We start from the raw sequence: 57,671 nt of genomic DNA on the forward strand, positions 1-57,671 counted from the left end.
ATTTCTGCTTCGCGGTAGCCCTGCTGACCCCGGCCTTCTATATTGCAATTACGACCTTCCACCAGGAGATGATTCCGACCACCCTGCTGATCAGCCTGATCGGGCAGCGTGAAGGTATTCCGTTCCCGGCCTTCCTGGAAGCCTTCCTGATGGAGATCACCTTCGAGATTCTGCGCGAGGCCGGCATCCGGCTGCCCAAATCGATGGGCCAGTCCGTCTCTATCGTAGGTACACTCGTGATCGGCCAGGCGGCGGTGGATGCGGGGCTGGTGTCGGCTGCTATGGTCATCGTCGTCTCTATTACAGCCATCTCCAACTTCGCACTGCCCGCCTTCAATGTCGGGATCTCGGTACGGATTCTCCGCTTCGTGATGATGGCCATTGGCGCATCCTTCGGCTTATACGGAATTATTGTCGCCTTACTCATTCTGGGTCTCCATCTATGCAGCCTGGAGTCCATGGGCATTCCTTACATGACTTCCTACGCCCCTTGGCAGACGCTGAGCCAGAAGGACAGTCTCATCCGGCTGTCCAGGCGCAGCATGAAGAAATACACCGGGCATAACTGACAGAGAGGAGTGCTTCTATGCTTACCCACCGTATCCAACAGGCTGTCTGCCTGCTGCTGGTCCTTAGTCTGGCAGTGCTGCCTGGCTGCTGGAGCAGCAAGGAGCTGAATGAGCTGGCGGTGGTGATGGCGCTGGGGATTGATGCCGCTCCTGAAGGGTACGCCGTGTCCGCACAGGTGCTGAATTCCGGGGAAGCCCGCAATAATAAGGGAGAATCAGGCAAAAGCCTGCCGGTTATTACCTACAAAGCGGTAGGCCAGACAGTTCCCGACGCCCTTCAGCATATGCTCAGCACAGCCCCGCGCACCCTCTACTTATCTCATATCCGGGTGCTTGTCCTGGGAGAGAAGCTCGCCCGGCAGGGGGTCAGTGATATCGTAGACTTCATTACACGGGCTCACCAGCTCCGCAGTGATTTCTTCCTGGTAGTGGCGAAGCAATCCCAGGCCTCTGACATCCTGGAGATTAACACGCCCTTCGAGCAGATTCCCGCCAATTCACTCTATTCCTCCATCCTGGTCTCCCACAAGCATTGGGCGGCGACCGGCAGCATTACCTTGCAGCAGTTCATTCTTGAGCTGGAGCGCGGCGGCTCCAATCCCATTATGTCAGGGGTGCGGCTGAAGGGAGATGTGACTGACGGCAGCTCCCTCAAGAACGTTGAATCGATTGTGCCGAAGTCACAGATTGTCCAGGCGGGAATCGCTATTTTCAAAAAAGACCGTCTGGTCGGCTGGCTGAATGAAAGCTCCAGCAAAACGCTTAATTACGCGCTGAATGAGGTCGATTCCTCCAACGGCAATGTCACCTGCCCGGATGGAGGCAAGGTCGGATTCATCATCACCCGCTCGGAGAGCCGCATTGTGCCCCGCCTCAACTCTGCCGGTGAGCCTGAATTCACGCTCTCCATCCATGCGGAGGCCGATCTTACCACCGTTCAGAGTACCCTTGACCTCACTAAGCCGGCCAATATCATGATCGTCCAGGCCGGGATTGAGGATAAGTTCATCTCGAATATGGAGGGAAATATCCAGAATGTGCAGCAGGAATATGGTTCGGACATCTTCGGCTTCGGCGAAGCGCTCCACCGCAAATACCCCCGGGTGTGGAAGAAGTACCGGGATGAATGGGATGATTACTTCAAGCATGTGAAGGTACAGATCAAGAGCAAGGTAGAAATCCGGCGGATTGGTTCCATTATTCAGCCGCAGAGAAGGGAGATGGAGCGTAAATGATCTGGAACTGGCTGCTGCTCCTGTTCCTGCTTGGCGCTGTCCTGATACAGCTCCCCCGGTTGATCCGGCTGCATTCTCCGCAGGATACGGCGGTCTTCTGTACGCTCTGTCTGCTTGCAGCATCGTTCACAATTGCTGATATGGCAGGCTCCACGGTGATCCGCCCAATGGACTGGGTCTACGGTATCATCAAGCTGCTATCCTTCTAAACACTAACCGAACTGAAAGGATGACGGGCCTGTGAGCAATTCCAAGAACCTCTCCTCCTTACAATTATTCATCCTGACCTTCGGGCTGATGACCGGAACCTCCATTCTGGACCTGCCCGGAACCATGGCGCAAATCGGCAGAGAGGATGCCTGGATTGCTGCTCTCCTCACCCTGTTCATCAATCTTATGATGGCACTCTTATGTCTTGCCCTCTGCCGTCTGTATCCGGGCCAGACCCTGTTCGAGATTCTGGAGTCTGTGCTGGGCCGTTGGGCTGGCAAGGCATTGTCACTCATTTATTTATTCTATTTACTCATCCTTACCAGTGCACTGCTGGGCGATCTGAGCACCTTCATCACCACAGAGGTTATGCCTGAGACCCCGCTGGAGGCAACCAAAATCATCTTCCTGCTCGTCCTCGTTATCAGCGCACGCAAAGGCATCGTCATTCTCGCCCGCTTGAGTGAGCTGCTCTTCCCCTGGCTCCTGCTTCTGCTGATGCTGCTCATTCTGGCACTGGTTCCTCAAGCCAATTGGACGCATATCCGTCCTATCCTGGAGGATGGTCCGGGACCAGCCCTGTCTGCCAGCATCCAGTCCGCCATGTTCCAGGAGCCTATCGTCATGATGGGCTTCCTCCCCCTGGTGAAGCTGCCCGGCAAACAAGCACGGGCCTTCCTCGGCGGAATCACCGCCGGCGGGCTAGTCCTCTGCGTGCTGGCACTTCTCAGCGTGCTGGTTCTCGGAATTGAACAGACCTCGAATAGCACTTATCCGGTGTTCGTACTGGCGAAGGCGATTAATATCGGCAACGTCCTGCAACGGGTCGAAGGCGTATTGGTGACGATCTGGATCATGACCTTCTTCATCAAGATCTCCTTGCTCTTCCTGCTGCTCCTGCAGAATCTGCAGACGGTCTTCCAGCTGAAGCGCACCACTCATCTGATCTATCCTTTCGCCGTGCTGCTCTTCGTCCTTGCCTCCAATATTTATATCAACATCGTCTATCTTCTGGATATGGTGCAGAAGGTCTGGTGGAAGTTCGCTTCAATCTACCTCGTATTTCTCCCGCTGCTGGTCTATGGGGTTGCGCTGATCCGGCGCAAGCTGGCTTCCTCCGCTGCCAAGCCGTAAGACACTGTTGCCCCAGGACACGCAACAAGCCCTGCCCGCTTGCGGATGATCCGCAGGCGGGCAGGGCTACTATATAAAAGACAGAGATAACCCGGATTATGTACCGGCCTACACCAAAAAGCGCCCCACATACAGACCGTCGAATAGAGCCGGCTTCTGCATGGGGCGCTTCATCAATATGGAGCGCAGTTATTATTAGGAATTAGGAAAAATAGGATAAATCAGTTCGCTTCCTTACCGCTCTCTGAATGACCCGCGGTTACTGCCGGAGCCAGTCCGGCATGCTTGCGGCCGGGGATCTCACCCGTCCGTTCAAAGTGCTCCACAATGATGTCGATTTCCTTCTTCAGTTCGTTGACCAGTTCCGCTTCAGGTACCTTACGGATCATCTGTCCATAACGGAACAGCAGCCCTTCGCCGCGTGCCCCGGCGATGCCAATGTCCGCTTCACGGGCTTCCCCCGGACCATTCACGGCACAGCCGAGAACGGATACCTTGATCGGCACCTTCAGCTTGGAGATGTACTCTTCCACTTCATTGGCAATGGAGAAGAGGTCAATATCCAGACGCCCGCAGGTCGGGCAGGAGATCAGTGTCGCCGCGTTCGAGATCAGACCGAAGGTCTTGAGCAGCTCACGGGCCACCTTCACTTCCTCTACCGGATCAGCACTCAGGGAGATGCGCACGGTGCTGCCGATGCCCATAGACAGCAGCGCGCCGATACCCGCTGAGCTCTTCACGGTTCCGGCGAACAAGGTGCCGGATTCGGTAATCCCCAGGTGCAGCGGATAAGGAATGACCTCCGCCGCCTTGCGGTAGGCCTCAATGGCCATCGGCACATCCGAGGCCTTCAAGGACACGATAATATCGTGGAAATCCAGTTCTTCGAGAATCCCGATATGGTATAAGGCACTCTCCACCATCGCCTCCGCTGTCGGATAGCCGTATTTCTCCAGCAGGTGATTCTCCAGCGAGCCTGCATTCACTCCGATACGGATGGGAATTCCCTTGTCCTTACAAGCCTTAACGACCGCTTCCACCTTATCGCGGCGCCCAATGTTGCCGGGGTTGATCCGCACCTTGTCGATGCCGTTCTCAATTGCCAGCAGGGCCAGCTTGTAGTTGAAGTGAATATCTGCAACCAATGGAATATGAATCTGCCGCTTGATCTCTTTAATGGCTGCCGCCGCTTCTTCATTGTTGACTGTCACGCGTACAATCTGGCAGCCGGCTTCCTCCAGCCGCAGAATCTCAGCTACGGTTGCTTCCACATCGGCGGTTTTGGTTGTACACATGCTTTGGATGGCAACCTCGTTGTTTCCCCCAATGATCACCCCGCCTACATTTACAGGACGGGTCTGGTGTCTCAAGAACATGGTTTTCTCCCCCATAACGAGCAGAGTCCCCACCCTCTCCGCCCGGAGAAAGTGGAGACTCTGCATGTATTGTTAAGCGGCTTACGCGCTCTCTTCCTTCTTCTTATCCTTCTTGAGACTCAGCTCAGGCAAGGATTTCTCCTGCACGACCTGTTCGGTAATGACACAATCTCTGATGTCATCACGCGAAGGCACCTCGTACATTACGTCGAGCATGATGCTCTCGATAATGGCACGCAGTCCACGGGCGCCGGTATTGCGCTTGATCGCTTCCTTGGCAATGGCTTCAAGGGCCAGCGGCTCGAACTTCAGTGCGACATTGTCCATCTCCAGCAGCTTCACATACTGCTTCACGAGCGCATTCTTCGGCTCGGAGAGGATACGGACCAGCGTATGCTCATCCAGCGGCTCCAAGGTGGAGATAACCGGCAGACGCCCTACGAACTCAGGGATCAGACCGAACTTCAGCAGATCCTCAGGCAATACCATCGACAGGTATTCGCCAGGCTTGAGATCCTTCTGTCCTTCCACTGCGGCGTTGAAGCCGATGACCTTCTTACCGATCCGGCGCTTGATCATTTGCTCCAGACCGTCAAAGGCACCGCCAACGATGAACAGAATGTTCGTGGTATCAATCTGGATGAATTCCTGATGAGGGTGCTTGCGTCCGCCCTGCGGCGGAACCGAAGCCACTGTACCTTCCAGGATCTTCAGCAGCGCCTGCTGTACACCTTCACCGGAGACGTCACGCGTAATCGAAGGGTTCTCGGATTTGCGTGCTACCTTGTCAATTTCATCAATATAGATAATGCCGCGTTCCGCCTTCTCCACATCATAATCCGCTGCTTGAATCAGCTTCAGGAGAATGTTCTCAACGTCTTCGCCCACATAACCAGCTTCCGTCAGGGAAGTAGCATCGGCAATAGCAAACGGCACGTTAAGAATCTTCGCCATCGTCTGCGCCAGCAGTGTCTTACCGGAGCCTGTCGGTCCGAGCAGCAGGATGTTGCTCTTCGTCAGCTCTACATCCTCAACCTTACTCTGGCTGTTCACACGCTTGTAGTGGTTGTATACGGCAACGGAGAGTGATTTCTTCGCCTGCTCCTGACCGATTACGTATTGATCGAGAATATCACGGATTTCCTTCGGCTTCGGGATATCCTTCAGATCCAGCTCTTCCTCGTGCCCGAGCTCCTCTTCCACAATCTCCGTGCACAGCTCGATGCACTCATCACATATATAAACACCAGGTCCGGCTACCAGCTTGCGGACCTGCTCTTGAGATTTACCGCAAAAGGAGCATTTCAGCTGACCCTTTTCATCGTTAAATTTAAACATCTTACCACCCCTTTAAGATATGATCGGTGAAGATAGAACCTGGTCAACGAGCCCGTATTCCTTCGCTTCCTCTGCGCTCATGAAGTTATCGCGGTCTGTATCCCGTTCGATTTTGTCAAGGGGCTGTCCTGTGCGTTCTACATAGATCTGATTCAGCTTCTGTCTCGTCTTGAGAATCCAGTCGGTGTGAATCCAGATATCGGACGCCTGCCCCTGAACGCCGCCAAGCGGCTGATGAATCATGACTTCACTGTTGGTCAGCGCGTATCTCTTGCCGGGCGCTCCCGCTGTCAGGAGCAGTGAGCCCATACTCGCAGCCATGCCTACGCAAATCGTTGAAACATCCGGTTTGATATATTGCATTGTATCATATATACCCATGCCGGCTGTTACAGAACCACCGGGCGAATTGATGTACAAGTGTATGTCTTTCTCGGGGTCATCCGCGGCCAGGAACAGCAACTGTGCAATAACCAGATTGGCGACATCATCGTCAATCGCATTACTCAGAAAGATGATGCGATCCTTGAGCAGACGGGAATAGATATCGTATGAGCGTTCTCCCCGGCTTGTCGTTTCCACAACCATTGGTACCAGACTCATGCCACCAACCTCTTTTCTCTGTCCAGATTAGTCTTTCCGTTTCAGAAATATTTTAACACGTTCCAGGCGGTATGTCATTTATTCACTGTGCGCCCATACTGCATCGCCCGTGTGCAAGCCATTATATCGCAATTCCACAGACAATGCCAATTCACTGAATCATGATATGTACTTGCAAGCGTCAGCCCCGATAAAAATAAGGCACGTAACAAAAACTTACGTGCCTTATCTGATCTCTATGGAGGCTAATGGAAATAGCCGTTAGGTAAAGGTTAGAATACTACTCAGCGCTTGCTTCTTCAGCAGCAGCTTCTTCAGCCGGTGCAGCCGGAGCTTCAACTTCCACACTGTTCTCAACCAGAAGGTCGATGGTCTTGCGCAGGGAGATCTCATCGTTCAGGCTGTTCAGGGAGCCGTTGGCTGCCAGAATGCTGCGGATTTCGTCAGGAGTACGCTTGTAAGCTTCAGCCATAGTAGCCAGCTCCTGCGTAACTTCTTCTTCCGAAACCTCGATCTTCTCTTCCTTAGCAATCACTTCAAGAACAAGATTGTTGCGGACGCGCTTCTCAGCATCGCCTCTCATCTGGTTCTGCAGGTCTTCACGGGTCTGGCCGGAGAAGCTGAGGAACATATCCATGTTCATGCCCTGCTGGCGGAGACGGGTGTCGAAATCGCGCACCATGTTATCTACTTCGCTGGCAATCATCGCCTCAGGAATTTCAACCTCAGCGTTAGCGGCTGCCAGATCAACTACTGCAGACTCGCGCGCGCCCTTAATTTCGTCCTGCTTGCGGGATTCGAGCTGTGCCTTCAGGTCTGCCTTGTATTCTTCCAGCGTGTCGAATTCACTTACATCCTTAGCGAATTCATCATCCAGCTCAGGAAGCTGTTTGCGCTTGATTTCGTGCAGCTTCACTTGGAATACAGCAGCCTTGCCTGCCAGCTCAGCAGCGTGGTAAGTCTCAGGGAAGGTAACTTCAACATCCTTGAAGTCGCCGGTGGACATGCCCACTACCTGCTCTTCGAATCCTGGAATGAAGGAGTTGCTGCCCAGCTCCAGGGAATGACGCTCGCCCTTGCCGCCTTCGAACGGAACGCCGTCAACAGAACCTTCGAAGTCGATGACTGCGATATCGCCGTTCACTGCTGCATCCTCTTCAATAACAACCAGCTCGGCATGACGCTCCTGCAGACGCTTCAGTTCAGCGTTCAGCTCTTCGTCCGTTACTTCAGCCTTCTGGACAGGAACTTCCAGGCCCTTGTACTGGCCCAGCTTCACTTCAGGCTTAACGGTGATCTTCGCTTTGAAGATGAACGGCTGGCCCTTGGCGAACTGCTCGATGTCTACTTCCGGACGGTCTACCGGGAAGATGTCGGTCTGTTCAACCGCTTCACCATAGGCTTGAGGAAGAAGAATGTCGATGGCATCCTGATACAGGCTCTCTACACCGAAGCGGGATTCAAAAATCGGCCGCGGCACTTTACCTTTACGGAATCCAGGTACGTTTGCTTTCTTTACCACTTTATTAAAAGCTTTGTCGAGTGCTGCAGCTACGCGTTCTGCTTCAACTTCGACTTCAAGAACGCCAAGGTTCTTCTCTATTTTTTCCCAGGTTGCTTTCATAATATACTTTTCCCTCCAAAAATAGGTTGCATGTTAACTTAATAGTCCAACATTTCACGCACAGAATAACCACTATAGTATATCCAAGATTACTTTATTTATCAAGTAGAGAACTCTTTACAAATCCCCGGAGCGAACGGTACGCCCCTTCAAACTGGAAGCGCATGGTTCCTGTGATTCCGTACATGCCCCGCGTCTCTTCCTCCTGGCGGCTGCCGTTCAGGCTCTCGGACACGATCTGGTGCAGCGCTCCCGCCCAGATATCCAGCTGCGAATCGTCTCCGTCCAGCAGGGTGCGGTAATCGCCCGACCCGTAAATCGACATGATGAACTGCCCCCACAGCTCCTGTGCAAAATAGTACAGCGTCGGCTCATGCACCTCCGCCTGCTCCGCCACCCGCTCCAGCACCTGGCTGACCTGCGGCGGGAACTCATCGCTGCTAAGCGGCACCGTCTCAATCTCCACCTCGGCGGTCTCATGTCCGCGGCTTAGTATAATCGTCCCCTGCACTCCCCTGCGGCGGAGCGTCTGTAATGTACGGAACTGCAGCAGCGGATGCACCTCGGCCTGCTGCAGCCAGCCCGTCAGGGCCTCATCGACCTGACCGCCCTCCAGATAGGAGAGCTGCTCCAGCGCAAGCACTGTTGATTCGGACAAGGGCTCGTCCATCACCCGCTTCAGCAGCTTGTCAGCGTAGCCCGCATCCTCCGCAAGCTTCGATCTGGCGAGCGTCCGGGCCATGTCCTCTTCGCCCACCTCCGGCTCCTCCGCCTGGAAGGCCGCATCTGTATCCCCGCCTTGCACCGCATAGGGAAAAGCTGCGGCCAGCCAGTCGTGCAGCGACTGCCACTCCTCGTAGTGCCGCTCCTCCTGCCCCTGGCACTGCAGCAGGAAACGCAGCAGCTCCATCGCCTCCCCGTAACGTTCGCTCTCCAGCATGACCGTCAGCTGGATCTGGTAATAATCCAGCGTCTTCGGAAACAGCACGATATTCTCTTTGGCCGGGGCATTGAATTCATTCATGAGGGCACCTCCTTTTTATGCAAACTGTTTATGCAGATTGTGAGCCTCCGAACCTTAATCAATTGTAGATTATAGCATATCCCCATGCCGTTTCAAAAAAACAAGTTGAAAAGTTGAATCAGGTATGATAACATAATTTTTGCTTGCTTTTCAGTCATTGTTCATGTCCCGGTAGCTCAGCTGGATAGAGCATGCGCCTTCTAAGCGCACGGTCGGGGGTTCGAATCCCTTCCGGGACGTCATATGAAACAGCCTTCCTTCGGGAAGGCTGTTTTGGCGTCCGGGGGGATGAGAACCCAGGCGGCAGCCGGGGGACGTTGGAGCATACGCTTCGTTAGCATCTGCTTCGCAATCAGCCCGAATGGGCTGTATCCCTTCCGGGACGTCATACAAACAGCCTTCCTTCGGGAAGGCTGTTTTGGCGTCCGGGGGGATGAGAACCCAGCGCGGCAGCGGGGGGACGTTGGAGCATACGCTTCGTTAGCATCTGCTTCGCAATCAGCCCGAATGGGCTGTATCCCTTCCGGGACGTCATATGAAACAGCCTTCCTTTGGGAAGGCTGTTTTGGCGTCCGGGGGATGAGAAGCCCCTATTTACTTTAAGTAGGATCAACGTTGGGGCTTGGGTGGACGCTGCGCGAACGGACTGGAGTTCCGCTATTTCGGCGGATTCCGGCCTGTTCGCCGGTTAGGCGGACTCAGAATCCGTTAAGTAACCCTTTTCGCATCATTTGGAGCTCGAACGTGCCGATTAGCGGCCTCTCAGTCCGCAGCGGGCAGTGAATCGGGCATTTACAGCCAAATAGCGTCCTCTCCGTCCGCAAACCACAGGTGGTGACCACTGGCCAGTACGTTGCGCCTGTTCGCTGTACGCCAAATCGCTGGCGGAGAACTCCCAAACGGCGGCGAACCCTACCCGCACCCTCGCGGACTGGAGTTCCGCTATTTCGGCGGATTCCGGCCTGTCCGCCGGTTAGGCGGACTCAGATTCCGTTAAGTAACCCTTTTCGCATCATTTGGAGCTCGAACGTGCCGATTAGCGGCCTCCCAGTCCGCAGCGGGCAGGGAATCGGGCATTTACAGCCAAATAGCGTACTCTCAGTCCGATTACCTCCGCTGGTGACACCTCCCACTACAGTAGGCCCCGGCGGCTACGCCCCACAGCATTTTTTGAACTTCTTGCCGCTGCCGCAGGAGCATGGGTCATTCCGGCCGACTTTATTGGGGTTCGTATATGTTTTTTCGTTGCCGTTTATCCGGTTATACGTCCCTGCGGAAGGCTCGACTCCCTTGAACATCCCCTCCATTTCTCTCTGATGCTTGGCCCTCTGCGCTTCTTCCGCATCCAGCTCCTTCTTCCACTGCGGCAGTGAAGGATGCGCCAGCCCTAAGATGATACAGCACGAATACAGGGACTCCTTGAGATTCAGATAACCATCATCATAGCCTTGCTCCATCATCGCCTGCACAAGCGGGATTCCCTTCTCAGACCCCAGCTCGCACAGACAATCAGCCAGCTTTGTTGCATAGGTAATATCGTGCTCTTCCGGCAGCAAAGCAAGCACCGCCTCTTCGGACTCCGGCAGCTTAATTTTGCCAAAGACATCGGTGGCAAACAGCCGGAAGTCGGCTTCTGAAGCAGAGACGTATTGTCCGGTCAGTGTCTTGATGACGCCGGCTGTCCCGATCCGGACAAGCGCATCAGAGGAAGTAGTCGGAAGGATATCATCGTCTGCACCCAAAAAACCGCACAGCAGAGGGATAGCCGCCTCCAGCTTCATCAGCCCTGCCAGCTGAATGAGATAAGGAACCTCGTAGCTTGGGTCATCGGGGTCGTTATCCCGCAGCTTCTGCAGCACCATATCGGCACCAAGGCATTGCCGCAGAGACAGCTCCTTCACGATCTCATCCCCATACACATTGTCGAACTCATTGAAGTATTTACCCGTGCTCTGCTCAATGAACAGGCGGAATTCCTCCAGCAGCTCTTCATCTGTCATTTGGGCGAGGCGCAGCTTCTGGTCTAACTTCTTTTGCCATTCAGGGATTTTCCCGATGTAATCCATGAATGGAGCCGCTAGCTGAGGGTCGGTATTCATCAGGACTTTCAGCGCTTGGAATCTCGTATTTGCAGGAGTGGAAGAGGATAGGTACCAATGGAGCAATTCCCGGAGAGTCTCCTCTGTCTGAGGGAACTTCTCGGCATAGATCAGGTGGACTTTCTCGATGTCCTTGGATTCCTTAAGTTTCTGCAGCACCAGCGGCATCAGCTCAGCATCGTTCTCATACAAGTAGCTCTCGGCAAAATATTGTAACGCGGCATTGCTCACTGCCGGCTCCGGGTGGACGATAAAGCTTCTTACTTGTTCAGGTGTGAACATATGAATCCCTCACTTCTTATAATCTTGGCTAACTACATAATGTGTAGTATAACGCTGTTCCATCGTTGGATCACCAGACTTGGAAAAACGAAGCGGGCGCTTCGGCCCCTTGCCCCATTTGACATAAGCGGTGTGGGACGGCTTCAGCTCAAGCTCCCGCGCCTGCTTACGGATCAGCGACAGGATGAAGTTGAACTGCGACAGGTTGCCGCGCAGGACCCGCTCCAGATAAGGCACCCTACCGAAACGCCACTCTTCTACCTGTTCAGGACTGACTGCTCCAAGTCTGAGGAACACTTCTAACGGAGCGACAAAGCCCTTCCCGGCAATGAGCTTCTTCACAATTTGGTCGACTTTCTTGTTAAGTTCCTGCCTATTCATTCATGCTATCCTCCGAATTCCTGCAACGCTCGCACTTCTCCGGAAAATAAATGCCATCTGCCCGGTAGCAGCTCAAATCATGGTGATCAAATACATACGGATCGCCGCATTCCGCACACTGCAGAATCACTGGATCGCGCGTGTGTTGGATCAGCGCTTGCGCACGATCCCGCAGCAGCTGATGCCATGCGCTCTCCTCCAGCCGGTCACGCTCCTGCAGATCAGTGGCGACCCTCCGGATCTCAACCTTTACCTTCGCGTAGTCTACAGCATGCCACTGCTCCAGGAAGGGGATGTATTTCCGGTCACCGGAACACAGGATTTTGAACAGAAACAACAGAATCATGCCCCGGTTACGATCCTTCAAATATTCCATACTGGCCGGCGCAATCCCATGCTCCAGCCAGTTCTCCCACTCCCTCAGCAGCTCTTCCGCCGCCCGTTCCCGCCGGACAGTCCAGCCGTAGACGGTGAACTCGATGAGGGGGAGCTTCCCGGACAGCACGGTCCTCAGATACCCGGCGTCTATGAGGACATCCACCTTCTCCATGATCTGCTCCAGCGTCAGCTCGCGGTAGAAGCCATAGGCGGGTATGTGATCCAGGCCGAGTTCAAGCAGCTTCTTCTCCTTCGAGCCCTTCAGGATCTTGGCCAGAAGCGTGCGTCCTCCGGCGGCGATAATCTCATCGGCTGCCTGCAGTATGGCAAGCATCTCCGGTCTCGGCAGCGGTGTATTCAGCGCATACTCGGGCGGCTGCTTCCGGTTCGGCTTACGGCGGTTGGTCTTCTGTGTGCTCACAGCGTCCTGCCTCCTTGTCCTTATAATGGGCACAGGCTAGTCCAGCCTGCACCGATTTCATAGTCAAATTATAGCATACCCAGGCTATCAACCAGGAAAACAGAGGCCACGCAAACGCAAACAAGCCGCCCGCCATGAAACCTCCATAGCAGAGCAGCCTGTTCTTACAGAATTATAGCGATAGCGTGAATCCACGCGTCCACATTCGTATCTGAATCCGTATCTGAATCTGTCTCAGCGCCCCCGGCGGCGGTTGCCCAGCCACAGCGGGAACCGGAAAATAAAGTTGATCATCAGCACGACAAACACCAGCACCGCCGCGGATTTGTCGGCAATCTGCCGCGCGTCCTCGACAATGGCCTCGGACTGTACGTACCACAAGTGCACGGCCAGGGTCTCGCCCGGCGAGAACAGGTTGAAATCCCACATCTCGCCGGAGGTGCTGAGTCCGGCGGTCAGGATAATGACCGCCGACTCCCCGAAGGCGCGTCCGGCCACCAGGCAGACGCCGGTAACGATCGCCGGCAGAGCAACCGGCAGCACGACCTTACGGATGACATGGAACTTCGTCATGCCGAGGGCATAGCCGGCTTCACGGATGTCGCCGGGAACCGCGCGCACCGCTTCCTCGGTGACGCGGGCCAGCATCGGCAGGTTCAGCAGCGCCAGGCTGACGCCCCCGCCGAGGATCGTCAGGCCGACCCCGAAGTACTCGGCGAAGATCGCCAGGCCGAGCAGGCCGAAGACGATGGACGGCACTGAGGACAACGACTCCACGCAGATGCGCAGCGCGCCCGTGAAGGCATTATCCGGCGCATATTCCGCCATATAGATGCCAGCGCCGATTCCAATCGGAACCGAGATCAGCAGGGAGATGAACAGGATGTAGAAGGAGTTGAAGAGGACGGGACCGATCCCGCCGCCGGCATCGATCTCCTCGGGCTGCTTCAGCAGGAAGTCCGGCCGGAGTGACGGCAGGCCCTTGCTGAGAATGGTGAACAGCAGCCAGAAGATCAGCAGCATGACCAGTGCGCCCAGCGTATAGAAGCCGATCGTCGCCAGCTTGTTCCGGCGCTGGGCTCTGATGGTATGGCGTGTGCGTGTGAATCCGTTCATCAGGCGTCCCTCCGTTTGCGGCCCAGCAGCCGGATAATCAGAATCAGCACGAACGAAATCAGCAGCAGCAGGAACGCCATCATATGCAGGGCATAGTTCCAGGTGGAGTCGAATTCGACGTTCGAGATCTGCATGACGATGTTGCTGGTCAGCACCGAGGTTGGCGCGAACAGACTCTTCGCGAGCTGCGGCGTGTTCCCGATGACCATAACCACAGCCATAGTCTCACCGACGGCGCGGGTCATCCCCAGAATGACAGCCGAGATAATGCCCCGGCTGGCGGCGGGCAGCACGACGCGCATAATGACCTGGAGCCGGGTCGAGCCGAGCGCATAGGCGGCATCCCGGTATTTGCGCGGGACGGCGATGATTGCGTCATCGCTGATCCGGCAGATGGTCGGCAGCACCATCAGCGCCAGCACCAGGGCAGCGGCCAGCAGCCCGTCCCCCAGACCTTCTCCGCTGATTCTGCGCAGGAAGGGGAGCAATACGGTCAGGCCGAGATAGCCGTATACTATAGAAGGAATGCCGACCAGCAGGTCCAGCACCGGGCGGATGAAGCTCTTCAGCCACTTCGGCGCAATCTCCGCACAGAGCACCGCCATGCCGACTGAGACCGGAACGGCAATGACCAGCGTCAGCGCGGTAAGCGATAATGTATTTACAATGAAGGCTGCCGCTCCGAACATCTCTTCCTCCGGCGACCAGTTGAACGAGAAGAAGAAGTCCATAGGCGAGATTTGGCCGAAGAGCAGCAGCGCTGTTTTGCCGATAAAAATAATAACGAGCCCAAGCACCACACAGAGTGCAAGGATGCTGAACAGGAAATAATAACGCGATACGGTGTTGCCCAGCAGATGTCTGCGGTGCCGTTTGGTATTATGCTTAACCTTCTGAGCGCTTGTCTGTGTCTGCGACTGTGCTGTCAGGCCGTGAACCGGTGCCCCCATACTTTCCCTCCTGTAAGAGGCCAACCCCGGAATCCCGGAGCTGGCCGCTGTTGCCTATCAGTCTATGCGCTTGCCGAATATCTTCTTACTTAAGATTGCATTGCGGAAATCGGAATGAACTTCAGCTTCTTCAGCGAGCCGGACTGGAACTTCTTGCTCTGTACATATTCAATGAATTCCTTGGTTGCGCCGGTTGGCTGGCCCTTGGTCATGTAGTAGCCGTAAGCCCAGATCTTGTAGGAGCCGTTGATTACGTTATCCGTAGTCGCTTCCACACCGTTGAACTTCACAGCCTTGATGTCGCTGCCGGTTACATAGACCAGGTCGATATATCCGATGGCGTTAGGCGTAGTACCTACTGCGGTCTTCATGTCGCCGCTGGAGCCGGTTTCCTTGTAGTTCTTCTCTTTCTTCACGATATCCCCGCCGCCCAGCGCCTTGGCCTGGTAGTTGACCCGGGTGCCGGAGCCGAAGGCACGGGTGATCACAACGATATTCGCATCCGCTCCGCCGACCTCTTTCCAGTTGGTGATTTTGCCGGAATAGATGCCCTTCAGCTGTTCTGTAGTCAGATTATCCACGCCCACGTTCTTGTTCACGATTGTAGCGAACGGAATAACAGCGACCTTATTGGCAACCTGTCCGTCAAAAGCCTTGAAGCCCGGCACATCCACGCTGGCATCCCAGTCGCAGGCGCCGATGTCGGCGATCCCCTTCTTCACGGCCTGCGGCCCGGTCACGGAGCCTTTGCCGGAAGCGGCGATTTTCACCTTAGGGTGCAGCTTCTGGAATTCCTTGGCCGCCTGCAGAGTCAGCGGAAGCAATGCTGTAGATCCGTTAACGGTGATTTTCCCCTTCAAGCTGTCCGCTGCTGCGGCTACGCCGGCAAAGGATGCGGTTACTGCGATAACAGCGGTGAGCGCTGTAACTGTTAATTTTTTGAAAACCTTCATGTCTGATTTCTCCTCCCGGCTATGTGCCGATAAATGTTGTTATTACTTCTCTTCCTCAGGTGTGGTTGACAGCTGCAGAGTCTTACCGTTCTGTACCGCAACCACTATACCGTCGCTGACGATCGCCAGCTTGCTGCCGTCTGCGGACACTGACACTTCGGACACATCGTCCGCTGTACGGAACACTTCTACCGGAGCTCCGCCGTCTGGAATCGAATAGATAACCGTGCCTCCGTCTGCCGCAGTACCGGCAACCATCAGGCCTGTGCTGACACGTTCAACCCAGTTTGCTTCCACACTGAGGGCAATATCTTTGCTGGTGCCGTCTGCCGCAATCTGCTTCAGAGTATTGGCTGCATTGCCTTCCGGGTCAGCACTCAGGTAGACTACGCTGCCCCCAGCCAGAATCTCAGGATACAGCTTGTTGTCAGGCGAAGTGGTCAAGGCAACCGGTTTAGCACCTTTGGTGGCCAGATCCAGCTTATACAGCTGCTCTCCGGCTTTGCTGTAGTCGACGGTGAGGGAATCCTCTGTGCTGTCTGCATCATTCTTGGCAGTGGCTGTGATGTTGACGATGTACACGGCGCTTGTGCCGTCAGCAGAAATACGCAGCTCGGACTTATTCTCTACCTTATCTTCCAGCAGAGCCTTCACTTCGCCAGTCTCTACAGAGATCTGGGCCAGCTTCTCCTGCTTGTCGCCCTGAATGAAATAGATCGTCTTGCCGTCGCCGGACCACACAAAATCCGTCTTCACGCTGGCATCCTTGCCGAGTGGTGTAATGAGGCCGGTGGACAGGTTCATCAGCTTCACCTGACCGGTCTCGTCGCTGAATACGCCCCACTGCTGATCAGGCGATACCGCATAATCTACAGCACTCTCGTTAGTAGAGAACACCTCGTAATCCCCCGGCGTCTGGGTGAACTTATAGAGCACCGTGGATTCCGCATCGCTCTGATTTGCAATCAGTCTGCCGTCCGCACTCCAGTGAAGCGTATCGAATTGGCCGGATGGCCGGGCGAAGCTTAGAATACTGTGGGTCTCTGCGTTCAGCTCCCCGCCAAGCGAGGTCACCAGCTTCGTGAGTTCCACATACGTTTTACCGTTACGCACTACAGGTGCAACTGTGAATTCCTTCGTTTCGCCGTCGGCCTGGTAGCTTTTGACGCCGGCCTGAATCTGTACATTATGTAATCCTTTGCTGTCATTCAACTGGAAGCCGCTGCTGCTGCGCACGAGTCCTGCTCCCAGTTCTCCGGCAACCTGGCTTAAGGAGTAGAGCTTATATCCGCCGCTGTTGATCGTGCTGAGTGCGACCTGTGTACCGTTAATGCTCCAGGTCATGCTGCCCTCCTGGACTGCGGCTTGCTTGACGGCAGCGGCGGCGTCCACATGGCTGCCCGTAGCCAGAACGCTAACGGATCCCCCTGTTACGAGAAGTGCTGAAGCCAGAGCCGCGCCGATCCATTTACTGTTTGTCAATTCGATCCACCCTTTTCCTATAGGTAACTGCTATAGCTATTGTCGTCTACGAGTGTCAATTCTGTTGCGGAGGAATGTTATGGAAATATTAACTGCGGACAACATTTGAAAAAGACCTGCCCGGGAATTCTCCCGAAACAGGCCTTATGTAAAAACGGTGTTAATTCACGATCCAGGTCACGATAATTTCATTCCCGCCGCCGGGCGATTCCGCGCTGCTGCCAATAATAGAATAAGAGTACGAACCGTTTACCTTGCCGTTAATCAGAATGTTGTGGCTATCCACAATCGCTGTTCCCAGCTCCAGCCGCTTCTCCCTTACATACCTCTGATAGGCAGTGCCGAGAGAGGCCATGCTCTCCTCCGTCTTGTAGACCAGCATGGAGGAAGTCTTCCCCTCTGTCTGCTCGCCCTTGGCCAAAGTAATGCCAGCCCCAGCGGGAATCGGCAGATCCCCGGGCAGATATTGCTGCGCCTCCGTGTTCTCCTCCGCCAGGGTGTGAAAGCTTCCGCTGTCTGCCTCTTGAGCGGGACCGCCGCAGCCGCCCAGTCCGGCCGCTGCCGCTAATACGCCCAAGGTCAGGAGCAGCCTGTGTCCTGCCATAATTCCACCGCCTTAAGTGAATTGTGTTCTAAGGATGCCGGGGATTCTCAAGAAGTTGTACTATTTATTACCCGGCTGCCGGGCCGCTGGAAACGGACAATCCAACAAATTTGATGTACTTGCGGCATAATAAAGGATTTACTTTGCAGGTGGAAAGGAATATATTATGAGTGAGTACTCACTCATTATTTGAGAAATCGAGGGGATAACCATGAATCAGACGATGCATCAGGCGAATCCGGTGATTGAAGTGGCCCATGTCGACCGCTCTTTTGGTCAGAAGAGGGTACTCCAGGATATCACGCTGGAGGTGAACCGGGCAGAGACGTTCGGGATTCTCGGTCCCTCCGGCTCCGGCAAAACGACGCTGGTCCGGCTGCTGACCGGCATTGACGAGGCCACCTCCGGTGAGGTCAGTGTACTGGGGGTGCGGATGCCGAAGCTCGCGATGCTTCAGAGAATCGGTTACATGGCCCAGTCGGATGCCTTGTATACTGAACTGAGCGCTAAGGAGAATCTGGAATTCTTCGCCTCCCTCTATGGCCTGAAGGGCGGCAACCGCACACGGCGGATCGGGGATGTGATGGAGCTCGTGAACCTGCAGGAGCATCTGCGTAAGCGGGTGGACCAATATTCCGGCGGCATGAAGCGGCGGCTCTCTCTGGCCATTGCCCTGCTGCACGAGCCGCCGCTGCTGCTGCTGGATGAGCCGACGGTCGGCATTGATCCTGTGCTGCGCCAGTCGATCTGGAAGGAGCTGAAGGCGCTGAACCGCAAGGGCACGACCATCGTACTGACCACCCATGTGATGGATGAAGCGGAGAAATGCGACCGGCTGGCTATGATCCGGGAGGGTGTGCTGCTGGCCGCAGACACCCCGGCGGGACTGCTTCAGGCGACCGGCTCTGCCACGATTGAGGATGCTTTTCTCTATTACGGAGGGGTGCGGTCATGAGAATCCGGGCGATTACCCTGAGAATTCTGCAGCAGTTCATCCATGACCGGAGAACGATGGCACTCATGTTCATCGCGCCCCTGGTGGTGCTTAGCCTCATGAGCCTGGTGTTCAACGGCAAGGACTATGAGCCCAAGATTGGCGTCGCTGGCGGTAGCGAAGTGTTCATTGCGGCGCTGGAAACCCGGCAGGCTGAGATTACCGTCTACAAAGACGCAGCAGCCGGAAATGCCGCTCTGAAGGCCGGTGGCCTGGATGCGTTCATTGTCATGAAGGGAGCTCAGCCTGAGGTTATGCTCGAAGGCAGCAATCCGGATGCGAACCGTGCTGTGCTCAGGACGTTGCAGGAGGCCACTCAGAGCCCTGCACCTGCGGGAGCAGCAGGCGGCAGCGTTTCTCCGCAGCCGCAGATTAGCTACCTCTACGGTGCGGAGGATATGAAGATGATTGACCGCTTCGGCCCGATTATGATCGGCGTGTTCGTCTTCTTCTTTGTCTTCCTGATTGCCGGAGTCTCCTTCCTGCGGGAACGGACCACGGGAACGCTGGAGCGGCTGCTCTCCACCCCGCTGAAGCGCTGGGAGATCGTTACCGGTTATGTCTGCGGCTTCGGCATCTTCACCGTCTTCCAGGCCCTGCTGATCTCCTGGTTCTCCATCCAGGTGCTGGGCATCCTGATGACCGGCAGCTTCGGCTACGTCCTCCTGATGACCCTGCTATTGTCGATGTCTGCGCTGACGCTCGGCACCCTGCTCTCCGCCTTCGCCGCCAATGAGCTGCAGATGATCCAGTTCATTCCGCTGGTCATTGTGCCGCAGATCTTCCTCAGCGGGCTGTTCCCGCTGGATACCCTCCCGCTCTGGCTCCAGCGCCTGGGGCTGGCAACGCCCATCTATTACGGTGCACAGGCGCTGATGGACATCATGCTGCGGGGCAAGGGCTGGAGCGACATCGCCCCGGATGTACTCGTGCTGGCCGGCTTCTCCCTGCTGTTCATGGTGCTGAATGTGCTGGCGCTGCGTAAGCACCGCCGCATGTAATCGGCGACTACGCTATGGTACACTAGGAGGAACTGCAAGAGTCTGGGAGGTTTCTATTCATGGAGAAAGACCCTGCTGCTGAACAGGAGCAGACAGAGCAAGACCAATGGGTCCAGGAGCTGCTGGCCCTCAGCGAGAAGGAGAAGATGACGCCCAAGCAGCTGTCCATTCTGGGGGCAGCAATCGATGTGTTTGCCGAGAAGGGCTTCTCGGCAGCCGCTACCAGTGAGATTGCCCAGAAGGCGGGTGTAGCCGAGGGCACGATTTTCCGCTATTACCGGACCAAAAAAGATCTGCTGCTCGCCATCGTTGTGCCTACCATGAGCCGGATGATCGCTCCGTTTGTCATGCGCAATTTCAGCGGTGTGCTGGATGCTCCCTTTGAGAGCTACGAAGCCTTCCTTAAGGCCTTCATGGTGAACCGGCTGGAGTTCGTCCGCAGGAATCTGAAGATCGTCAAAATTCTCATTCAGGAAATCCCCTTTCAGCCTGCGTTGAAGGAGCAGTTGACCGAGAATATTTTCGAGCAGGTGCTGGCCCGTGTCACTGCAATTACAGAGCACTTCAAGGCGCAGGGCGAGGTCATTGAAGCGCCTACTCCTGCGATTATCCGCTTCACCATCTCCGCAATTGCCGGCTATCTGCTGACCCGGCTGGTGCTGATGCCGGACCAGGAGTGGGACGATGAGGAGGAGATCGGGCGGACCGTCAGCTTCATTCTCCATGGAATCGGCGGAGCGGGAACCGGAGCGGACCCGGCTAACGGGTAAGAACGGGTACATCATGAGCGATAAGGAAGAAGAGGAAGTGATCATGCCGTGGGTTATCAGGTACCCGAACGGGTAATCAAGCTGCTGTGCGGCAATGCCGCTTACGACCAGGGGGCGGCTTATTATCATGCCCATAAGGTGGACCTTGTCTATACGGAGCATAACGAGGAAGAGGAATATTCCAAATACCGCGCTGAGGTTCATGGCCTGATCAGCCATGAGATTGCGCTGATTATCGACAGCGACGGGGATGTACAGGGGGATTGTACCTGCCCGGCCTATGTTCACGGCGGACCCTTCTGCAAGCATATTGCGGCGGCGCTGGTAACGGTCCTCTACCGCAGCCGGGCTGCAGGAGCCGAACGGCCTGAGGACAGGACGGCAGATACAGAAGTGGCATATCCCGGGAGGACCGGCAGTCTGCCGCTGGTGCAAGGCAGCGTTGGCCCTTCTGGGGCTGAGCACAGGGAGCGCAGCGTAGACAAGCAACTGGTAAGCAGCATGCTTGGGATGTTCACCGGAGGACGGCAGCAGCCAAGCGGTGCCGGCACATATATCGACCTGCGGACACCGCTCCAGGTCGAGTTCATCTGCCGGCCCTTCAACATCGGCTACAGCAGCACGATGCTTGGTATCGAAGTGAAGCTGGGTCCCAAGCGCCTCTATATCGCGCAGAAGATCAGACCTTTTCTGGAGCAGGTCCGTAGGGGCGAGCCTTTTGAGTTCACCGCGCACTTCAGCTATGATCCCGCCCTGCACAGCTTCTCCAAGGAGGATAACGCGGTCCTGCTGAGGCTGATCGAAATCATGCGGAATGAGAAGGTCTACAACAGCCTCCACAATCCGTACTCTGCCAGCCCCAGCCATTCGGGGAATGACCGGCTGCTGCCGGTGGCCCCTTTTTTCTGGGAGAGTCTGTACCCCCTGCTGGAAGCAGCGCCTGCGGTACGCCTTCAGCATGGACAGCTTCAGCTTGACCGCTTGGCTGTCTCGGATGAACCGCTGCCGCTCAGCTTCCAGTTCGACCAGGCACAGGAGGAAGGCTACCGGCTGGATGTCCGGGGACTTGAGCAGCTCACGATTCTGGAGAACTACGGGCTGGTCTTGACCGAAGACCGGCTGCTGAAGCTCCCGGCACAGGAATGCGGGCGTCTCTCCGAGCTGAAGCGGATGCTCAGCGGCAGCCGGCGGGATAGCCTGGCGATTGCGCCTGAGCAGATGGAGCCCTTCCTGGAGGGCGTTGTCCCGGGGCTGCGGCAGATCGGGCAGGTAAGCATCGCCGACGCCATTGCCGACCGCATCGTCCAGACCCGGCTTCAGGCCAGACTCTATCTGGACCGGGTGAGGGACCGGCTGCTGGCCGGACTTGAATTCCAGTACGGCGGCATTGTCATCAATCCGCTGGAGGAGAAGGTGCAGGAGCGGAGCCGTGAGGTGATTCTCATGCGGGACGGAGCTGCAGAGCAGCGGATTCTCGACCTGATGGCGCATGAGTCGTTCGCGCGGACCGAGAGCGGGTATATCATGCGTGATGAGGAGGGGGAATTCGACTTCCTGCATCATACCATACCGCTGCTGGAGCCGCTGCTGCAGATCTATGCCACAACGGCGGTCAAGGAAAGAGTCCTCACGGATCACGCCATGCCCAAGGTCAGCCTGAGCTGGAACGAGAAGACCGACTGGCTGGACTTCAAGTTCGCGATGGAGGGAATCGGCGAGCAGGATATTGTAGAGGTGCTGAAATCGCTGCAGGAAAAGCGCAAATATTACCGGCTGCCGGACGGTGCCCTGCTCCCGCTGGAAGGCGCTGAATTCCAGGAGATTATCGCTCTGATGAACGAGCTCGGCGTCTATAGCGTGGATATCCGCAGTTCGGAATTTTCCCTGCCGCTGCTCCGCACCCTTCACCTTCGTGCCGATACCGGCCAAGGAGACGCCATTCAGCTTGGGCGCTCCTTCCGGCGGCTGCTGGCCAATCTGTCGAATCCCGAGAATCTGGACTTCCCGCTGCCGGAGAGTCTTGCTCCCGTGCTGCGGGATTATCAGCAATACGGCTTCCAGTGGATGAAGACGCTGGCCCATTACTGCTTCGGCGGGATTCTGGCGGACGATATGGGCCTCGGCAAAACGCTCCAGAGCATCGCCTTCCTGCTCTCAGAGCTGGAGGACATCCGGGAGAGCGGCGTACCAGCGCTGGTGGTTGCCCCTGCTTCCCTGGTCTATAACTGGCAGAATGAGCTGAAGCGCTTCGCCCCGGAGATCAAGGCGGTTATTGCTGACGGCAACGCCGGGGAGCGCAGCCGGACGCTGCGGAAGACGTCTGGGCAGGATGTGATCATCACCTCCTATCCGCTGCTGCGCAGAGATGTGGAGGAATATGTGAAGCACTCCTTCCATACCCTCATCCTGGATGAAGCGCAGATGATCAAGAATCATGAGACCCAGACTGCCCGGGCGGTCAAGCTGCTCCAGGCCCGCTACCGCTTTGCGCTGACCGGCACACCGGTGGAGAATGCGCTGGAGGATCTGTGGTCGATCTTCAGCGTGATCTTCCCGGGCCTGTTCCCCGGCAAGAAGGCCTTCCATGACCTGCCCCGGGAGACGGTGGCCAGACGTATCCGGCCCTTCCTGCTGCGCCGGCTCAAGAGCGATGTGCTGAAGGAGCTGCCTGACAAAATCGAGTCCCTGCAGGCCTCCGAGCTGCTGCCGGAGCAGAAGAAGCTCTACGTCGCCTATCTGGCCCGGCTGCGCAAGGAAGCGCTCAAGCATCTGGACAGCGACACCTTCGGGAACGGCCGGCTCAAGGTGCTGGCCGGGCTGACCCGGCTGCGCCAGCTCTGCTGCCATCCCGCTCTGTTCGTGGACGGCTACACCGGCGGCTCCGGCAAGTTCGAGCAACTGCTGGAGATCATCGATGAATGCCGCAGCGCCGGCAAGCGGATGCTGATCTTCTCGCAGTTCACGCAGATGCTGGGCATCATCAGCCGCGAATTGGCGCTGCTGGGCATTCCGCATTTCTATCTGGACGGCCAGACCCCGGCCGCGCAGCGGGTGGAGCTGTGCAGCCGCTTCAATGAAGGCGAGCGCGACCTGTTCCTGATCTCGCTCAAGGCGGGCGGCACCGGCCTTAACCTGACCGGGGCCGAGACGGTCATCCTCTACGACCTGTGGTGGAACCCTGCCGTCGAACAGCAGGCCGCTGACCGTGCCCACCGGATCGGGCAGAAGCGGATCGTCCAGGTGATCCGGCTGGTTGCCCAAGGAACGGTGGAGGACAAGATGTACGAGCTGCAGCAGAAAAAGAAAAGTCTGATAGACGAGGTCATTCAGCCGGGCCAGGAGGCGCTGTCCAGCCTGAGCGAGCAGGATATCCGCGAGATCCTCGCGCTCTGAGGCGTCTGCCGGTTTGGAAGCGCTGCGCAAGTCCGGTATACTACAAGAGAACGCATACAACTAACTCAGGAGGTGCTTGTACATGAGCTTTACTTTGGCCCTTGGAGACTCAGCCCCTGACTTCGCCCTGATGGCAACGGATGGGCGCACGTATTCGCTGGAGGATTTTGCATCCGCCCGGTTCCTGGTTGTCTTCTTCACCTGCAATCATTGCCCGTTCGTCGTCGGCTCCGATGAGATTACCCGCCAGACTGCGGAGAAATTCCATGATCACAGGGTCCGCTTCGTCGGCATCAATGCCAACAGCGAGACCACCCATCCCGATGATTCGCTTGAGCATATGATCGGCCGGATGGAGAAGCATAAGTTCCCCTGGGTCTATCTGCGGGATGCCACCCAGGATACGGCCCGGGCCTACGGCGCGCTGCGCACGCCCCATTTCTATATTTTCGATGAGGACCGCAAGCTGGTTTATACCGGACGCGGTGTCGATAATCCGCGCGAGACCGGCAAAATGACCGTAAACGACCTGGACAATGCTCTGACGGAGCTGGTCTCCGGCCAACCTGTAAGTGTGCCTCTGACCAACCCGATCGGCTGCAACGTGAAATGGGACGGCCAGGATGCGCACTGGATGCCTGCCGAAGCCTGCGATCTGGTATAAACGCTGAAACAGGGACTCTCCTAAGCTGGAGGGTCCCTGCTGTTATGTTACCTTTTCCCGGCGAAATCCTACACTCCCTCTTCCGAGCCGAGGTTCTCGCGCGACACCACCCGGTGGGCGTTCACAAGCTGCCCGGATGCGTTTTTGCCCCAGACTGAAATGCCGATATCTTCTTCCGTCAACGCTCCGGTGGTAAATACAAATTCATAACCATCCAGATCTGCATAATAATCGCGGGTCACCACCTGATTCGGCACTACTTCAATTACCTCACTGACATACAGCGTTCTGGACGAGCCCAGCACATACCCCTGAATACTGACAGCGGAGCTGCCTGCGGTATTGCGCACCACCATTTTAACGGTAACCCTCTGCGTCGGCCTTACTCCCGATACCGCATTATTCTCAATTGGTCCTGTTGATAAAATAGCCATCCTGCACCTCTCCCCTTCCTGTTTATGGACCCAGCCGCCGGCAAAAGTGGATTCATTCCTGCCCTATACTCTATTCCTCCGCCGGCTTAACGGTGTGGACACTGCTCTGGTCTATTTCACCAAATCCTGCCGGAAAGCATATCTTTAGAATAAGGAGAATCTGCCCTGCTGCACTGTCCCTGCGAACACCATACGGAAGAAGGGAGTCCCATGCCCCCTCCTGGAAAAGGAAAGAAGCCTGCCGCCAAAAGAACGCCGCCCGGCCCCAAAACCCAAATTCCCAAAGGTCTGGAATACACCGTTGCCGCACTGCTGCTGACCGGTAAATTGAAGGTTGACTCCATCCAGATGTATACGGACGCCTCGCTGTTCGTCAGTCTGGTCGGTAAATATAAAACGCTGGGTGATCTGACCAACAATAACGTCGACAAGCTGGTCAGCTTTCTGGATGACAACAGCAGTCTGACGCTGAATGAGATCATGGCCGCCTTGAAAAAGAAAGCCGACAACTCTTGAGCACGCACACGCCAGAGAAAGGGAGGTACGGGGAAATGGACAGTTTTGACGGAGAGGGCTTTGCCGGCGGACTTCTGCTGGTCATTGTCATCGCACTGCTGATTTACGGCTCAACAGACATCAAGGATCTGACGGGAGCGCCTACTGCGGATTAAGGCCTCAGCAGAAATCTGCCGGTCATGCGGACATTGGCTATTGCTTTCTGCCGGAAATTCGTTATACTGAGACAAACTCATATTGAATCGATGAACGGGAGAGTAATCGTCTTGAAGTCTAGTCCCCAGCGAGCCGGGTTGGTGTAAGCCGGTACAGACGAAGGCGGCGAAGCGCACCCGTGAGATGGACTTCTGAACGTATAGTAGGAAGCCCCGGCCCAGGACCGTTATCCTGTAAGGTGGCTGAACCCGGGTTCAGCAACAGGAGTGGTACCGCGAGCGCACAGGCCTCGTCTCTTTGGAGACGCAGGCTTTTTTTTGTCGTTATTTGATCCATACCCATACACAGGAGGTTCTGTTACATGCCAATACTAAGTGAGCTTATCAGACAACATCTGGAGCAGGCCGTCCGCGCCGTCTCCCCAGACCCCGGCCCAGCTGGTCTCCCTCTGGGAACCGTGGCGCTGGAGCAGCCTGCGAATGCTGATCACGGCGATTATTCCAGCAATATCGCCATGCAGCTGGCCCGTTCCCTGCGCAAGTCCCCGCTTGTCATCGCAGAGCAGATTGCCGCAGAGATGAAGGCGTCCGGCTCCGTGAACGGGCTGGTGCAGACAATCAGCGTAGCTGCGCCCGGATTCATTAACCTGTACTTGAACTGGCAGGCGTGGGCGGAGGCCAAGGATGATTTTGCGCTGCCTCCAGGTGCGGGCCTGAAGGTGATAGTTGAGCATACCTCGGTGAATCCGAACAAAAGTATGCACGTCGGCCATCTGAGAAATGCCTGTATCGGCGATGCCCTGGTGCGGATGCTGCGGGCCACCGGCCACACCGTTGAGGTACACAACTACGTGGACGATCTCGGCAATCAGCTGGCCGATACGGTGGCCGGTCTGCTGCATGTTCCGCTGGCGGGCGGGCATGTCCGGTTCGGTGATTATTGCTGGGACATCTATGCCGAGATCAATAAGACGTATGCACAGCATCCCGAGATGGTCCAGAAGCGGACTGAGATTCTTCACGAGCTGGAGGAAGGTAACGGCAACACGGCCTGGATGGGCACGCTGGTTGCCGGCCAGATCGTCAGAGAGCATATCGAGGAGATGCGCGGCTTCGGCATAGACTACGACCTGCTGGTATGGGAGAGCAGCATTCTGAGAGAGGGCTTCTGGTCAGCCGCCTTCAGCCTGCTGTCGCAGACAGGGGTGTTCGTGCAGGAGACCGAAGGTAAGCTGGCCGGCTGCTGGATTCTGAAGCAATCGGAAGACAATACAGCGCCGGATGGGCTGGAGGAGCATCAGAAGGACAAGGTGCTGGTGCGCTCGAACGGGATTTTAACCTATACGGCCAAGGATATTGCCTATCATCTGTGGAAGTTCGGACTGCTGGACAAGGACTTCAAGTACAGTGAATTCACCAGCGGGCTGTGGACGACCGGCTTGACGGGACAGGCACTGCCTTTTGGACAGGCCGACCGGGTGGTCAATGTCATCGATTACCGGCAGGAGTATCCTCAGGCGATGGTCAAGCAGGCTCTGGAGGCACTGGGGTTCGGTGAGCAAGCGGACTCGCTGCACCATGTCAGCTACGGCGTAGTCTCGCTTAGTCCCGCATCGGCGGCTGAGCTCGGCATCGACACCTCCGGCGGCAAAAGCTCCTACGCCATGTCCGGGCGCCAGGGCATCGGCATTAAGGTCGCCGATCTCGTCCAGCTTATGGAGGATACCATCGAAGCCACCCGTTCCGATAAAAACGGGCTGTCCAGCCGGCTCATCGCCACCGCTGCCATCCGCTACTACCTGCTGCGCTTCAATCTGGGTACCGAGATTGTGTTCGACTTCAAGCAGGCGATGGAAATCTCCGGCAATACCGGCGTCTACCTGATGTACGCCTACGCCCGGGCCAGCCGGGTGATTAGTAAGGGCGTTGCGGCGGGCAGTGCGGGCGAGGACACGGACAGTGTGACAAGCGGACTGCCGCCCTTCCCGGCGCAGCTTGAAGCCGCTGAACTGGCCCTGCTGCGCCAGCTCAGCCTGTGGCAGGAGATCCTGTATACCGCCAGCCGGGAGCTGACGCCGAACACAATCTGCAATTATGCCCATAGCTTGGCCTCGCTGTTCAGTAACTTCTACTCCGCCTGCCCGATCCTCAAAGGGGAAGCGGCAAGCATCGCCTTCCGCCTCTGGCTGACCCGCTGCTTCACCGATACACTGGGCGAGGCGCTGGATGTACTCGGTCTGCCTAAGCCGGAGCGGATGTAAGTAACTGTATAGCGGAATCACAGTCCGCTAGGTTCGTGTAAGGTCCGCCGCCGTTGGAGCGTTCTCCATAGCCAGCCATTTAGAGTACAGGCATGGTCACCAGCGGTGTTACGCGGACTCAGAGGACCTTATTCGCTGAAAAAGCCGGATTTTCTCCCCGTGGCGGACTCAGAGGCTCTTATCCCACCCTTTGGAGCTGAAATCAGCGCATCAATAGTTACTTAACGGATTCTGTGTCCGCATAATCTGCGCACAGGCAGTAATCCGCCGAAATAGCGGAATCACAGTCCGCGAGGTTCGTGCTGGGTTCGCTGCGCGCCTGGGTTCTCCTCCCCCAGACATCAAAACAGCCTTCCAATGGAAGGCTGCTGATGTGACGTCCCGGAAGGGATTCGAACCCCCGACCGTGCGCTTAGAAGGCGCATGCTCTATCCAGCTGAGCTACCGGGACATGAACACTATGTATTAATGCAACGTTATTCATTATAACTGATTCAGCAGAATTTTCAAGACCAAACTCTTCCAGAACAAGAAGCTTTCCGTGACCCCCGTGCACGGAAAGCCTCCCTTCTATAGGTCAAGCCCTGATAGGATCGCCGGGAAATCGCGTTAGGGAAGCTGCCGGAAATGCTCGCCCAGCTGCCGCTTCAGGTCGCCGAAGATCAGCAGCTCACGCTGGAACTTGGAACGCTCATCCTCCGGGCTCATCACCGGGCTGCCGGTGAAGCCGCTGACCGTCACATCCTTGAAGGCATCATGGAGATTGTTGTCGAACCAGTCGGTGGACGTATCCGCATCATTCGTCAGAATCCGGACAATCTCGTAGCCGTCCTCGCGCCGGTCCTCCACAATATACACGAGCAGCGGAAGATCGCCTACCGCTCCGGGCAGTACGCCAACCTCTGCGCAGGGCGCACCGTCGTATTCGGTCATTCTGCGGATTTTGGCGTCTTTAATGTAATACACTTGTCATCATCCCTCCTGGCAAATTTCCCTCTCCCCTAGTGTTCGGATAAGGACATACATTTTATGCCTTCAATCGGCATATATCTGAATTACTTGGCAAAAAAGAAAGGACAGACAACAATCGCACAAAAGAGAGGATGAATAGTCATGTGCGGAATAACCGGATTTGTCCAGTGGCGCGGTGATCTTACAGGGCACTCGCAACTGCTTGTCAGAATGACTGAAACGTTGGCGAACCGCGGACCGGACGCAGCCGGAACCTGGATTTCAGGCCCGATCGCCTTCGGACACCGCCGGCTCAGCGTCATCGACCCTGAGAACGGTGCACAGCCGATGATTGCCCGCCATGACGATAAGGTGTACGCCATAGTCTACAACGGCGAGTTATACAATGCCCCTGAGCTGAAAAAGGAGCTGAAGCAGCGCGGGCACCATTTTCTCACCGAATGCGATACCGAGGTGCTGCTCCATGCCTATATTGAATGGGGACCGGACTGCACAGAGAAGCTCAATGGCATCTTCGCCTTTGCCGTCTGGGACAGTCTGCGCGATCAGGTCTTCCTGGCCCGTGACCGCCTGGGTGTGAAGCCGTTGTTCTACAGCCAGGTGGACGATGTCTTCGTGTTCGGCTCGGAGCCCAAGGCGCTGCTGCAGCATCCCAAGATTCAGCCGAAGGTCGGACCGGAAGGACTGGCAGAAATTTTCATCATCGGTCCGGCCCGCACCCCGGGACAGGGGGTATACCAAGATATATTCGAGCTTCGTCCCGGTCATGCCATGATTTATAGCCGCAGCGGCATCCGTTCTTATGCCTATTGGGAGCTGGAGAGCGTCCAGCACACGGATAATGTGGAGGAGACGGCGGCGCGGGTGCGCGAGCTGCTTCAGGATACACTTGAGCGCCAGCTGGTCTCGGACGTCCCCGTCTGCTCGCTGCTCTCCGGCGGGCTGGACTCCAGTGCTTTGACTGCCCTTGCCGTGGATTACTACAACCGGACCGGCCAGGGCCGCATCGATACCTTCTCGGTAGACTATGTCGACAACGATAAGCATTTCAAAAGCCATGCCTTCCAGCCCGGAGCCGACGGCCCCTGGATTCAGCGGATGATCGACGAGCTCAAGACGAACCATCATTTTATTGCTTTTGACACCCCGGAGCTGGTCGCTGCACTCGACAATGCTCTCTACTCCCGCGACCTGCCCGGGATGACCGATGTGGATTCATCGCTGTATCTGTTCTGCCAGGAGATCAAGAAGAAGGCTACGGTCGCCATCTCCGGCGAAGCGGCAGACGAAATCTTCGGCGGCTACCCCTGGTTCCACCGTGAGGAGATGCTGTCGTCGGGCACTTTTCCCTGGTCAGTAGCTCCCAAAATGCGCGCCGGGCTGCTGTCGCCGGAGATCCGGGAGTGGATACGTCCGCTGGAGTATCTGGGTGACCGTTACAGCGATGCCGTAGCTGAAGTCCCCAAGCTGGACGGCGAGACCGGCAAACAGGCCCAGATGCGCGTGATGTCTTATCTCAACATTACCCGCTTCATGCCGACGCTGCTGGACCGCAAGGACCGGATGAGCATGGGGGTGGGCCTGGAGGTCCGCGTGCCGTATTGCGACCACCGGCTGGTACAATATGTGTTCAACATTCCCTGGGAAATTAAAACAGTTGGCAACCGGGAGAAAGGGATTCTGCGCAAAGCGCTGGAGGGTGTACTGCCTGACGATGTGCTCTACCGCAAAAAAAGCCCGTACCCCAAAACGCATAATCCCGCTTATCTGAACATGGTGCGTTCGCAGATGCTGAGCATTCTGGATGATCCGTCCTCCCCCATTCTGCCGCTGATTGATCCGGCCAAAATCCGGGAAATCGCCGCATCGCCAGAGTCCTCCTCCAACCTGCCGTGGTTCGGCCAGCTGATGTCCGGCCCGCAATTATTCGCCTATCTGGCCCAGGTCAACCTGTGGCTAAAAACATACAATGTGTCGATCGGCTGATGCACCACATCACGCAAGCAAAAAACAGCGGCTCTCCTTTTAGAGAATCGCTGTTTTTGTTTTTCCAGCCTTATTTCTCAGCGCAAATCATGAACATCGGTGTTGACCGGTACAAGACCTGCTGTTTCTCCTCCAGCACCTTACCGTTCAGCTTCTCTTCCGTATAGACAGAGGAGAAGCCAAGCTCTGTGAGTGTCCGCACATCCCACTCCGGCCGCCACTCTCTGGTCAGCGGCAGGGCAAGGCTCAGACGGTCAGTCTCTTCAACGTCCTTATGATGCGGAAGCTCACCATAGCCCTTATCCATATAAGCCTGCTGATCCTCCCTATGCTTCCGCGCCATCTCTTCATCCCATAGATGACGGTTCCAGTTGGCATCGAACACCAGCAGCCGTCCCCCCGGCTTAAGTACTCTTCCCCATTCCTTATAGGCTGCCTGAGGATCGGCAAGACTCCATGTGACATTGCGGCAGACAATTAGATCAAAGCTCCCGGCAGCAAAATCCAGCTTGTGCGAGTCCATCTTGCGGAACGTAACGTTGACCCCTTCCCGGCTGGAATGGATACGCGCCTCTTCCAGCATATTGTCTGTGCAATCAATTGCCGTAACTAAATGCCCGGCGCTTGAGAGAATGACGGAGAAGAAGCCTGGACCACAGCCAATATCCAGAACATGCAGGCTCTCCTTCTGCGGAGCATGCTCAAGGATCAGCTTCAGCCACGCCTCCCGCTGGAAGCCGTTCAGTTCCTTTTGAATGCCTTCACTGTACAGCTCTGCTTCGCCTTCCCAATACTGTTCTACCTCTTGTTGTATACTCAATCCCATTCACTCCTTCGTGGCAAGTACATTACCTTAATCATTACTACCCACATCCAGCTGGTTCCAAAGAATAGGCGTGAACGTGGTGTATCCCGGCTTGAATCCGGTCACTCTATGATTTACAGCCAATATGTCATCAGGGAAATATACAGCTGCAAACATCGCTTCCTGATACATTCTTAAGAATAAGGAATCATAGGCACTCTGACGTTCCTGAAGATCCATGGCTCCGACTGCGGTATCAATCTGAGCTTCCAGCTCCGCATCCGACCATACCACAGCGGGTGCTTCAGCTGTCCGGTGGAACAGGGACAACAAGAACGAATGAGGATTATAGGCATCATCATAGGTCCGATACAGGATAAGATCATAAGCTTTGCTCGTCCATAAGGCATCATAATAGGCATTTGGCTCAAGCACCTGAAGATTGACAGCAATGCCAATCTCTTTGAGCTCGGACTGAATCAGTTCACTGATGGTCTTCCATTCCGGATATTCGGCTTGCTGAAGCACAAGATTGAACTCAAGCGGCATTCCGTCCTTATCAGCAATTCCATCTCCATCCGAATCCTTATAGCCGGCAGCTGCCAGCAGTTGCTTGGCTTCCTCCGGATCGAAGCCGTACCATGTGTTATTCGACTCTGTGACATAGGGAATGGTCAGCGGGAACAAGCCTTTGGCCTCCTGTCCGATGCCGTTCATAAGATCGTCTACAATGCTTTTTTTGTTCATCGCGAGATTAATCGCTTTGCGGACATTCAAGTCTTGCAGAGCAGGCGTATTATAGTTGAAAATCATGAAATGTGAGCTCGTTCCCGGTGTCTTTTGCAGGCTTAGTGCGGCATCCGCTTCGATTAAGGGTACACTTTCAACCGGGATTTTTCCCATTTGTCCTCCGGCAATGTCCACATCCCCGCTTTGCAGCGCCAGTATTCTGGACTGCGGATCAGGAATTACCTTCATAATGATTTTGGACAGCTTCGGCTTCTCTCCCCAATAATTAGGATTGCTGACCAGCACCGCCTCCTGATCGGTCTTATAGCTCTCTGCCATCCAGGCACCGGTTCCAATCGCTTTGACAAAAGTACCGTTAATATCACCTGCCGGCTCCACTGCGGTAGGGCTGATAATCCGTACCGGTCTGGCAAAGGACAGCTCGGTCAGGAAAGGATAATACGCTTTGTTGAATGTCATAGTAATGGTATGCTCGTCCACAACATCAAGAGATTCCATAGCGGTAGCTACATTCAGCGAGTTGGACGGGTCCTTAATCCAGCGTTCGAAGGAGAACTTGACCGCCTCCGCATTAAATTCCGTACCGTCTGAGAACTTGACGCCCTGACGAAGATGGAAGGTATAGACCTTTCCGTCCTCTGAGATGTCCCATGACTCCGCAAGCGAAGGCACAATCTCACCCTTCTCGCCGTACTCTACTAATCCGTCGTATATCATCGCATGCACATTCATCGAGCCGTCATAGGCCCCGGCATCCAGCCGGTCGAGGCCGGCATCAGCCGATATGGCGACAGTAATCGCCTTGCCCCCGGATTCAGAGGTTTGGGCTGCTCTATCAGAATTACTACAACCTGACACTCCCATAATGATTACGAGAAGCATGAAGAATAGCGGTGTTGCTAATACACTTTTTAACTTTGAGCGGGTTCTCATCCTCTGTACTCCTTTTCTCTGTCTTTTCTCCTTAAGCGGGGGTCTTGCACCGGTACCGAGGAGAGCAATCTTCTTGTATACGGGTGGTCTGCCTGCTGCATGATATGCGCACCTGTTTGCTTCTCCACAATCCCCCCTTGAACCATCACAGCTACGCTGTCGCAAAAACGGTTGACTACGGACAAGTCATGTGTAATGAACACGTAGGATAATCCCAGCTCCCGCTTCAATGCCTGCAGCAGATCCATCATTTGCTTCCGCAGAGTGACATCGAGACTTGAGAACGGTTCATCACAGATAATCAGCTCCGGGCGCAGGGCGATGGCTCTGGCAATTCCGACCCTCTGCTGCTGGCCGCCGCTGAGTTCATGCGGATAACTGTGAATGTACTTCCGCTCAAGTCCTACAAGCTCTAGCGTGTCAGCTACCCTTCCCCGGCGTGCACCGGCCTTCCGCTCCCCGTAGTTCCGAAGAGGCTCTCCGATAATTTGCTCTACGGTAAACAAGGGATTGAAGGAAGCCAGGCTGTTCTGGAACACCATCTGCATCCTGCTGCGGAGCTTACGCATCTCGCTGAAGCTCCAGTCTGTATAATCCACACTCCGGTACAGTACCCTTCCAGAGGTCGGCTTCTCCAGTCCCAGCAAGAGTCTGGCCAAGGTGCTCTTCCCGCAGCCGCTCTCACCCACCAGTCCCAGGGTTTCTCCGCTCTCCAGACTGAGGGACACATCATTCACCGCTTGTACACTCCTGGCTTCAGGTGTGAACCACCCCCTTTTCATGCTATATTGTTTGTTCAGGCCTACCGCCTCCAGCAGCTTCACCAATCACCACACTCCCAGCAAGTCATGTAATATTATGGTTGTTATCTGCAATCCATTAAGTATTTAGTGTAGGGATGCACGGGTCTCGAAAAGATGTCAAAGACGTCTCCTGATTCCACAATCCTGCCCGATTTCATTACATAGACATAGTCTGCAAGCTCAGCGACCACGCCGAGATCATGCGTAATGAGCAGGATCCCCATATGATTCGCCTGTCTGATCCGGTCCAGCTCCTTGAGAATCTGTGCTTGAATGGTTACATCCAGCGCCGTTGTGGGTTCATCTGCAATTAGCAAGCCCGCTCCGGAAGCCAGTGCGATAGCAATCATGACCCGTTGGCACATCCCGCCGCTAATTTGAAACGGATATTTAGTGAATAGCTGTACAGGATCGCTAAGACCTGCTTGCTGCATCTGCTCCATGGCCAGCTGCTTGGCTGCTTGTCCAGTGACTTGCCGGTGCAAGGTAATCGTCTCCATAATCTGCCTTCCAATCGGGAGCACAGGATTCAATGCGTTCACGGGATCTTGAAAAATAACTGACATTTCGCTCCCCCGGAGCTTCCTTAGCTGCCGGGGAGAGCACTCCCGGAGATTGTTGCCGCGAAGCCATATCTCTCCGCTGTCAATGACGCCTGGAGGATCCACTAATCCCAGAATAGACATCGCCGTAACACTTTTACCGCTTCCGCTCTCGCCGACCAGAGCAACAATCTGCCCGGATCTCACTTCGAGACTGACATCCTCTACAGCCCTGACCTGCTGACTTCCCGTATGGAAGCTGGTGTACAAATGACTGACCTTCAGCAGTGTAGATTCATTGTTCATGTACCGGATGTTCACCTCCCGAGAGTATCGTAATTATGCGCCGACCGGCGCAAGCCTTCTCCTAAGAGATTGAAGCCCAGTACTGCCAGCAGGATTGCCGCTCCAGGGAAGAGCATCAGACGCGGCTCCGTCTGAATATAAGCACGGCTGTCGTTCAGCATCACTCCCCATTCCGGTATAGGCGGCTGGGCGCCCAGACCAAGAAAGGACAACCCCGCAATCGAGAGCATTATCGTCCCCACCTCCATAGACGCCAGGACGAGAATCGGGTGGGCTGCAAGCGGCAGGATATGCCTCAGCACAATTTGCAGATGCGTAGTGCCCGACGCTTTGGCAGCGGCAATATATCCGCCTTCCTTGATCTGAAGCACCACACTGCGGATCACTCGGGCATATCCCGTCCACCAGACGGCTGCAAATGCGATCAGCAGATTCTTCATACTGGGGCCCAACATGGCTGTGATCGCGAGCGATAGAATTAAGCTGGGAAAAGCAAGCAGGATGTCGATGATCCGCATAATCAGGTGATCAATTTTGCCGCCGGCGTAACCAGCCAGCAAGCCTACAGGGATGCTAATGGCAAAAACAACAGTCAAGATGACAAACGAATAGTACAAGGTAGTTCTTGTCCCATAGATTAAGCGGGACAGGACACAGCGTCCCAGATGGTCCGTACCAAGCGGATAGTGCCAGGAAGGCGAGCTCAGCTTATGCTCCAGGTGAATCTGCAGCGGGTCGGAGGGGGCGAGCCATGGGGCAAGGAGTCCCGCGCCAATGAATACAAGGATAATCCCCGCCCCCAGCCTCGCTCCGTTATTTTTGAATAAGCTAATTCGAAACATAAACCTTTGCTCCTTATTACAGCTTTAGCGCAGCCTGATTCGCGGGTCCAGCATCAGCTGCAGCGAATCTGCTGCCAGATTCACCAGGACAACGACAACAGCCATCCCTAATACATAACCTTGAATGACAATATAGTCTTTGGCAAAAATCGCCTCAATCACATACTTCCCGATTCCCGGCCAGGAAAATATCGTCTCTACGATCACAGAACCGCCGAGCAGCCCTGCTATGTTCACCCCAAGGAGGGTAAGACTCGGAAGAAGTGCATTGCGAAGCGCATGTATGGTAATGATTCTCCATTCCTGCAGTCCCTTGGCCCTTGCCGCTCTGATGTAGAGCGTACCCAGAACCTCCAGCAGACTGGAACGAATCAGACGGATATACACCCCCGCCATACCAAATCCGAGTGTGAATGCAGGCAGAATCACACTGGAGATCCCATCCATTCCCGTTACAGGAAACAATCCCATCTTCACTGAACCATAATAAATCAGGAGCAGACCCAGCCAGTAGCCTGGCATTGACACGCTAAGCAGTGCACATCCCCTGCCCAGCCGGTCCAACCATCTCCCCGGATACAGAGCAGAGCCTACACCCAGAGGCAAGGCTATAAGAATAGCGGCCAACAGAGAACAGCCGCCTAACAGCGCAGTAGCCGGGAAACGGCTCATCAGCTCTGTGAATACGGGACGGTTGCTGCTGTAAGAGATACCCAGATCGAGATGGAGCACCCGGTTCAACCAATGCAAATACTGCATATATACAGGACCATCCAAACCAAGGGCCTGTCTGGTCGCCTCAATGGCTTCATATGTAGGCTTAATACCGTCAGCACGCAGCATAATCTCTGCAGGATCACCCGGGGTTAAGTGCATCAGCGCGAAGGTTATGACTGAGATGCCCAGCAGCACTGGAATGAGCTGCAATAAGCGTTGCAACAAAGTTCGTATTATGGCATTCAACTCCACTTAATTAATCGTAATTATTACGATTATAACATAAAAATTTAAAATTAGAAGTGTTAATGAAAAATAGTATGCTGCCGCCAAATGCAAAAAGCAGCCCCCTTAAGGAGACCGCTCTTTGTATTCAAGGCATATAAAACCAGCTCAGAAGTTGAAATTATCCGGGTCCGGGCCGAAGCGGCGGTTCTGGTTCAGATTCTCAATGGCCTTGACGTCCTCGTCACTTAACGTGAAGTCGAAGAATCCGGCGTTCTCGATGATCCGCTCCTTATGGACCGACTTCGGAATCGTAATGACGCCCTGCTGCAGATCCCAGCGCAGGACAATCTGCGCTGGCGTCTTGCCATACCGCTCCGCCAGCTCCTTCAGCAGCGGCAGATCTAGATTACCCTGCATCAGCGGGCTCCAGGCTTCGAGCTGGATGTCGTGCTCCTGCGTGTATTTCAGCAGCTCGCGCTGGGTCAGCAGCGGGTGAAATTCCACCTGGTCCACTACCGGCACTACACCGCTATCCTCAATGATATCCTGCAGATGATGAATCTGAAAGTTGCTGACGCCGATCGATTTGACCAGGCCTTCCTTTTGCAGATGGATCAGCGCTCTCCAGGTTTCTTTATATTTGCCGGCCACCGGCCAGTGAATCAGGTACAGATCGACCTGCTCCAGACCCAGCTTCTTGCGGCTTAATTCAAAAGCCTTCAAGGTGGACTCATAGCCCTGATCCGGATTGCGGACCTTCGTGGTAATGAACAGCTCTTCCCGGGGTACTCCGCATTCACGGATGGCTTGTCCCACGCCCTCTTCATTGTTGTAGCCGGCGGCCGTATCAATGCTGCGGTATCCGGTCTCCACTGCCGACTTCACGGCCGAGATCACCTCATCGCCGTCCTTGGCCTGCCAGACCCCCAGCCCCAGCCACGGCATCGTCACGCCGTCGTTCAAGGTTGGGCCGCCTGTAAATGGTGCGTTCCATTGACTCATCATATGTTTGCCCTCCAAGCCTTATTGTGTTGAGTTCATCACATGCTTCCTTAACCTTATTACCGTATGTATAATCAGCCAAATGCAGAATCCATATACCAGATTGCACATCAAAAATGGAGTACAGCCCCTCTTCAGGCTCCACTCCATCTCCACCGCTTATTTCTTGTCAATCAGCTTGAAATCGTCGAAGTGGAACTCCGGCGATACGATGCAGGAGACCAGCGCCGGTTCTTCACCGAGCGGGCGGGCCGCCTGCCATACGCCGGGAGGAATGACCACCTGCGGCTGCTGGCCTGCAGCAATATCCAGACCCAGGATCACCTCAGTGACATTCTCCGGTTCGGCACCGCTGCCTCCCAGGCTGAGCACAATCGGGCTTCCGGAATGATACAGCCAGATTTCGGACGACACAACCGTGTGCCAATCTGAGGTCTCGTCTGCATGGAGCAGGAAATAAATCGACGAAGCTGAGGCCCGCGGCCCCGAATAGGCTGCGCCCAGAGTCTCCTGCGGAATCTCAAAGGGAGCGTTCCACAGCCTCTTGTACCATCCGCCTTCCACATGAGGCTGCAGCCCCAGCATGTCTACGAGCGGGGAAATTTCTTTTTGCGTCACGGTATCTTCTCCTTCAGGTTCTGCACGGCGGCAAAACAGTCTACATAAGCAAAGGCTTAAGAGGCAGCGATTGCCTTCTAAGCCTTGTCATGATTGTGCTATTAACTCTAACGGATAAAGCAGCAATTGTAAATTGCCGTCTCCTTACTTGCCGTCCTTGCCGGCCTTGAACACTTCGGATATCGCTCCCAGACTGCCCAGCGTCTCAACCGCACTGGTCGGCAGGAATACCTTGTTCGCAGGTCCCTTGGAGATATCGGTCAAGGCTTCAAAGGACTGGTATGCCAGCACCCGCTCATCCAATCCGGCAGAGGCAATCATGGCAATCCGGCTCTTCTCGGCTTCTGCAACCGCCTCGATCGCCTTGGCCTGCCCCAGCGCCTCCAGCTCCTGTGCCTGACGCTGACCTTCCGCCTGACGGATACGCGCTTCCTTATCCCCTTCAGCCTTCAGGATCTTACTCTGCTTATCCCCTTCTGCACGCAGGATCATATCCTGCTTGGCGGCTTCCGCCTCCAGGACAATCGCACGCTTGCTGCGCTCGGCCTTCATCTGTTTGTCCATGGCTTCCTGGATATCGAGCGGCGGCTTGATGTCGATGACTTCAACGCGCTCAATACGCACGCCCCATTTCTCCGTCGCTTCATCCAGAGCGAGACGGATGTCGGAAGAGATCTTTTCACGGCCGGACAAGGTCTCATCCAGCTCCAGCTTACCGATAATCTGACGCATGGTGGCTGTGGAGATATTCCGCACCCCATACACATAATCGGAGATGCCATATGTTGCTTCTTCCGGGCCAACGACCTGATAGAAGATAATCGTGTCGATCTGAACCTGCACGTTATCCTTCGTAATTACGGTCTGCGGCGGTACATTCGCCTGTTGAATCCGCAGGTCATGATAGACCCGGATCTGATCAATTACCGGAATCAGAATGTTCAGACCTGGTGTGAGCAGACGGTTGAATTTACCCAGACGCTCCACAACGCCTACTCTTTGCTGCGGGACAATCTTGATCGTCATTGCGATAAATACTACGACGACGACAATAATAATTCCGATAATCACCAATTCCATTAGTACATATCCCCCCATCGTTCTACTTCAATAATAGTTGTGCCTCTTCTTACCACAATTACTTGCTGACCCTTGCCAAGCGCCACTGTAGAGGTTGCACTCCATGTATCGCCGCCTACCTTGACCTGCCCGTAACGGCCAGGCTCAATCGGTTCGGTCACCAGACCCTGCCGCCCGATAATCTCGGTCCCGGTATCCTTGAAGCCCCGTGAATGGCGCAGACGCTCCGACAGAGGCTTGGTGAAGAACGTCAGGACCAGGGCTAACAGCGAACCCGCTATGACCTGGAGCAGCCATGCATCCGGAAGCACAAGCGCGACCACTCCGGCTGCCAGGGCTCCCAGGCTAAGCCATAACAAATAGAATGTAAACGTAAACATCTCTACAACAAACAAGACGCCAGCGGCAATTAACCATAATACCCACATACTCATCGGTGAACCCACCACCTTCCGCTATATACTACTATAACGAAATATTCGGCTTCACGTTTCATAAATATTTTCGGGAAGCAACTGCCCGCCTCTACATTATATTTCAGCAGGAGGCCGCTTATTCAAGCCGTGATATTTCTGCAGAGTGAAACAGGGTCAACTGTGGACCAGATATCTATATTTAACCACAAACAGCTCCCGGCGAAGCGGAAAGTCTCCTCATTCTGTGAAACAAGACACGTCAAAACGGCGCCTTCCCCGGGAAGGCACCGCTTCAGTGTAATGGAGTGACTTAAAGATTACTTGCCGCAGACTGCTGTACGTCGCCTGCTCTAATTCAGCTTCCAGAGTGCAGGGGTGACCGCAGGCTCCCACCCGGCCAGCGCGGTGTGGGCCTGCAGGCAGGTGTACGATTTGCCGCTGTAAGTGACCACATTGCCGGCGCTATAGGCGGTTCCCGCTGTCCAGGCGGCTGCGCCAGGTGTAGCGGACGGAGCTGGCGTTACCGCTGGTGTATTCGTAGGCTGCACTGTCGGCGATGCAGTCGGGGAAGGGGTTACGGTCGGCTGCGGTGTTGCATTGCCGCAGGTGCCGGTGACCCGCCATACCCCGAAGGCGCCGCTGAGATCCGGCCGGTCCCCTTGCGTCCACCACTGGGCCTGATAGATTAGCCCGCCGTAGGAGACCTGCTGGCCTTGTGTATAAACCGCAGTTGAACTCCACGCGCCAACCGTGCATTGCCCCGGTGTCGCGGTCGGCGTCGCAGTAGCGGTTGGTGTGGCCGATGGTTTCACCGTCGGAGTCGGTGTGGCTGTCGTACCCGGTGTGGCCGACGGCTTCACCGTTGGTGTTGGCGTGGCTGTCGCGCTCGGCACCGGTGTCGGTGTCGGCGTTACCACTCCGCCGCTCAGCTCGGCGCTGAGCTTGGTCTGCAGAGTTTTGTTGCGGTCGCCGCTGGTCTCCCAGAACATAGCCCCGGCCAGGCCCTTGCTCTTAAGATAGCTGGCCTTGTGGCCGATGGATTCGGCATCGTCATAGCTGATAAAGGTCTGATTGGAAGCATTATAGAGGTAAGGCACTTTGGACGTGTTGTTCCAGTAGCGGGTGTAGCCGTTCTTATTAATGTAATTGGCTTCCAGATCACTGAAGTCATAGTTGCCCTTCTCCCAGGTTCCGGTCTGGGAGATGCCGGCGGACACCTGATACTGTCCGTTACCCGCAGCGGGCGCACCTCCCCAGCCCCGGCCGTAGAACGGCATTCCCAGTACCAGCTTGCTTGCCGGTACACCTGCACTGAGATAGCTGGTGACCGCTTTGTCGACATTATAATTCGCCGGCTCGGTCAGCCCGGATGAAGCAGCGGCCGGGTCATAATACAGCGGCGCATTGTGGCCGGTAGTAGGATTCCAGCTGCCGTTGAAGTCATAGGTCATAATGTTGATCCAGTCCACCACGGACGCGATTCCGCTAAGATTATTATTCTGGATGTAGGTAGGGCCTGCACCGGAGGCGATGGTCAGCAGATACGTTCTGCCATCGGCTGCACCGGCTGCGTTCAGCTTCTCGCGGATCTTCTGGAGCAGCAGGACATAGTTCTGCTTATCCTCAGGGCGGTAGCTGTTGCCTGCAAGTCCTCCGCTGACCGGATACTCCCAGTCCAGATCGACGCCGTCCATCTTATATTTGCGGATGAAATCCACGGAGGAATTCGCGAACACCTCGCGGGTTGCTGCGGTCGCAGCCACATCCGAGAAGCGGTTCGACCAGGTCCAGCCTCCGACGGAGATCATCGTCTTCAGATTCGGATTCTTCTCCTTCAGCTTCCAGAGCTGCTTCAGATTCCCCTTGATGGGATCATCCCACTTGTCATCCCCGAAGCTTTTCTGGGCATCGATCCACGGATCGCCCAGCACAACGGTGCCGTTCGGAACGCTGATCGCCTGTCCCTGCTCATTCTGGCAGGACCAGGTGACCGGATTCGGCCCGGTCGGGTCCGGGTTGCCGTGGATGCCGTTCCAGCAAATATCGGCGAAGGCGTAGTTGATGACATTCATTTTGCTGGTATCGATATCCGATACATTATAAGCCCGCCCGTAAGCGGCCCATGAGGCATAATAACCGACAATCTTGTAATCGCCTGCTGCATTAGCCGTCTTGCCGTTTGGACCAACCGCCGATATCAGTGTAAGGATCAGGACCGCCGCCAAGCCAAGCACAAAGGATTTACGGAATTTGCTTGTCATAAAAGCCATTCGTATATTACCTCCCCGGTTCTATGCGTAACCTGCAAATCTGCTTCTTGCGCATGTGCTCTGCCGTTGCCCCCTCATGGGGATGAAGCGCTCACCTCCCGGACCGGATTGACCCCACCCTGTGAAACTATGAAATTGACAAAGACTTGATAATAGAATGACAACAAACCAATAACGCAGCGCAAACGGCACACGGACAGACTATTGCCCCGCTGCAAACCTGTTTCGAATATATAACCTGCAGTTGCTTATGGATGGATAACTTGTGCTGATGCCAGTGCTGGTGCAGTAAGTTTTGCAGAATTCTGTTAAGCCGCCTGTGTCATGCAAAACTTGCGGAAGGTATTCATTAGTGGATGGATGCGGATGGTGCGAAGGGGTGAAGTCAACTCTAATTCTCATACAAAGGCTGCGGATTTACTAGGGGGAGATTTCCATAATCAGGGGATAATATTATCTTGTGCAGTCATAATGTAATGTGATATCCCCCTGAAAGCCCCTTCACAATGCAAAAAAAAGAGGATGCCGCAAATTCAGGCATCCTCTGGTTCTATATCCCCTATGCAACTAGGCGTCTCCACCCTGTGCAGCTGCCAGCTTCTCGGTCAGCAGGCGGAGCGCCGCTCCACGGTGGCTGATCATCTGCTTCTCCTCCAGTGTCAGCTCGGCCATCGTCTTCTCATACTCCGGGAGATAGAACAGCGGGTCATAACCGAAGCCGGCCCCGCCCGCAGGCTCCGAGGTAATCCAGCCTTCAACCGTCCCCTCCGCCGTCCACTCGCGGCCGTCGTCCGGGTCATACAGCGACAGGGCACAGACGAAGCGGGCGGGACTCAGCAGCGGCTGGTCCGTATCCTCACCCTGCTTCAGCCGCTCCAGCTCGCTGAGCAGCTTCAGGTTATTCGCTTCATCATCCGCAGCCTCCCCGGCATAGCGGGCCGAATACACCCCCGGCCTTCCGTCCAGCGCCTCCACGCACAGGCCGGAATCATCGGCAAGCACCGGCAGTCCGAGGGCGTCGCCTACAGCACGGGATTTTTTGAAGGCATTCTCGGCAAAGGTGGCTCCGTCCTCAACCACATCCGGGAGCCCGGGGTAGTCGAACATGCTCTTAACTGTTAGCCCCAGCGGAGCAAAAGCATGCTGAAATTCCCGCACCTTCCCTTTGTTCTTCGTCGCAACAATCAGAATACCGCTGCCGGACTTCATCCTACACCTCCTGGCCGGTTAGGCCGGAAGGGATTTTGAGCGCAATGGGTCCGAGAACTTCCTTCTGTACTGCGATCAGCTCATGAATCCCTTTCTCGCCGAGACCCAGCAGCTCGTCCAGCTCCTGGCGGGTGAACGGACGTTCCTCTCCGGTTCCCTGCAGCTCCACCAGCGCTCCGTTGCCTGTCATAACCACGTTCATATCGACCTTCGCCTTGGAATCCTCTTCATAATTGAGATCAAGCAGTGTCTTGTCCCCGACGACACCCACACTAATCGCTGCAAGATAGTCTGTAATCGGGAACACAGTCAGCTTATTCTGGAGTGCCAGCTTGTTCATCGCAAAGGCCATGGCGACAAAAGCGCCTGTAATCGAAGCCGTCCGCGTCCCGCCGTCCGCCTGGATGACGTCACAGTCCAGCGTAATGCTGCGCTCACCGAGCGCCTGCAGATTCACGACCGAACGCAGAGCCCGTCCGATCAGACGCTGGATCTCCATGGTCCGGCCGGTCAGCTTGCCGCGCGCCGCTTCCCGCTGGTTGCGGGTCTGGGTCGCCCGGGGCAGCATTGAATATTCGGCGGTGACCCAGCCTTTGCCCTGTCCTTTCAGGAACGGCGGCACCTTCTCCTCCACAGTTGCTGTGCAGATGACCTTGGTATCTCCCATCTCAATAAGGACGGAGCCCTCTGCATATTTGTTGGTCTGTGTGGTTATCGTCAGCGGCCGAAGCTGGTCTTCGTTGCGTCCGTTTGATCTCATCTTGTCTGCCTCCTACATTGTATAGCGCGGGTATACGCAGAAGCGGGTGCCGCCCTCCAAGTAAAGAAGAGAACGGCACCGCAGCTCCTGACACGCTATTCGGATAAATAATACTTTATTCTATCAAAGAGTAGGCAATAAAGCATCTTTTTAAACCCAGGGGCGAATGATTCTTCCCCTCTACAGCGGCAGCTCGTTCACATACTCCGGTGCCGAGACCGGCTGACCGTAATCGATGTTGTTGGTGCCCTTGACCGTCTCTTTGCCGTTCAGGCGGATCTGCACCAGCGAATCCTCTGTATTCTGGGCCACCGTCAGCACGACCGATTCCAGCATCTCCTCGGGAATGCTTGTGCTGCCTTCGAACATGTCATCCTTCAGTGATACAGTAACTACGCCGTTCTGCCCGGCCTTGACGGAATCCACCACCGTTCCCTGCGTCATGACCATCTCCAGGCCGTTCTCCGACTGCGGTCCGGCAATCAGCTCGCTGAGGGCAGCCTTCACCGCATCCCCGCCTGCGGGTACAAAACGCGTAACCGGAACATAATACTGATGCTTCCCATCCGGCGAGGCTGCGGCAAAATACACGGTGACCGCACTGGAGTTCATCATCAGCGCGTTGTGCTTGGACAGATTAATGCCCATCGTCCGTGTCAGCGGCCGGTCCAGCGGAGTGCCCTGCAGCGGCATTTCAGTAAGCTTGCGGCCATCGACCCAGAGCTGGACGCCCTTGATGTCGTCCTGCCCGGTCAGCGTCCAGGTGAGCGCTTCGAGTATTTTGCGTTCATCTGCAGGATCATAGTCTGTGAATGCCGAGTTGAACTCCACAATGGCCACCTGATCCTGGCCGATTGACACATCCTTCACTTCTGTTCCGGCGGGCAGTACGCCCTGGAAGCCTTCCGGCAGGGCCGCAGCATAGTCCCCCTTGCTGACCAGCGCTGTAAGCGAATCCTTCAGCATCGCCTGGTCTCCCGCTTGCGGAAGCGCCAGCGATACCGGAGCCAGCAGGCCGTTCTGATCCTCCAGGTACACGGTGGTCCGTTCCCCGGACGCAGCGGCTGTTCCTGCATCCTTCACTTCCGCTGCTGTCTTCTCTTCATCCTGGGAGACAGGTCCGAATACTCCCGTATCTGCCGTGCTCTCGCCGCTGACCTGCAGCATTTGCGCTTCTACCTCAGCCGGAGGCGGGTCCACCGCAGCCGATTCCGAACCGAACAAGCTGCAACCGGAGAGCACCAGAGGGACGGCCAACAGGCAAGCCGCGGAGATTCCGCGGATATGTTTCACAGGCTTCATCAATCTTCATTACCCCTTTCAAGGCTAAGATCAGTTTGTACTGCTATGTATACGAGCCCTGTGTCCAAAAAATAACAACAGCTTATCCTAAAATGTATAAGGCTTGTCCGTTCATTCACCTGCTGCTGTCTCCTGTCACAGCACATAGGCGTGCCGCTGAGTCCGGCCACTTCTGGACATCGGTCTGCTGCTTGCGTACAATCTAGTACATACCGGTATCTAAGCGAACATAACCCACTTACAAATGGAGGACTTCCCATGACCGATGCCAAAATTCCTTACAGCCTTAACAGCAAAGCCGTTGCCGAAGCCACCCGTTACTGGCTGCACAAGCGCGGGGTCACCCTGGAGGAGATTGCCGAGCTTGTCATGATGCTGCAGAAGAAGTACTATCCGGGCCTGACCATGGAAGAATGTATTCACAACGTGGAGATGGTGCTCAGCAAGCGCGAGGTGCAGAATGCAGTGCTGACCGGCATCCAGCTCGATGTATTGGCGGAAGAGGGCAAGCTGTTCTCCCCGCTGCAGGATATGATTGAGAATGACGAAGGCTTGTATGGAGTGGACGAGATTCTCGCCTTCTCCATCGTTAATGTGTACGGAAGCATCGGCTTCACCAACTACGGCTATGTGGACAAGCTGAAGCCGGGTGTGCTGGAGAGGCTGAATGACAAGTCTACCGGCGAGGTGCACACGTATCTGGACGACATCGTCGGTGCGGTGGCCGCAGCTGCCAGCAGCCGGATTGCCCACCGCAAGCAGGCGGAACGTGAACAGGAGCTGGGCCAGCCCCATGCCCCGGAGGATGTGGAGGAAGCGGCACGGCGCAGTGCACTTGAGGACACGGAGCCGGAATAAGCCAATTGACCATATACAGTAGAGAGGTGCGAAGTACGCATGAGTTATTCGTTCGTAGTGGAGCCTTTGGCTATCCAGGATTTTGAGAGTGAAGACGAATTAATTGAACGGTGCAAGGAATGGAATCTGCTGTCCGGGTCTGCGACCCGGCCCAAGACCTATCAGTACAAGCGGCAGGGCCTGTCCCTGCCTTGTGAAATTGTAGGCTACGTGGACAATCAGACGGTGGTCATCCAGTTCGAGAACAAGCAGCAGCACTGCATCCACCCGGCCTATCTGAAGGAAATGCAGACGGCCAGCTTCGGCCAGCGCGGATTCTCGGCGGTCGAGGCGAAGACGGAGGATCAGGAAGAGGGCGCGGAGGCGCATAGTGAAGACGGGCTCGGGGAGAGTGACGCTGCAAAAGTGAGCGCGGTGAGCGACGTTGCTGAAGTGAGCGCAGGGAGTGAAGCTGGTGCAGGTAGCGCAGCTTCTGCGACGCAAGCTGCTGCTGAGAGCAAGCCGCCGAAGCCAGCCGCCAAAAAGAAGGCAGCCCTGCAGCTCCCTGAGGACAAGCTCAAGATTACGGCAGTGGTCAAGGAGTTCACCACGGTGCCGAACCATTTCTCGGATAACGACGACGAGGTCATCATCTATGAAGGGATCACCATCGAGGGACATGATCTGCCCATCGAAGAGGTCTGGTCCAGCCACAGCGCCACGCTGAAGAAGCTGGAGCTGAAGGAGGGCGACCGTCTCTCCTGCGAAGCCAAGATCGTAGCCAAGAAGCTCACCCAGCACCCGGTCAAATACAAAATCAACAACCCCTCCAAGCTCCAAGTCATCCCGCCGGAGGAATAGGAACGCTGGATGGGGACCAGGTGATAGACAACAAAGATAGGGCCGCCGAGCATGGACTTTAGTCTGTGCTTTGGCGGCCCTATATACGTCCAGCTGCGGGATTCGGGTGCACTTGTGCTCCACATTTCTGCGCACAGCCCACTTTCGGCGGATTCGGGTGCACTATTGCTCCTCATTCGCCCATCCAGCCAACTATCCACGAATTCAGGTGCACTTGTGCTCCACATTTCTGCGCACAGCCTACTTTCGCCTTATCATAGCGCTGACGGACTGGGAGGACGCTATTTAGTTGTTCAAGACCCATTATATGCCTGCCGCGGACTGAAGAGCCGTTATCGAGCCATTTGGAGCACAAATTTCAGTACAGCAGGTTAGCTAAGGGCCTCTGAGTCCGCACGACATGCAAAAGGAGGCTGTTGGCCCGAAATAACGTCCTCCCTGTCCGCATAGCCGCGGGTGAGCGGGGCGCGGGTGAGCGGGGAATGTGAATTATCTTCGCAGGATGCAGGTGGTGATGCAGTTGATGCAGGTGGTGCCATTGTCCCAGCCGCCTCGCCGCCGTGAACAGCAAGCCACCGACCGTGCCGCCTCCGTCTTGGCGACCTGGCACCGCCCACTCCCCCAGCCGCCTCAATCCACCGCTGCGAACAGCAGGCTGCCGCCCGCGCTGTCCGCGATCTCGGCGGCCCGCCCCCGCCGCACCAGCTCCGCCAGGTGCGCCAGCGCTTCGCTCATCGCGAAGCGCATCTGATGCGCCGTCGTGACCCGGCTGCGGAACAACCCCTCGCAGACGGCGAACCCGCTCCGCGGCCCGTCTGCAAGCAGAGCGGCTGCTGTATCCAGCCGCTCCTCATGGTGCCGGAGCAGGCTGTCCGCCCGCGCCGTGAAGGCCTGGAACGGTTCCCGGTGGCCCGGGAACGCCAGGGTAACCGGCAGGCTGCGCAGCTCGCGCAGCCCTTCGATGAACGTCTGCAGCGGCTGCGGATCGCTGCCCGGCTGCAGGCCGACATTGGGCGAGATCTGCGGCAGCACCGCATCGCCGCACAGAATCTGCCCGCTGCCGGCGTGGTAGAACGACACATGCCCCGGGGCATGGCCGCCGGTGACGATGGGCTGCCACTTGCGGCTGCCCATCACGAACGGCTCCGAGGCATTAAGGTAGGTGACCTCCGGCTGCGGGGTCACCTCCGGCAGGAACTGCTCCAGATGCTCACGGATGCCCGTGAGCCACGCCTCCGGCATCCCGTGCTGCCGGAACAGGAGCGGCAGCGCCTCGTTCAGAATTGCACCGCTGCCCCAGGCCAGTCCGGCTTCGGCATGAGCCTGCTGACTCATCCACACCCGCGCCCCGCTGCGGTCTTGCAGCCAGCCCGCAAGGCCGTAATGGTCGGGATGATGGTGGGTGACCACGATATCCCGCACCTGTGTCCAGGTCAGGCCCATAGCCTCCAGCACCCCTTGCCAGGCAAGCTCGGCATCCGGTGTATGCGGCCCCGGGTCAATCACTGTCACTTGGCCGTCCCGGTCCGGCAGAATATAGCTGTTCACCTGGCGCAGCGGCGGCCTCATCGGCACGGACACCTGAACTATGCCGCCTTCCCAGGATTGAATGATCTCCTTGCTCAAGTCTCCTCCGCCTCCTCTAAGCCCTCTTCCCCGCACCATATCAGGGTCTCACTCCCGTGAAAATCATCCGCCGCGAATTCTCCGCGTCATAGCTGCTCTCGTCATAACTGCCGTGAACGGCTTCCAGCTTCAGTCCGGCGGCGGAAATCAGGCTGCGGAAATCCTCTAGGGTGTACAGCTTCACCCGCTCCTGATACTTGCGGGGCGGACCGCCGGCTTGCTTCGACGTCAGCCGGATCTCCTTCTTCACGTACCCGTGCTCAATCCGGCGCGATTCATCGATCAGAGTATCCCCGTCCTCCCGGACGGAGTGGGGGACCAGATGTTCCGTAACGTAAGCGGGATTCAAGAAGTCAATGATGAACCGTCCTCCAGGCTTCAGCATCCGGAAGACCTCCTTCAGCACCTTGACCTGCTCCTCATCCTCTTCGAAATACCCGAAGGAGGTGAACAGATTGACCACGGCATCAAAGCCCCCGTCAAGCGGAAGCTCACGCATATCCGAGCGTATCCAGGTGACCTTGTCCGCACCTTCCTGCGCCCGCGCCTCACGGAGCAGCACCTCGGACAGATCTACACCGGTGACCTCGTACCCCGCCTGTGACAAGGCCAGCGAATGGCGGCCCATACCGCAGCACAGATCAAGCACCCGGGCACCTTGGGGCAGGTCCAGCCACTGGATCATCCGCTCCACCTCATGGCGCGCGCCGCAGAAATCTCTGTGTCTGTATACGATCAGATAATCCTCGCCAAAGCTTGTTTCATACCACTCACTCATCTCTCGGACTCCCTCCACAGCCTGCTTCACCGCACGGGCTTATCTCTAATTAACGCCTATTGTACCGTCTTTTTCCTTAGAAACCTAGCAAAGTCACAGACCTGCAACAGATAAAAGCGAATTCAACCCATAAGGCTGCACAGCACAAACAGCGGCAGCCCCGATCATCCGACCGGGGCTGCCGCTGCTCACAGGCTTTTATCAGCACTCCTAGGAACCTTTGCTTAAGCGCTGGAGATACACGCGCGCTTCATATGGGCAAAGCTTCAGCTCACTCAGATCCTCCCCCCTCGCCGGCGGATAATTGGAGATCAGCAGCTCCAGCTGCTCGGCCGGACGGAAGTCCTCCGGCAGCGTGAATACCGGCTCATGCCCGAAGAAATTCAGAATAACGAGCAGGCGCTGGTCCTCCAGCGTCCGCGAGTACGCATAGATTTCCGGATGATCCTCCAGCAGCAGCTCATATTCACCGTAGACAATGACCTGATGCTTTTTACGGAGCTGAATCAGCTTCTTGTAGTAATTGTAGATGGAATCCGGGTCCTTGACGCTGCTGGCGGCATTGATCTCTCTGGAGTTGGAGTTGACTCTGATCCAGGGGGTGCCTGCCGTGAAGCCGCCCTCGTCGCTGTCATCCCATTGCATCGGCGTGCGGGCATTGTCCCGGCTTTTGGTGTGGATGGCGGCCATGATATCAGCTTCGGGCACGCCGTTCTTGCGCTTTTCCTCATAATAGTTGAGCGTCTCCACATCCCGGTAATCATCAATCGACTCGAATGCCACATTCGTCATCCCCAGCTCCTCCCCCTGATAGATATAGGGAGTGCCTTCGAGCATGTGGACGAAGGTGGCGAGCATTTTGGCCGACGGAATGCGGTAATAGAGATCATCTCCGAACCGCGAGACCGCGCGCGGCTGGTCATGGTTGTTCAAGTAATTAGCATTCCAGCCCCGGTTATGGAGCACGGTCTGCCAGTTGCTGATAATCGCCTTAAGGTCCGCCAGCTTCCAGGGCACCACATCCCACTTCCCGCTGCCCGGCGAAGCCGCATCCAGGTTCATATGCTCGAATTGAAACGTCATATTCAGCTCGCGCCGCCCGTCCCCGACATAATCCAGCGCCTCCTCGGGCCCTAGCCCAGAGGTCTCTCCTACCGTCATGATGTCGTAGTAATAGAGCACCTGGTCATGCAGATTCTGCAGCAGGGTATGCACGTGGTCCAGGTTCGAGAACATATCATAAGCCCGCACCGTCGGGGTTCCGGCAGGATTCAGGGCATCCGGGTAGCCTTCCGCCTTCACGATATGGGCAATCGCATCGAACCGGAAGCCATCCACCCCCTTCTTCAGCCACCACTGCACCATCTCGTGCAGCTTGTCGATGACCGCCGGATTCTCCCAGTTGAGATCGGGCTGGAACCGGGAGTACAGGTGCAGATAATACTCATCCGTCCGGGGGTCCAGCTCCCAGACCGAGCCGCTGAAATAGGATTCCCAGTTGTTCGGGGGCCCGCCGTTTTTGCCTTTGCGCCAGATATAATAGTCACGCTTGGGATTGTCCTTCGAGCTTCTCGACTCAACGAACCACGGGTGCTCATGCGAGGTATGGTTCAGCACCAGGTCCATCATCAGCTTCATGCCGCGGGAATGCATGTCGCGCAGCAGCTCATCGAAATCCGCCATCGTGCCGAATTCCTTCATAATGTCGCAATAATCGCTGATATCATAGCCGTTGTCGTGGTTCGGCGATTTATAAATCGGGCAGACCCAGATCACATCCACCCCAAGGTCCTGCAGATAATCCAGCTTCGATATGATGCCGCGCAGATCTCCAATCCCGTCCCCGTTACTGTCCATGAAGCTGATCGGATAAATCTGGTACACGACGCACTCTTTCCACCATTTGGGGTTCACTTCAGATTCCCTCCGCTCTTTCGTTCCTGTTGTGTAAGATATTTAATATATCTTAACCACACTGGCTGAAGAGAATAACAACAGGGCCGAAGAATCCGCCAAAATAACCTCACAAAGCGGGGGCTTCGATGATGAATCAGGTACTTTGCGGGCGGGGACGCCAAAACAAAAAAATTCTTATCTATCAAGTGGAAACGGCTTTGCCGTCCTTTTAAAGGACGGTACCGTTTCGGCGAGAAATAGAAGGATAATGTACAGTGTGAAACATATACATTCTTATATTTGAACAAAAATCATCCTAACGGATGAACGAGATTACCTTCGAGTGAACACAATGGATGCTGTTTTTGCCATACATTCGGAGCATTTGGTCCGGTTGCCGTTGTACCATCCAATTTCTACACACACCTTTCCCACTGCAGCAGCAGGAAACTATTGTTTCCTATACAACAAAAAAGCCGCGCCCGCCCTCCCCAAGGAAGACCGCCGCAGCCGCAATATCATTAAATATTATAGCCGTTCAGCTTAATACTGATCGCCTGTACACAAAGGCTTAAGCCGGACTATCAGCTTCCATATAATAGACCTCTACACCGCATTCTGCGCACGCTGCTGCTCCTCCATCAGCCATTGCACCAGCATGTACTCCGGTACGGTGCTTTTGAAGGCTTCCGCGTAGGCGCGTACCTTCTCCAGCAGGCGGCCCGCTGTCTCATGGCTGACCTCAAGCCCCCGCTGCTCCAGCACATGCGTCACCCCTCCGCTGCCGGAATGCTTGCCGAGCACGAAGCGGTGGGCCCGCCCGATCTCGGCCGGATCGAAGGACTGATAGGTCGCCTGCTCCTTCATCAGCCCGTCCACATGAATGCCCGATTCATGGGTGAAGGCAAGCTGTCCCACAATCGGCTTCGCATCGCCGACACTTCGCCCTGAGGCGGCGATGACCTTGTCCGCGAGGCCCTGAAGCAGGTCCACCCGGACGGCGCATTCCCCGCCGTACAAATAACGCCAGGCCATGGCAACTTCCTCCATGGCCGCATTGCCGGTCCGCTCCCCGATACCGGCCACCGTGGTGCTGGCCCACACCGCCCCGGCAGCGATACCGCTGAGGGTATTGGCACAGGCCAGGCCGAAATCATTGTGGCAGTGCACCTCCAGCTCCACATCGCCGGGCACTTCTGCAAGCAGCAGGCGCACCCGGTCTGATATCTGCCCCGGATGATGCACCGAGACGGTATCCGCATAGCGGAACCTGCGGATACCTTCCTTGTACAGCGTATTTACCAGCTGGGTCAGGAAGGCCATATCCGCCCGGGAGGCGTCCTCCATGCCGACGGACACCGTCATACCCTGCCTCAGCCCGTATTCTGCAGCACGAAGCAGCTTGTTCAGGCCTTCCCCGGACGTCAGCCCCAGCTTGCCCTTCAGCTGAATCTCCGACACCGGCAGGGAGACATGGCTCCAATTCACTCCGGTAGCCCTGGCCTTGTCAATATCCGCAGGGACCGACCGGTTCCAGGTCATCAGCTTCATCGGCAGCCCCAATGCAGCGATGGCCGCGATGTCCTCCTGCTCCCGCTTGCCCATGGCAGGAATGCCTACCTCTGCCTGCTCTACTCCGCTCTCCGACAGCAACTTTGCGATTTCCAGCTTTTCCGCCCTCGTGAATGATACCCCAGCCGCCTGTTCACCATCCCTCAGTGTCGTGTCACATAGCTTGAGACGTCTCACGGTTTACCTCCCTCTCCGCAGCAAGCGCAATTCGGATTACGGGCAATACGGACGCTATAACAGGCGAAGTCGAGTGAGCTGAAGCGATGCATTACGCCCGCATAAGTTGTCCCTACCCCTGTAATCCATTTTACGGCCTCCAGCGCAGCCAGACAACCTGCCATCCCGGCGGTAGCCCCCAGAACCGGGAACCCGAGCGGCTCCCACTCCGGCTGCAGATCCGGGTACAGGCATTCCAGGCAAGGCGTAAGTCCCGGAATCACCGTGGTGAGCGATATTTCGAAGCCATACATCGCCGCCTCCACCATCGGCGTGTCCAGCTCTACACACAGACGGTTCAGCGCATACCGCTCCGGGAAGTCGTACCGGGCATCAATCACAATATCCGCAGCCTCCACCCAAGGCGCAGCAGTATGGGGTTCAATTCGGGCATTATGGCCTTCAATCTCCACATGCGGGTTAAGCTGCTTCAGCCGGGCCACCGCCGTGCTCATCCGCTCCTGGCCCAGATGGGCGGTATCCATCAGAATCTGACGGTTCAGATCCGGGGCGACGATCACTCCCTCATGCGCCAGAATCAGCCGGCCCACGCCGGCCGCAGCCAGATATAGCGCAGCCGTTCCGCCCAGACCGCCGATCCCCGCCACCAGGACGGTCGCTTCCTTCAAGGCCTTCTGGCCGTCCTCCCCGAGCAGCTTCAGCTGCCGGGCATACCGCTCCAGCTCCACACCTCCGGCAAGCTGCTCCATTTCAGACGCCCCCTATCCCCCAAGAATTCAGCGGCCCCTAGCCCTCAAGACTAAGCAGGCCATGCTCTGAAGTCAGCTCATGATATTTGTCCAGAAAAGCCAGCCCTTCCTCAACACACTCCGCTCCGTAACGGATCGTCTTCTCCACCGAGGTGAACGGGAACGGGAAGCCGGCCCGCAGGCTGCGCAGCACCAGGATGACCCGCCCGCTGTACAGCAGTCCCCGGCCGAAGCCCTCGCCGTTAATCTCTGCCGCGCTCTGGATCAGGAGCCCGCTCCGCTCCTCCATCACCCCGGCCATTGCCTGGAACAGCAGGGGCACCTGCTCCCGGACCTTGGGCGACACCGCGCAATTGAATTCCGATTGCTGCCGGTCTCCGGCGGAAGCCAGGAACAGCTTGCCGATCTTCTCCGCCGCCGGTAGCCCGGCATGACGGCCATAGAAGTCTCCGGCATCCAGCACATCGCACAGGCGGCGGGTCAGGGCTTCCACCGTGCCGGGATTCAGATCAGCACGGGCTTTCCGGCCGCGCGGTCTCAGGACCGCCCCCTCCGCCACCGCCGGATTCAGCAGCACCGCATTCTCATTAGCCATGGGTTCCATCCGCTTCTCCTCCTTCGCTCTCTTCCAGCTCCTCCGCCCGCAGCACCTTGGCCAGCCACATCGGCGGCTTGCCCTGAAGCATCTCCGCCAGCCGCTTCAGCTGTTCCTCGATGGAACTGCCCATAGGTACCTTCACCGGCATAATCTTCCGGCGCGTTACCCGCGCGGCTGCGGATGCACCGATCTGCATGATGAAGATCAGGGTGCAGTCGCCTACCGCCTCCAGGCGGCTGTCGATTTTGCCCGCTTCATCCTGGCCCGGAACTATGGTTAACCGGCGCAGCTCCACCAGGGAGGCACCGGCTTTCGTAACCTCATATACAGCAAACATCGGGCTTTGCCCGAAATGGGCATTCACACGGCTTCCATCATCTGTGGCGAACGCTACCTTCACGGCTGCCAGCCTCCCTTTGCATGATCAGATTTCCTGCTCTGTTGCTCCATTCCATTGCTCCCCGGTACCCGACCGAGACCGACATATAAGCCCCCAGCTCACTCCATACCGGGAACCCGGCCGCCAGGAACGCTGCGGAGATCCGCTTCGCACCGGCGATTCCGTGGGAATTGCTGATCCAGAGATCGGCACCCTTGCCGAGCACCTCCGCATCGTCCAGATCGCCCACCCATACCTCACGTTCCATTCCCGCTACCAGCGGGGTCTCGAAGGAGGTTAGCAGCGCCTTCTGCTCAACTCCCAGTTCCTCCAGCCAGCCGGAGACTGAATACAGATGATCCGGCTCCAGCGCAGCCAGCACAGACATCCCGGCGAACTGAAAATGGGCATCAAGCATGCTGTCGAGCAGATTCTCACGCTGCCAGCAATAACGCATCGGCACCGGCTCCCCGCTGATCTGATGCAGGAAATGCAGCAGTTCATCCGTAGCCTTCAGCCCCATGGCCCCTTCAAACACCTTATACGGTGTGCCGAGCGCATTATGCAGCCGTCTGGCCGGACGCTCCATGCTGCCGCCAACGGCAATCGTCAGCCCGGACTGCAGGCTCTGCAGCATCGAATCCAGCGGAACCCCGCCCCGCGTCAGCGGCGAGAAGCCGGTCAGCAGATGTCCCGACAAGGAGGTTGAAATATCCGGCAGGGCAATCACCTCGAAGCCGAACGAGGAGATCATCTCCTTCAGCTCCATCACATCGGCCGGAGTGAGGAAAGAGCCGGGCAGCAGGGTGATTTGCCTGCTGTTCACACTCTTTGCGCCCCGGTGACCCGCCTGCTGGATCATCTCGTCGATCATCGCTTCAACGGTTGCACTGAAGCCCGATTCCAGCGATCCGCGAAAATCCGGCAGCACCACAGTGAAGGCAAGGCCTCCGCGCATATTCCGCTCTCTTTTGTACGACTTCAGCATGTTCTGGTAATCCACGCCGGCCACATCGGTCAGCTCGGTCCCAATGATGCCGATGATGTCCGGGCGGTGCTTGCTCAGCACCAGATTCAGCGCCTCCTCCAGATTGCGGTTCGCGTCGAAGATGACATCCATCTCCTGCAGCGCCGAGGTCTGCAAGGCAATCGGTTCGCGGAAATGCCGGGTCAGGAGCGCCTTTGGAAAAGCAGAGCAGCCCTGCGCCCCGTGAATCAGCGGCATCGCCCGGTAACAGCCCTGCAGGGCCAATACCGCCCCCAGCGACTGCCCGATCTTCAGCGGATTCACCGATGCGGGCTTCTTTCTGCGGCTAACGGTCATAGGGCGGCGCCTCCTTATCCCAGGGGGCCGGGCTGGAAGCCAGCTTCCAGATCGGGTTCGCCAGCGAATAAGCCAGCTCCTTCGCCAGCCTCAGCAGCCCTTCATATCCGGCATACGCCTTGTGGCGCTCCTGATTAATGTCGATGAAGGGGATCTGCTCTTTCATCGCCACATACATATTGCGGCCCCCGGCAATCATAATGTCGGCCTTGCGCTCTCTGACCGTCTTAATAATCCGGCTGGCCCCGCCTTCGGGGATGTATTCCGTGTCGTCGCCCACCCGGTCCGCGATCCGGCGCACATCATCCTGGGTGCTTTTGTTCGTGCCTACCCCGACAACCTGCACGCCCAGTTCCTTCAGCGCCGAGATTACGGACCAGCTCTTGACACCGCCGGTGTAGAGCACGGCCCGCTTGCCCTTCAGCAGCTTGCGGTAAGGCCGCAGCTCCTGGTGGAGCCGCGCCTCCTCCCGTTCGGTCAGCCGGTCCACCCGCCGCTCCATTTCGCGGTCATTCATCAGATAAGCCATCTGACGCAGCGAATAGGTCGTTTCCTTCGCCCCGTAGAACGAGCCCTCGAAGAAAGGGATCCCGTATCTCGCCTCCATCTCCCGGGCCAGGCCCAGCAGCGCCCGGCTGCACACCACCATATTCACCTTCGCCCGGTGCGCCCAGGTGATCTCCTTGTACCTGGCATCCCCGGTAATCCGCGAGGTCACTGCGATTCCGGCGCTGCCCATGAGCTTCTCGATATCCCACATTTCTCCGGCAATATTGTATTCGCCGATCAAGTTAACCCCCATCACCGTCTCCGGCTCAGGCTCTCCCGTCCCGATGACATACTGCAGCAGGGCATCTCCCGCCAGCCGGTTGCCGAGATTCTTGCTGCCGATGAAGCCGGGGCTGTTCACCGGAATAACCGGGAGACCGGTCCGCTCCGTTGCCGCCTTGCAGACGGCATCCAGATCCTCGCCGGTCAGCGCGGTCACACAGGTTGAATATACAAATATTGCCGGAGGCGCAAAGCGCCCGGCAATATAGTCAATGCTGTCCTTCAGCTTCTTCTCTCCGCCGAAGATAATATCGGAATCCGTCAGATCTGTAGCGAAGCCGTACTGGGAGAGGGAGGGGCCGCTGGACAGCGCCCCCCTGCTCTCCCAGCTGTTCCCCGCACAGGCAACCGGTCCATGGACCAGATGAGCAGCGTCCATAATAGGCAATAGGGTGATCTGGGCTCCATCGAAGGAGCAGCCGCCAGCGGCTTCTCCCGGCTTGGGCCGGGGACAGGCCTTCACCTTGGGCGCGATGCTCCCGCAAGCCTCGGAATCGAATTCGTCATGCCGAACAGGGTCCATCGGCGGTCATCT

52 protein-coding genes, 2 tRNA genes and 1 other annotated feature (1 of these 55 only partly in view) are annotated in these 57,671 nt (G+C 56.3%); of the genes, 15 read left to right on the forward strand and 39 right to left on the reverse strand.

Annotated features, from left to right (window positions below):
• The 4 genes in view from K1558_RS13745 to K1558_RS13760 are tightly spaced (at most 31 nt apart) and all read left to right on the forward strand, a layout consistent with a single transcriptional unit that may run on beyond the window.
• Positions 1-569, forward strand: the final stretch of a protein-coding gene (locus tag K1558_RS13745) for a spore germination protein (RefSeq protein ID WP_238652157.1). 895 nt of this gene lie to the left of the window's left edge; the window shows 569 of its 1,464 coding nt (coding positions 896-1,464); the start codon falls outside the window, past its left edge; the stop codon is at positions 567-569.
• Positions 570-586: 17 nt separating this feature from the next.
• The gene (locus K1558_RS13750; protein WP_238652158.1) at positions 587-1,804 is read left to right on the forward strand and encodes a Ger(x)C family spore germination protein; all 1,218 of its coding nucleotides are present in this window, start codon (positions 587-589) and stop codon (positions 1,802-1,804) included.
• On the forward strand, positions 1,801-2,013 hold the full coding sequence (locus K1558_RS13755; RefSeq protein ID WP_238652159.1) for a hypothetical protein: 213 nt from the start codon (positions 1,801-1,803) through the stop codon (positions 2,011-2,013). The genes K1558_RS13750 and K1558_RS13755 overlap by 4 nt, the downstream gene beginning before the upstream one ends.
• 31 nt (positions 2,014-2,044) lie before the next feature.
• Positions 2,045-3,148, forward strand: a complete 1,104-nt coding sequence (locus K1558_RS13760) for a GerAB/ArcD/ProY family transporter (protein ID WP_238652160.1) — start codon at positions 2,045-2,047, stop codon at positions 3,146-3,148.
• Between the two features lie 221 nt (positions 3,149-3,369).
• Here K1558_RS13760 and ispG read toward each other — a convergent pair whose 3' ends face one another.
• From ispG to K1558_RS13785, 5 genes are all read right to left on the reverse strand, one after another.
• Positions 3,370-4,524 (reverse strand): flavodoxin-dependent (E)-4-hydroxy-3-methylbut-2-enyl-diphosphate synthase, encoded by a 1,155-nt coding sequence (ispG, locus tag K1558_RS13765; RefSeq protein ID WP_238652161.1) that lies wholly within the window; start codon positions 4,522-4,524, stop codon positions 3,370-3,372.
• Between the two features lie 81 nt (positions 4,525-4,605).
• Positions 4,606-5,862, reverse strand: a complete 1,257-nt coding sequence (gene clpX / locus K1558_RS13770) for an ATP-dependent protease ATP-binding subunit ClpX (protein ID WP_238652162.1) — start codon at positions 5,860-5,862, stop codon at positions 4,606-4,608.
• 12 nt (positions 5,863-5,874) lie between these two features.
• Positions 5,875-6,465: an ATP-dependent Clp endopeptidase proteolytic subunit ClpP gene (gene clpP, locus K1558_RS13775; RefSeq protein WP_238652163.1), complete on the reverse strand. Its 591-nt coding sequence runs from the start codon at positions 6,463-6,465 to the stop codon at positions 5,875-5,877.
• A 280-nt stretch (positions 6,466-6,745) separates the two neighbouring features.
• Complete coding sequence (gene tig / locus K1558_RS13780; protein WP_238652164.1) at positions 6,746-8,089, reverse strand: trigger factor; 1,344 nt, start codon at positions 8,087-8,089, stop codon at positions 6,746-6,748.
• Positions 8,090-8,183: 94 nt separating this feature from the next.
• On the reverse strand, positions 8,184-9,113 hold the full coding sequence (locus tag K1558_RS13785; RefSeq protein WP_238652165.1) for a hypothetical protein: 930 nt from the start codon (positions 9,111-9,113) through the stop codon (positions 8,184-8,186).
• A 165-nt stretch (positions 9,114-9,278) separates the two neighbouring features.
• Between K1558_RS13785 and K1558_RS13790 the strand changes: the two genes are divergently transcribed.
• A tRNA-Arg gene (locus K1558_RS13790) sits at positions 9,279-9,352 on the forward strand.
• Positions 9,353-10,264: 912 nt separating this feature from the next.
• Here the strand turns inward: K1558_RS13790 and K1558_RS13795 are convergent.
• The 8 genes from K1558_RS13795 to K1558_RS13830 all read right to left on the reverse strand — a co-directional run bounded on the left by K1558_RS13795 (position 10,265) and on the right by K1558_RS13830 (position 17,779).
• Entirely contained in the window at positions 10,265-11,494 is a 1,230-nt protein-coding gene (locus K1558_RS13795) for an SEC-C metal-binding domain-containing protein (RefSeq protein ID WP_238652166.1), read from the reverse strand.
• 9 nt (positions 11,495-11,503) lie between these two features.
• On the reverse strand, positions 11,504-11,875 hold the full coding sequence (locus tag K1558_RS13800; RefSeq protein WP_238652167.1) for a hypothetical protein: 372 nt from the start codon (positions 11,873-11,875) through the stop codon (positions 11,504-11,506).
• Complete coding sequence (locus K1558_RS13805; protein ID WP_238652168.1) at positions 11,868-12,674, reverse strand: RQC-minor-1 family DNA-binding protein; 807 nt, start codon at positions 12,672-12,674, stop codon at positions 11,868-11,870. The genes K1558_RS13800 and K1558_RS13805 overlap by 8 nt, the downstream gene beginning before the upstream one ends.
• Positions 12,675-12,908: 234 nt before the next feature.
• Positions 12,909-13,790, reverse strand: a complete 882-nt coding sequence (gene pstA, locus K1558_RS13810; protein ID WP_238652169.1) for a phosphate ABC transporter permease PstA — start codon at positions 13,788-13,790, stop codon at positions 12,909-12,911.
• Complete coding sequence (gene pstC, locus K1558_RS13815; protein ID WP_238652170.1) at positions 13,790-14,740, reverse strand: phosphate ABC transporter permease subunit PstC; 951 nt, start codon at positions 14,738-14,740, stop codon at positions 13,790-13,792. The genes pstA and pstC overlap by 1 nt, the downstream gene beginning before the upstream one ends.
• Positions 14,741-14,829: 89 nt before the next feature.
• The gene (locus K1558_RS13820; protein ID WP_238652171.1) at positions 14,830-15,693 is read right to left on the reverse strand and encodes a phosphate ABC transporter substrate-binding protein; all 864 of its coding nucleotides are present in this window, start codon (positions 15,691-15,693) and stop codon (positions 14,830-14,832) included.
• 42 nt (positions 15,694-15,735) lie between these two features.
• Positions 15,736-17,175, reverse strand: coding sequence for a stalk domain-containing protein (locus tag K1558_RS13825; protein ID WP_238652172.1), 1,440 nt, complete (start codon positions 17,173-17,175; stop codon positions 15,736-15,738).
• 160 nt (positions 17,176-17,335) lie between these two features.
• Positions 17,336-17,779 (reverse strand): hypothetical protein, encoded by a 444-nt coding sequence (locus tag K1558_RS13830; RefSeq protein WP_238652173.1) that lies wholly within the window; start codon positions 17,777-17,779, stop codon positions 17,336-17,338.
• Between the two features lie 211 nt (positions 17,780-17,990).
• Here K1558_RS13830 and K1558_RS13835 point away from each other — a divergent pair, with 211 nt between their 5' ends.
• From K1558_RS13835 to K1558_RS13855, 5 genes are all read left to right on the forward strand, one after another.
• Positions 17,991-18,734 carry an ABC transporter ATP-binding protein gene (locus K1558_RS13835; RefSeq protein ID WP_238652174.1) on the forward strand — a complete coding sequence of 248 codons (744 nt, stop codon included), beginning with the start codon at positions 17,991-17,993 and terminating at the stop codon, positions 18,732-18,734.
• Positions 18,731-19,774, forward strand: coding sequence for an ABC transporter permease (locus tag K1558_RS13840; RefSeq protein ID WP_238652175.1), 1,044 nt, complete (start codon positions 18,731-18,733; stop codon positions 19,772-19,774). Before K1558_RS13835 ends, K1558_RS13840 begins: the two co-directional genes overlap by 4 nt.
• Positions 19,775-19,833: 59 nt before the next feature.
• Complete coding sequence (locus tag K1558_RS13845; protein WP_238652176.1) at positions 19,834-20,544, forward strand: TetR/AcrR family transcriptional regulator; 711 nt, start codon at positions 19,834-19,836, stop codon at positions 20,542-20,544.
• A 48-nt stretch (positions 20,545-20,592) separates the two neighbouring features.
• Positions 20,593-23,937, forward strand: coding sequence for a DEAD/DEAH box helicase (locus K1558_RS13850; protein WP_238652177.1), 3,345 nt, complete (start codon positions 20,593-20,595; stop codon positions 23,935-23,937).
• 82 nt (positions 23,938-24,019) lie between these two features.
• The gene (locus K1558_RS13855; RefSeq protein WP_238652178.1) at positions 24,020-24,601 is read left to right on the forward strand and encodes a thioredoxin family protein; all 582 of its coding nucleotides are present in this window, start codon (positions 24,020-24,022) and stop codon (positions 24,599-24,601) included.
• A gap of 68 nt (positions 24,602-24,669) precedes the next feature.
• Here K1558_RS13855 and K1558_RS13860 read toward each other — a convergent pair whose 3' ends face one another.
• Positions 24,670-25,035: a hypothetical protein gene (locus K1558_RS13860; protein ID WP_238652179.1), complete on the reverse strand. Its 366-nt coding sequence runs from the start codon at positions 25,033-25,035 to the stop codon at positions 24,670-24,672.
• Between the two features lie 210 nt (positions 25,036-25,245).
• On the opposite strand from K1558_RS13860, the gene K1558_RS13865 reads away from it, so the two are divergent.
• Together K1558_RS13865 and K1558_RS13870 are read left to right on the forward strand one after the other, a co-directional pair.
• Positions 25,246-25,551, forward strand: coding sequence for a hypothetical protein (locus K1558_RS13865; protein WP_238652180.1), 306 nt, complete (start codon positions 25,246-25,248; stop codon positions 25,549-25,551).
• Between the two features lie 236 nt (positions 25,552-25,787).
• Positions 25,788-26,007: a binding site (T-box leader), on the forward strand.
• Positions 26,008-26,074: 67 nt separating this feature from the next.
• Positions 26,075-27,967 (forward strand): arginine--tRNA ligase, encoded by a 1,893-nt coding sequence (locus K1558_RS13870; RefSeq protein WP_420800436.1) that lies wholly within the window; start codon positions 26,075-26,077, stop codon positions 27,965-27,967.
• A gap of 377 nt (positions 27,968-28,344) precedes the next feature.
• On the opposite strand, the gene K1558_RS13875 is transcribed toward K1558_RS13870, so the two are convergent.
• Together K1558_RS13875 and K1558_RS13880 are read right to left on the reverse strand one after the other, a co-directional pair.
• Positions 28,345-28,418: transfer RNA gene (locus K1558_RS13875), tRNA-Arg, on the reverse strand.
• Positions 28,419-28,576: 158 nt separating this feature from the next.
• A complete protein-coding gene (locus tag K1558_RS13880) occupies positions 28,577-28,933 on the reverse strand; it encodes a hypothetical protein (RefSeq protein ID WP_238652182.1) in 357 nt (118 codons plus the stop codon).
• Positions 28,934-29,080: 147 nt separating this feature from the next.
• On the opposite strand from K1558_RS13880, the gene asnB reads away from it, so the two are divergent.
• Positions 29,081-30,925 carry an asparagine synthase (glutamine-hydrolyzing) gene (gene asnB, locus K1558_RS13885; RefSeq protein ID WP_238652183.1) on the forward strand — a complete coding sequence of 615 codons (1,845 nt, stop codon included), beginning with the start codon at positions 29,081-29,083 and terminating at the stop codon, positions 30,923-30,925.
• A gap of 70 nt (positions 30,926-30,995) precedes the next feature.
• Here asnB and K1558_RS13890 read toward each other — a convergent pair whose 3' ends face one another.
• The 14 genes from K1558_RS13890 to K1558_RS13960 form a co-directional block, all read right to left on the reverse strand.
• Positions 30,996-31,745 carry a class I SAM-dependent methyltransferase gene (locus tag K1558_RS13890; protein WP_238652184.1) on the reverse strand — a complete coding sequence of 250 codons (750 nt, stop codon included), beginning with the start codon at positions 31,743-31,745 and terminating at the stop codon, positions 30,996-30,998.
• A gap of 33 nt (positions 31,746-31,778) precedes the next feature.
• A complete protein-coding gene (locus tag K1558_RS13895) occupies positions 31,779-33,413 on the reverse strand; it encodes a nickel ABC transporter substrate-binding protein (RefSeq protein WP_238652185.1) in 1,635 nt (544 codons plus the stop codon).
• Entirely contained in the window at positions 33,410-34,237 is an 828-nt protein-coding gene (locus tag K1558_RS13900) for an ATP-binding cassette domain-containing protein (protein WP_238652300.1), read from the reverse strand. The genes K1558_RS13895 and K1558_RS13900 overlap by 4 nt, the downstream gene beginning before the upstream one ends.
• A gap of 41 nt (positions 34,238-34,278) precedes the next feature.
• Positions 34,279-35,064 carry an ABC transporter ATP-binding protein gene (locus K1558_RS13905; protein ID WP_238652186.1) on the reverse strand — a complete coding sequence of 262 codons (786 nt, stop codon included), beginning with the start codon at positions 35,062-35,064 and terminating at the stop codon, positions 34,279-34,281.
• Between the two features lie 11 nt (positions 35,065-35,075).
• Positions 35,076-35,906 carry a nickel transporter permease gene (gene nikC, locus K1558_RS13910; protein ID WP_238652187.1) on the reverse strand — a complete coding sequence of 277 codons (831 nt, stop codon included), beginning with the start codon at positions 35,904-35,906 and terminating at the stop codon, positions 35,076-35,078.
• A gap of 24 nt (positions 35,907-35,930) precedes the next feature.
• Positions 35,931-36,845 (reverse strand): nickel ABC transporter permease, encoded by a 915-nt coding sequence (nikB, locus tag K1558_RS13915; RefSeq protein WP_238652188.1) that lies wholly within the window; start codon positions 36,843-36,845, stop codon positions 35,931-35,933.
• Between the two features lie 171 nt (positions 36,846-37,016).
• Positions 37,017-37,853 (reverse strand): aldo/keto reductase, encoded by an 837-nt coding sequence (locus K1558_RS13920; RefSeq protein WP_238652301.1) that lies wholly within the window; start codon positions 37,851-37,853, stop codon positions 37,017-37,019.
• 159 nt (positions 37,854-38,012) lie between these two features.
• Positions 38,013-38,471 (reverse strand): cupin domain-containing protein, encoded by a 459-nt coding sequence (locus tag K1558_RS13925; protein WP_238652189.1) that lies wholly within the window; start codon positions 38,469-38,471, stop codon positions 38,013-38,015.
• 144 nt (positions 38,472-38,615) lie between these two features.
• On the reverse strand, positions 38,616-39,551 hold the full coding sequence (locus tag K1558_RS13930; protein ID WP_238652190.1) for an SPFH domain-containing protein: 936 nt from the start codon (positions 39,549-39,551) through the stop codon (positions 38,616-38,618).
• Entirely contained in the window at positions 39,551-39,985 is a 435-nt protein-coding gene (locus tag K1558_RS13935) for an NfeD family protein (protein ID WP_238652191.1), read from the reverse strand. The genes K1558_RS13930 and K1558_RS13935 overlap by 1 nt, the downstream gene beginning before the upstream one ends.
• 332 nt (positions 39,986-40,317) lie before the next feature.
• Positions 40,318-42,237, reverse strand: coding sequence for a glycosyl hydrolase family 18 protein (locus K1558_RS32780; protein WP_274528567.1), 1,920 nt, complete (start codon positions 42,235-42,237; stop codon positions 40,318-40,320).
• Positions 42,238-42,804: 567 nt separating this feature from the next.
• Positions 42,805-43,446, reverse strand: a complete 642-nt coding sequence (locus K1558_RS13950; RefSeq protein WP_238652192.1) for an XTP/dITP diphosphatase — start codon at positions 43,444-43,446, stop codon at positions 42,805-42,807.
• Position 43,447: 1 nt separating this feature from the next.
• Positions 43,448-44,206: a ribonuclease PH gene (gene rph / locus K1558_RS13955; protein ID WP_238652193.1), complete on the reverse strand. Its 759-nt coding sequence runs from the start codon at positions 44,204-44,206 to the stop codon at positions 43,448-43,450.
• A 180-nt stretch (positions 44,207-44,386) separates the two neighbouring features.
• Entirely contained in the window at positions 44,387-45,508 is a 1,122-nt protein-coding gene (locus K1558_RS13960; RefSeq protein ID WP_238652194.1) for a GerMN domain-containing protein, read from the reverse strand.
• A 258-nt stretch (positions 45,509-45,766) separates the two neighbouring features.
• Between K1558_RS13960 and K1558_RS13965 the strand changes: the two genes are divergently transcribed.
• Together K1558_RS13965 and K1558_RS13970 are read left to right on the forward strand one after the other, a co-directional pair.
• Positions 45,767-46,366 carry a phosphatidylglycerophosphatase A family protein gene (locus K1558_RS13965; protein WP_238652195.1) on the forward strand — a complete coding sequence of 200 codons (600 nt, stop codon included), beginning with the start codon at positions 45,767-45,769 and terminating at the stop codon, positions 46,364-46,366.
• A gap of 39 nt (positions 46,367-46,405) precedes the next feature.
• Complete coding sequence (locus K1558_RS13970; protein WP_238652196.1) at positions 46,406-47,206, forward strand: hypothetical protein; 801 nt, start codon at positions 46,406-46,408, stop codon at positions 47,204-47,206.
• Between the two features lie 630 nt (positions 47,207-47,836).
• Here K1558_RS13970 and K1558_RS13975 read toward each other — a convergent pair.
• From K1558_RS13975 to nifE, 9 genes are all read right to left on the reverse strand, one after another.
• The gene (locus K1558_RS13975) at positions 47,837-48,832 is read right to left on the reverse strand and encodes an MBL fold metallo-hydrolase (protein ID WP_238652197.1); all 996 of its coding nucleotides are present in this window, start codon (positions 48,830-48,832) and stop codon (positions 47,837-47,839) included.
• Positions 48,833-48,872: 40 nt separating this feature from the next.
• Complete coding sequence (locus K1558_RS13980; protein WP_238652198.1) at positions 48,873-49,610, reverse strand: class I SAM-dependent methyltransferase; 738 nt, start codon at positions 49,608-49,610, stop codon at positions 48,873-48,875.
• Positions 49,611-49,820: 210 nt separating this feature from the next.
• On the reverse strand, positions 49,821-51,524 hold the full coding sequence (locus K1558_RS13985) for a glycoside hydrolase family 13 protein (protein WP_238652199.1): 1,704 nt from the start codon (positions 51,522-51,524) through the stop codon (positions 49,821-49,823).
• A 588-nt stretch (positions 51,525-52,112) separates the two neighbouring features.
• Positions 52,113-53,255 carry a homocitrate synthase/isopropylmalate synthase family protein gene (locus tag K1558_RS13990; RefSeq protein WP_238652200.1) on the reverse strand — a complete coding sequence of 381 codons (1,143 nt, stop codon included), beginning with the start codon at positions 53,253-53,255 and terminating at the stop codon, positions 52,113-52,115.
• A complete protein-coding gene (locus tag K1558_RS13995; RefSeq protein WP_238652201.1) occupies positions 53,252-54,004 on the reverse strand; it encodes a HesA/MoeB/ThiF family protein in 753 nt (250 codons plus the stop codon). Before K1558_RS13995 ends, K1558_RS13990 begins: the two co-directional genes overlap by 4 nt.
• Positions 54,005-54,041: 37 nt before the next feature.
• Complete coding sequence (locus K1558_RS14000; protein WP_238652202.1) at positions 54,042-54,608, reverse strand: DUF269 domain-containing protein; 567 nt, start codon at positions 54,606-54,608, stop codon at positions 54,042-54,044.
• Positions 54,592-55,002, reverse strand: coding sequence for a nitrogen fixation protein NifX (gene nifX, locus K1558_RS14005; protein WP_238652203.1), 411 nt, complete (start codon positions 55,000-55,002; stop codon positions 54,592-54,594). Before nifX ends, K1558_RS14000 begins: the two co-directional genes overlap by 17 nt.
• Complete coding sequence (gene nifN, locus K1558_RS14010) at positions 54,977-56,305, reverse strand: nitrogenase iron-molybdenum cofactor biosynthesis protein NifN (protein ID WP_238652204.1); 1,329 nt, start codon at positions 56,303-56,305, stop codon at positions 54,977-54,979. Before nifN ends, nifX begins: the two co-directional genes overlap by 26 nt.
• The gene (gene nifE / locus K1558_RS14015; protein WP_238652205.1) at positions 56,295-57,659 is read right to left on the reverse strand and encodes a nitrogenase iron-molybdenum cofactor biosynthesis protein NifE; all 1,365 of its coding nucleotides are present in this window, start codon (positions 57,657-57,659) and stop codon (positions 56,295-56,297) included. Before nifE ends, nifN begins: the two co-directional genes overlap by 11 nt.
• Between the last annotated feature and the right edge of the window lie 12 nt (positions 57,660-57,671).

The organism is Paenibacillus piscarius, from assembly GCF_022234545.1.
Lineage (GTDB): Bacteria > Bacillota > Bacilli > Paenibacillales > Paenibacillaceae > Paenibacillus_AQ > Paenibacillus_AQ piscarius.

Bases quoted from the DNA above. Each gene is read 5' to 3' on its own strand.
- K1558_RS13895 (WP_238652185.1), bottom strand. From the start codon at position 33,413: ATGAGAACCCGCTCAAAGTTAAAAAGTGTATTAGCAACACCGCTATTC.
- K1558_RS13785 (WP_238652165.1), bottom strand. From the start codon at position 9,113: ATGAATGAATTCAATGCCCCGGCCAAAGAGAATATCGTGCTGTTTCCG.
- tig (WP_238652164.1), bottom strand. From the start codon at position 8,089: ATGAAAGCAACCTGGGAAAAAATAGAGAAGAACCTTGGCGTTCTTGAA.
- clpP (WP_238652163.1), bottom strand. From the start codon at position 6,465: ATGAGTCTGGTACCAATGGTTGTGGAAACGACAAGCCGGGGAGAACGC.
- K1558_RS13845 (WP_238652176.1), top strand. From the start codon at position 19,834: ATGGAGAAAGACCCTGCTGCTGAACAGGAGCAGACAGAGCAAGACCAA.
- K1558_RS13950 (WP_238652192.1), bottom strand. From the start codon at position 43,446: ATGAAGTCCGGCAGCGGTATTCTGATTGTTGCGACGAAGAACAAAGGG.
- nifE (WP_238652205.1), bottom strand. From the start codon at position 57,659: ATGGACCCTGTTCGGCATGACGAATTCGATTCCGAGGCTTGCGGGAGC.
- K1558_RS13995 (WP_238652201.1), bottom strand. From the start codon at position 54,004: ATGGAGCAGCTTGCCGGAGGTGTGGAGCTGGAGCGGTATGCCCGGCAG.
- K1558_RS13820 (WP_238652171.1), bottom strand. From the start codon at position 15,693: ATGAAGGTTTTCAAAAAATTAACAGTTACAGCGCTCACCGCTGTTATC.
- K1558_RS13930 (WP_238652190.1), bottom strand. From the start codon at position 39,551: ATGGAATTGGTGATTATCGGAATTATTATTGTCGTCGTCGTAGTATTT.
- K1558_RS13750 (WP_238652158.1), top strand. From the start codon at position 587: ATGCTTACCCACCGTATCCAACAGGCTGTCTGCCTGCTGCTGGTCCTT.
- nikC (WP_238652187.1), bottom strand. From the start codon at position 35,906: ATGTTTCGAATTAGCTTATTCAAAAATAACGGAGCGAGGCTGGGGGCG.
- K1558_RS13830 (WP_238652173.1), bottom strand. From the start codon at position 17,779: ATGGCAGGACACAGGCTGCTCCTGACCTTGGGCGTATTAGCGGCAGCG.
- K1558_RS13840 (WP_238652175.1), top strand. From the start codon at position 18,731: ATGAGAATCCGGGCGATTACCCTGAGAATTCTGCAGCAGTTCATCCAT.
- K1558_RS13920 (WP_238652301.1), bottom strand. From the start codon at position 37,853: ATGAGTCAATGGAACGCACCATTTACAGGCGGCCCAACCTTGAACGAC.
- K1558_RS13860 (WP_238652179.1), bottom strand. From the start codon at position 25,035: ATGGCTATTTTATCAACAGGACCAATTGAGAATAATGCGGTATCGGGA.
- K1558_RS13800 (WP_238652167.1), bottom strand. From the start codon at position 11,875: ATGAATAGGCAGGAACTTAACAAGAAAGTCGACCAAATTGTGAAGAAG.
- clpX (WP_238652162.1), bottom strand. From the start codon at position 5,862: ATGTTTAAATTTAACGATGAAAAGGGTCAGCTGAAATGCTCCTTTTGC.
- asnB (WP_238652183.1), top strand. From the start codon at position 29,081: ATGTGCGGAATAACCGGATTTGTCCAGTGGCGCGGTGATCTTACAGGG.
- K1558_RS13970 (WP_238652196.1), top strand. From the start codon at position 46,406: ATGAGTTATTCGTTCGTAGTGGAGCCTTTGGCTATCCAGGATTTTGAG.
- ispG (WP_238652161.1), bottom strand. From the start codon at position 4,524: ATGTTCTTGAGACACCAGACCCGTCCTGTAAATGTAGGCGGGGTGATC.
- K1558_RS13965 (WP_238652195.1), top strand. From the start codon at position 45,767: ATGACCGATGCCAAAATTCCTTACAGCCTTAACAGCAAAGCCGTTGCC.
- K1558_RS13905 (WP_238652186.1), bottom strand. From the start codon at position 35,064: ATGAACAATGAATCTACACTGCTGAAGGTCAGTCATTTGTACACCAGC.
- K1558_RS13755 (WP_238652159.1), top strand. From the start codon at position 1,801: ATGATCTGGAACTGGCTGCTGCTCCTGTTCCTGCTTGGCGCTGTCCTG.
- K1558_RS13980 (WP_238652198.1), bottom strand. From the start codon at position 49,610: ATGAGTGAGTGGTATGAAACAAGCTTTGGCGAGGATTATCTGATCGTA.
- K1558_RS13835 (WP_238652174.1), top strand. From the start codon at position 17,991: ATGAATCAGACGATGCATCAGGCGAATCCGGTGATTGAAGTGGCCCAT.
- K1558_RS13795 (WP_238652166.1), bottom strand. From the start codon at position 11,494: ATGTTCACACCTGAACAAGTAAGAAGCTTTATCGTCCACCCGGAGCCG.
- nifN (WP_238652204.1), bottom strand. From the start codon at position 56,305: ATGACCGTTAGCCGCAGAAAGAAGCCCGCATCGGTGAATCCGCTGAAG.
- rph (WP_238652193.1), bottom strand. From the start codon at position 44,206: ATGAGATCAAACGGACGCAACGAAGACCAGCTTCGGCCGCTGACGATA.
- K1558_RS32780 (WP_274528567.1), bottom strand. From the start codon at position 42,237: ATGGCTTTTATGACAAGCAAATTCCGTAAATCCTTTGTGCTTGGCTTG.
- pstC (WP_238652170.1), bottom strand. From the start codon at position 14,740: ATGGGGGCACCGGTTCACGGCCTGACAGCACAGTCGCAGACACAGACA.
- K1558_RS13960 (WP_238652194.1), bottom strand. From the start codon at position 45,508: ATGAAGCCTGTGAAACATATCCGCGGAATCTCCGCGGCTTGCCTGTTG.
- K1558_RS13935 (WP_238652191.1), bottom strand. From the start codon at position 39,985: ATGAGTATGTGGGTATTATGGTTAATTGCCGCTGGCGTCTTGTTTGTT.
- pstA (WP_238652169.1), bottom strand. From the start codon at position 13,790: ATGAACGGATTCACACGCACACGCCATACCATCAGAGCCCAGCGCCGG.
- K1558_RS13855 (WP_238652178.1), top strand. From the start codon at position 24,020: ATGAGCTTTACTTTGGCCCTTGGAGACTCAGCCCCTGACTTCGCCCTG.
- K1558_RS14000 (WP_238652202.1), bottom strand. From the start codon at position 54,608: ATGGAACCCATGGCTAATGAGAATGCGGTGCTGCTGAATCCGGCGGTG.
- K1558_RS13865 (WP_238652180.1), top strand. From the start codon at position 25,246: ATGCCCCCTCCTGGAAAAGGAAAGAAGCCTGCCGCCAAAAGAACGCCG.